Raw genomic sequence first — 55,611 nt, 5'->3', positions numbered from 1 at the left:
GCGGGCGACCTGCTGGGAGATGTTCTGGCGCTTCACGCCGACACGGTCGCGGAGCGTCAGCACGATCGCGCCGATCATCGCGACGAGCAGGATCAGGCCGGCCGCCTGGAAGAAATAGGCGTAGCGGGTGTAGAGCACCCGGCCGATCGCCTCGGTGTTGCTCACCGCCTCGACCGTCGGATTGCCGGAGAGCGGCAGCTGCAGGGCGGTCGGGCTGACCGTCCAGGTCGACACGACGAGAAGCAGCTCGACCAGGAAGATCACCCCGATCAGGCCGCCGACCGGCAGGTAGCTGAGGAAGCCCTGCCTGAGTTCGGCGAAGTCGACGTCGAGCATCATGACGACGAAGAGGAACAGCACGGCGACCGCGCCCACATAGACGACGACCAGGATCATCGCCAGGAACTCGGCGCCCATGATCAGGAAGAGGCCCGCCGCGTTCACGAAGGCGAGGATCAGGTAGAGCACCGAATGGACGGGATTGCGGGACGCGATCACCATGAAGGCGGACGCGACCGTCACGGTCGAGAAGAGATAGAAGAAAAGGGCGGTCATGTGTCTCGGAGCGGCTCCGGGCCTTGCTGTGTCGCCGGGGCCGGGGTCCCGGAGGGTCTATAGGCCGCCGACCCGGATCGGACAACGGCCGGGGCCATACCCTCCCCTGCGCGGGGAGCGGCGCTACCGATAGGGCGCGTCCGCCGCGATGTTGCGGGCGAGTTCGCGCTCCCAGCGGGCGCCGTTATCGAGGAGCTTGTCCTTGTCGTAGAGGAGTTCCTCGCGGGTCTCGACCGAGAATTCCATGTTCGGCCCCTCGACGATGGCGTCGACCGGGCAGGCTTCCTGGCACATGCCGCAATAGATGCATTTCACCATGTCGATGTCGTAGCGCGTGGTGCGCCGCGTGCCGTCGTTTCGGCGCGGCCCGGCCTCGATGGTGATGGCCTGGGCCGGGCAGATCGCCTCGCAGAGCTTGCAGGCGATGCAGCGCTCCTCGCCGTTCGGGTAGCGGCGTAGCGCGTGCTCGCCCCGGAAACGGGGCGACAAATGGTTCTTCTCGAAGGGATAGTTGATCGTCGCCTTCGGCTTGAAGAAGTATTTCATCGACAGCACGAAGGCGGCGCCGAACTCCCACAGGAGCAGGGACGTAGCGGCTCGACCGACATTCATTGGATGACTGCCTTGTCTGCGACGGGGGCGGGCTCCGGCGGCCCGCGCGGGGCGAGATCGGTGACCTTCAGGACGCCGGCCACGATCACGACCATGACGAGCGAGAGCGGCAAGAAAACCTTCCAGCCGAGGCGCATCAACTGGTCGTAGCGATAGCGCGGCACGAAGGCCTTCACCATCGAGATCATGAAGAAGAGGAAGGACGCCTTCAGCACGAACCAGACGAGGCCCGGCACCCAGGTGAAGGGCGGGAACGGGATCGGCGACAGCCAGCCACCCAGGAAGAGGATCGTGCCGAGCGCGCACATCAGCATGATGGCGACGTATTCGCCGAGCATGAAGAGCAGGAACGGTGTCGAGGAATATTCGACCATGAACCCGGCCACGAGCTCCGATTCGGCCTCGGGCAGGTCGAAGGGTGGCCGGTTCGTCTCGGCCATCGCCGAGATGAAGAAGACGACGAACATCGGGAACAGCCAGAGCCAGTACCAGCCGAAGATGCCGTAGCGGTTCTGCGATTCGACGATGGCCGTGAGGTTGAGCGAGCCCGCGCACATCAGGACGGTGATGATCACGAAGCCGATCGAGACCTCGTAGGACACCATCTGGGCGGCCGACCGGAGCGCGCCCAGGAAGGCGTATTTCGAGTTCGACGCCCAGCCGCCCATGATCACGCCGTACACGCCGAGAGACGAGATCGCGAAGATGTAAAGGACGCCGACATTGATGTCGGCGATGGCCCAGCCGGGCGCCAGCGGGATCACGGCCCAGGCGGAGAGCGACAGCGTCGCGAAGACGAGCGGCGCGAGGAGATAGACGCCCTTGTTCGCGGAGGCCGGGATGATGGCCTCCTTGACGAAGAACTTCGTCAGGTCGGCGAAGCTCTGCAACAGGCCCCAGGGCCCGACCACGTTCGGCCCGCGCCGGAGCTGCACGGCCGCCCAGATCTTGCGGTCGGCATAGAGCGCGAAGGCGATGAAGACGAGCAGGCAGACGAGCAGGACGACGCTCTTCAGGAGCGCGATGCCGACGGCGAAAAGGATGTCGTTCAAGGGCATGCGACTGTCCCTACTCGGCCGCCTGGAGGGCCGGCGTCGCCGTATGGAGCGCGGAACACTCCGCCATCACGCGCGAGGCCCGGGCGATCGGGTTGGTGAGGAAGAAGTCCTGCACCGGCGAGCGGAACGGCTCGGTGTCGAGCGTGCCGCCGAGCCCAGCCCAGGCGGAGAGCGCGGGCGCGAGATTCGCTGGCGCGATCTCGTCGAGCCGCGCGAGATGCGGATGCGCGGCGTAGAGCGCGCGCCGCAACGCGGCGAGGTTGTCGAAGGGCAGCTTGTGCCCGACCACGTCGGAGAGTGCCCGCAGGATCGCCCAATCCTCACGCGCATCGCCCGGCGGGAACACGGCCCGACCGGTCTGCTGCACGCGGCCCTCGGTATTCACGAAGGTGCCCGACTTCTCGGTATAGGCCGCGCCCGGCAGGATCACGTCCGCGCGATGCGCGCCGCGGTCGCCGTGGGTGCCCTGGTAGATCACGAAGGCGCCGGGCGCGATCTCGATCTCGTCCGCCCCGAGATTGAACAGCACGTCGAGCGCTCCGGCATCCGCCATCGCGGGGGCCGCGAGACCGCCCTCCCCCGGCACGAAGCCGATATCGAGCGCGCCGACCCGAGCCGCCGCGTCATGCAGGATCGCGATCCCGTTCCAGCCCTCGACTGCTGCGCCGATCGTGCCGGCGAGGCCGGAGATCGCCGCGAGCAGCGCGACGCCGTCGGCGCGCGAGAGCGCGCCCGAGCCGATGATGACCAGCGGCTTCGCCGCGCCCTTCAGGACGTCGAGGAAGCTATGCCGGCCGGCCGAGAGTTCCGTGAGCGTTTCCGGTCCGGCGCCGAGATAGACGTGGTCGTAGGTGAGATCGACCCGTTCGCCGATGACGCCGATCGGAAGCGGCGACATCCGCCAGCGCTTGCGGATGCGGGCGTTGATGATCGACGCCTCGAGCCGCGGGTTCGCCCCGACGATCAGGATCGCGTCCGCATGCTCGATCCCGGCGATGGTCGGGTTGAACAGGTAGGAGGCGCGGCCATGAGCCGGCGACAGCGCCGAGCCGTCCTGTCGAGCGTCGAGATTCGGCGAGCCGAGTGCCTCCATCAGGAGTTTGAGCGCGAACATCTCCTCGACTGCCGCGAGATCGCCCGCGATGGCGCCGATCCGCTTCGGATCAGCGCCCTTGAGCCGGGACGCGATGGCCGCGAAGGCCTCGTTCCAGGTCGCCGGCCGCAGGCGGCCATTCTCGCGCAGGAAGGGCCGGTCGAGACGCTGCAGCCGGAGGCCGTCGACATGCTGCCGGGTCTTGTCGGAGATCCACTCCTCGTTGATGTCCTCGTGCACCCGCGGCAGCACGCGCATCACCTCGCGGCCGCGCGCATCGACCCGGATGTTCGAGCCGACCGCGTCCATGACGTCGATCGAGGCCGTCTTGGTCAGCTCCCAGGGCCGCACGTTGAAGGCCTGCGGCTTGTGGGTCAGCGCGCCGACCGGGCAAAGGTCGGCCACGTTCGCCTGCAATTCCGACCCCATCGCGTGTTCGAGATAGGTCGTGATCTCCATGTCCTCGCCGCGGCCCGTCGCGCCGAGATCCGGCACGCCCGCGACCTCGGCCACGAAGCGGATGCAGCGCGTGCAATGGATGCAGCGATTCATCGACGTCTTCACCAGCGGGCCGATATACTTGTCGTGCACCGCGCGCTTGTTTTCGTGGTAGCGCGTCGTGTCGACCCCGTAGGCCATGGCCTGGTCCTGGAGGTCGCATTCGCCGCCCTGGTCGCAGATGGGGCAGTCGAGCGGGTGGTTGATGAGGAGGAATTCCATCACCCCCTCGCGGGCCTTCTTGACCATCGGCGACTTGGTCGAGACGACCGGTGGCTCGCCGTTCGGGCCAGGACGGCAATCACGCACGCCCCAGGCGCAGGACGCGACCGGCTTCGGCCCGCCCTTCAGCTCGACGAGGCACATCCGGCAATTGCCGGCGATCGACAGCCGCTCGTGGAAGCAGAAGCGCGGGATTTCCGCGCCCGCCATCTCGCAGGCCTGGAGCAGCGTGAAGTCCGGCGGGACATCGACCTCGACGCCGTCGACGATGAGCTTGGTCATGATAGGCTCTTAGTGGGCATCGACGAGGTCGAGCCGTCGCTCGACCCGCTCGAAGCGCATCTCCAGGCGATCCAGGCGGCGGTGAACCCCGGCAAGGTTCTCCTCGACCGACGTCGTCCGGACCTTGAGGTCTCGCATCTCGTCGATCAAGCGATCGACCTTCTCGTCGATCCGCCGCAGATAGACGAGGACGATGTGGTCCGGCTCGTCAGTCATTCGCCTACTCCGCCGCCATGAGCACGGGCTCGGAATGCGGGTTGCCGCTATACTGGTCGATGCGCCTCTCGATCTCGCTCCGGAAATGCCGGATTAGGCCCTGGATCGGCCAGGCGGCGGCGTCGCCCAGCGCGCAGATGGTGTGACCCTCGATCTGGGTCGTCACCTCGAGCAGCATGTCGATCTCGCGCTTCTGCGCGCGGCCCTCGGCCATGCGGGTCATCACCCGCCACATCCAGCCCGTGCCCTCGCGGCAGGGCGTGCACTGGCCGCAGCTCTCGTGCTTGTAGAAATAGGACAGGCGCGCGATCGCCCGAACGATGTCCGTCGACTTGTCGAAGACCATCACGGCCGCGGTGCCGAGGCCGGATTTCAGACCCCGCAGGGTGTCGAAATCCATCGGCGCATCGATGATCTGCTCGGCCGGGACGAGCGGCACGGAAGCGCCGCCCGGAATCGAGCAGAGCAGGTTGTCCCAGCCGCCCCGCATGCCGCCGCAATGGCGGTCGATCAGCTCCCGGAAGGTGATGCCCATCACCTCCTCGACATTGCCGGGCTTGTTCACGTGGCCGGACACGCAGAAGAGCTTGGTGCCGGTGTTGTTCTTCGGCCCAAGGCCGGCGAACCAGGCGCCGCCGCGGCGCAGGATGGTGCCGGCGACCGCGATCGACTCGACGTTGTTCACCGTCGTCGGGCAGCCATAGAGGCCCATATTGGCCGGGAAGGGCGGTTTCAGCCGCGGCATTCCCTTCTTGCCCTCGAGCGATTCGAGAAGGGCCGTCTCCTCGCCGCAGATATAGGCGCCGGCGCCGTGGTGGACGTAGATGTCGAAGGGGTAGCCGTGGACATTGTCCTTCCCGACGAGCTTGGCCTCGTAGGCCTCGTCTACGGCCCGCTGCAGCGCGATCCGCTCGGCGATGTATTCGCCGCGGATGTAGATGTAGCAGGCATGCGCCCGCATCGCGAAGGACGCGATCATGCAGCCTTCGATCAGGAGATGCGGATCATGCCGCATGATCTCCCGGTCCTTGCAGGTGCCCGGCTCGGATTCGTCGGCATTGACGACGAGGTAATGCGGCCGCTCGCCGACCTCCTTCGGCATGAAGGACCATTTCAGCCCGGTCGGGAAGCCGGCCCCGCCACGGCCGCGCAGGCCCGAGGCCTTCATCTCGTTGATGATCCAGTCGATGCCCTGTTCGAGCAGGAACTTCGTTCCGTCCCAGGCGCCGCGTTTCTGGGCGGCCTCGAGATCCGGCGCGTGGAAGCCGTAGAGGTTCGTGAAGATGCGGTCGCGGTCGGCAAGGGCCATCGCGTTATTCCTTGGGAGCGACGCCGGGAGAGGCGTCCTTGTCGGCGCCGACCGGCTTCGTGTCCGAGCCGTCCCGGCGCGCGGGCTCCCCCTCTCCGGGAGCTCCGGAGACGGGCGTCGTCCCGAGCGATCCGGCCGCGGCGCGGCCGTCTTCGGGCTTCGACGGTGTCATCACGTAGGACTTGCTGCTTTGGGGCGGGTTCGGGTTCGAGGACGATCCCGGGAAGACGGCGGACGTCTTGCTGGAATCGTCCGCCCTGTCCTGCGCCGCCTGAGGGATGGGCTCCTTGCCATCGGCGGCACGCTGGGCCGGCCCGTCCGCGGCCGAACTCTGGGCCGGACGGTTGGCAGCCGGGCGCCCGGGCTTCGGATCGTTGTCGCCTGTCGCGGTCGCTGCCGGAGCCTCCGAGGTCTTCGGCGTACTCGCCTCGAAGCGCTTGCGCCACGCCCCGACGAGCGACCCGTCGAACAGGGCCTCGTCCTGAAGCGTCTTCACCTCTCCCTCCGGCTCGGAGGAGCGGCGGCCTGCCTGCGGGCCGGGCTTCACCTCCCGTCCGGCCGCGAGGTCGTCGAGGAGCCCGATCAGGAGGTCGGGCGTGAGGTCTTCGTAATAATCGTCGTTGATCTGCACCATCGGCGCGTTGCAGCACGCCCCGAGGCACTCGACTTCGAGCCAGGAGAAGTTGCCGTCCGGCGTGACGTGCCGCTCGTCGCCGACCTTCTCCAGCAGCACCTGCTTCAGGTCGAGCGCGCCCTTCACGTGGCACGGCACCGTGCCGCAGAGCTGAACGAACCAGCGCCCGACCGGCTCGAGGTTGAACATCGTGTAGAAGGTCGCGACCTCCATCACCCGGATGATCGGCATGCCGAGCTGGACGGCGACGGCCTCGATCGCGGGCTTCGGCAGCCAGCCATGCTGCTTCTGCGCCTGCCAGAGGAGCGGGATCACGGCCGAGGCCTGCCGGCCCTCCGGATACTTTGCGATCTCGCCTTCGCTCCAGCGGCCATTCTCCTCGGAGAAGGCGAAGGAGGCAGGCTGGATTTCGGCGGGCGCGAGGCGACGGACGGACATTACTGGGTGACCCCGAGCGAATGCGCGGCTTGGAGGACAGGTGCGATGTCGAAGGACAGCCCGGGCGGATCGAGCGTGAGCCGGCCGTCCCGAACGAGGGCCGTCATCATTTCCTGCGCGCTCGTGCGGCGATGATGGACCACCACGCCCTGCTCCGGCCGCACGATCAGGTAATGCTGGATGCCGGGAACGGCGAAATAGTCCGCGAACTTGGCGCCGGTGTCGTCACGCTCGCTCGACCGCGATGTTACCTCGGCGGCGACGATCGGCTCCACCAGCATGGCGTCGAGATCAACCAGCGGGGCACACTGGACGCTGACGTCAGGGATGCGTGCATTGTGCGCGTCGATCTTCACGTTGACGCCGTCGATGAACACGAAGCAAGGAAGACCGGCCTCAGCTACGGCATCCTGCAGGGCGCGATACAGAGCCCCCTTAGTCAGATTGTGCCGCAAGCTGTCGCCGGCCATCGCCACCGGCACGCCGTTCACAAGCTCGTAACGCTGCTCGTCGGAACGCGTCTTGCACCAATCGAGATACGCCTCAACCGTCATACGCTCGCCACTGGCCCGACTCGCGCTCACCGATCCACCTCGCCGAACACGATGTCGAGCGATCCGAGCACGGCCGAGACGTCGGCCAGCATGTGGCCGCGGCACATGAAATCCATGGCCTGGAGATGGGCGAAGCCGGGCGCCCGGATCTTGCAGCGATACGGCTTGTTCGTGCCGTCGGACACGAGATAGACGCCGAACTCGCCCTTGGGCGCCTCGACCGGGCAATAGACCTCGCCGGCCGGGACGTGGAAGCCTTCGGTGTAGAGCTTGAAATGGTGGATCAGCGCTTCCATCGAGCGCTTCATCTCGGAGCGCTTCGGCGGCGCGACCTTTCCGTCCTGCGTCGTCACCGGACCTTGGCCCGCGGGTTCACGAAGCTTCCCGATACATTGCTTCATGATGCGCACGGACTCGCGCATCTCGAGCATCCGGATCACCTGGCGATCGTAATTGTCCCCGTTGCGGCCGACCGGGATATCGAATTCGAGTTCCTCGTAGCATTCGTAGGGCTGCGCCTTGCGCAGGTCCCATGCCGCCCCCGAGCCGCGGACCATCGGGCCGGAAAAGCCCCATTTCCAGCAATCCTCCAGCGTGACGAGGCCGACATCCACGTTGCGCTGTTTAAAGATGCGGTTGCCAATGAAGAGCGCGTCGAGGTCGTCCAGCACCTTCGGGAAGGTCTCGCACCAGCTCTCGATGTCGGAGATGAGCCGGTCGGGCAGATCCTGGTGGACGCCGCCCGGCCGGAAGTAGTTGGCGTGCATGCGCGAGCCGGAGGCCCGCTCGTAGAACACCATCAGCTTCTCGCGTTCCTCGAAGCCCCAGAGCGGAGGCGTGAGCGCGCCGACATCCATCGCCTGCGTCGTGACGTTGAGGAGGTGCGACTTGATCCGGCCGATCTCGAGGAAGAGCACCCGGATCAGTTGGGCGCGCCGCGGCACCGCGAGGCCGATCAGCTTCTCGATCGCCAGGCACCAGGCATGCTCCTGGTTCATCGGCGCGACATAGTCGAGCCGGTCGAAATAGGGGTTCGCCTGCAGATAGGTCTTGTATTCGATCAGCTTTTCGGTGCCGCGGTGGAGCAGGCCGATATGCGGATCGACGCGCTCGACGATCTCGCCGTCGAGTTCGAGCACGAGGCGCAGCACGCCATGCGCGGCCGGGTGCTGCGGCCCAAAATTGATGGAGAAGTTGCGGATGTCGTGCTCGCGCCCGGCGGACGGGACGAGCGCAGGGCCGTCCCGTAGGGCCGTCGAGTCCTGGAAATGCGGACGGCTGTCGAGGAGTTCCTCGCGCTGGGCCGCGAGACCTGGTTCGTCGAGAGCCATGTCAGCTCGCCTTTGCGGCCGGCGCGGCCGGCGCCTGCGCCTTCTCGTCGCCTGGAAGGATGTAGTCCGTCCCTTCCCAAGGGGAGAGGAAATCGAAGTTGCGGAATTCCTGCTGCAGCTTCACGCGCTCGTAGACGACGCGCTTCTGCTCGTCGTCGTAGCGGACCTCGACGAAGCCCGTCATCGGGAAGTCCTTGCGGAGCGGATGGCCGTCGAAGCCGTAATCGGTGAGGATGCGGCGCAGGTCGGGATGCCCCGTGAACAGGATGCCGTACAGGTCGTAGGCCTCGCGCTCGAACCAGTTCGCGGCCGGGAAGACGGGCGCGCAGGACAGGACCGGCGTCGTCTCGTCGGTCTCGACCTTCAGCCGGATGCGCGTGTTATGGCGCGGCGAGAGCAGGTGGTAGACGACGTCGAACCGTTTTTCGCGCCCGGGATAGTCGACGCCGCAGAGGTCGATGAAGCTGATGAAGCGGCAGGCCGGGTCGTCCCGCAGGAAGGTCAGCGCGTCGAGGATCCGCCCGGCCTCGACCACGACCGTCAACTCGCCATACGCGATGGCGCGCCCCGTCACGGCGTCGCCGAGCGAGGTCGCGACATGGTCGGAAAGGGCCTGGAGATCGGTCACGACGCGCGTTCCTCCTGCTCCTGAACCCACCTCTCTACCGCCTCGATGCGCTCGTGGAAGTCTCCAGTGACAAGCTTGCTGAGCAGCGAATCGGCACTCAGCGCGTGCTTGAAAGAGACCTGAGACGCCTCGAGCTTCTCTAGGCGAGCGACAACCTCGGCGTGACGCGAAGCGTTTTCGGCACGCATGTCCCGCAGCAGGGGGAGAATGATGTCGACCGGCTCCTGCACAGCTAGCGCTCGATCGTGCCGGTGCGGCGGATCTTCCGCTGCAGCATCAGCACGCCGTAGAGCAGCGCCTCCGCGGTCGGCGGGCAGCCCGGCACGTAGATGTCGACCGGAACGATGCGGTCGCAGCCGCGCACCACGGCGTAGCTGTAATGGTAATAGCCGCCGCCATTGGCGCAGCTGCCCATCGAGATGACGTAGCGGGGCTCCGGCATCTGGTCGTAGACCTTGCGGAGAGCCGGAGCCATCTTGTTCGTCAGCGTGCCGGCGACGATCATCACGTCCGATTGCCGCGGCGTCGCGCGGGGCGCGAAGCCGAACCGCTCGGCGTCGTAACGCGGCATCGACATCTGCATCATCTCGACCGCGCAGCAGGCGAGGCCGAACGTCATCCACATGAGAGAGCCGGTGCGGGCCCAGGTGATGAGGTCGTCCGCGCTGGTGACGAGGAAGCCCCGGTCGGCGAGTTCGGCATTGACCTCGCGGAAATACGGATCGGTCGCCCCGACCGGCTTGCCGGTCGACGGATCGATGATGCCGCGCGGGGCCGGTGCGATCGCGGTCGTGGAAGCGGTCAGTCCCATTCCAAGGCTCCCTTCTTCCACTCATAGGCGAAGCCGACGGTCAGGACGGCGAGAAAGCTCATCATCGACCAGAAGCCGAGCCAACCGAGATCCCCGAACGTGATCGCCCACGGGAAGAGGAAGGCCACTTCCAGGTCGAAGATGATGAACAGGATGGCGACCAGGTAGAACCGGACGTCGAACTTCATCCGGGCGTCGTCGAAGGCGTTGAATCCGCATTCGTAGGCGGAGAGCTTCTCCGGGTCGGGCTGTTTGTAGGCGACGATGAAGGGCAGGACGAGGAGGGCGCCCGCGATCACGAGCGACACGCCGATGAAAATGACGAGCGGCAGATAGGCTGTGAGCAGGTCGTTCATTCAACACCCGTTGCGGCCCCGGCGAGCCCGCCGGAGAGACGGACGGGACCCGGCCCGGCACGATAGGGTTCTGTCGGCGATGACGCCCAGGGGGAAGGCACGAAGACCCTCGGAACGACCCCGCCGATTTAATGCAGCGATTCTAAAGAGACAAGCCGTCGCTGCGTCGCACAAGGACGCCCTTGCCCTGCATACGGGAGGCCGCCGACATACCCCTCCGTGGTCTTAGGCTCATAGTCGGGTTTCCGAGATGGCGAGTCTCGCACCGTGGCTGAGGGACGGATCGAGATCGGCATCGGCCCCGCCCCGGAACACGACGCTGAACGGCCCCTCCCCCCGCGCCGCGAGCGCGGACGCGAGCGGTCCCTCGGAGCCGTCCGGCGTCGCGAGCCGGACCGCCGTGCCGTTTCCGAGTCGGAGGGTGGCAAACCGAGCCGGCGACCCGGCCACGTCGCCGGCCTGAACCCCGCCCCCGGCCTCGGAGCCGAGGAGCGCGCCGTAGCGCCGCAGCGAGGCCCCGAGGTCCCGCACGGCGATCGTCAGCTCTGCCACCCCCGTCACGCCGTTCGCATGCTGGCGAACCTCGCCCTCCTGCACCCGGAGCCGGCGCGGCGTGACGTCACCGCAGAGGAACGGCACGTCGGATCCCGGCGAGCGCGCCGTCTTCCACTCCAGCCGTTCGCCGTCCGGCCTGAGCCGCCCTCCAGGGATAGGATCCTCCATGTCGAGACCCCGTCTCTGCGCGGCCGAGACATCAGCCTCGATAGCGGTCGGCAGAAGCGCGTGGTCGACGAAACCCTCGCCCGCGGAATGGTAGACCTCGGACCAGCGCATGCCCGGGTCCGGCCGCTTCCAGGCGATGAGTTCGAGATAGGCGCCGTCCTGGAAAACGACGAGGACGTTGTGGGTGATGCCGTTCGCGTGCTCGCCGCCGCGGATCACGGTGAAGCCAAGGCGGCCGTAATCGGTGAAGGCGGCATCGAGGTCGGAGACCGCGATCACGATGTGGTCGAGCGTGAGCGACATCTGAATAGTCCCGTCAGGCGGCCGGAGCCGAAAGGTCGATGCGTTGCGGGTCGCCCGGAGTCCAGCCGCGGCCCGGCACGGCCCCGAGAAGGGCCTGGGTGTAGGCGTGCTGCGGGTCGCCGAACACGTCCGTCGTCGCTCCCGTCTCGACGACTTCGCCGTCCTTCATCACCGCGATCCGGTCGCAGATCTGGGCCGCCACCCGGAGGTCGTGGGTGATGAACAGCATGGAGAGGCCGAGCCGGCCGCGGAGTTCGTCCAGCAAGGCCAGGACCTGAGCCTGGACCGAGACGTCGAGCGCCGAGACCGGCTCGTCCGCGATCAGGAGTTCCGGCTCTACCGCCAATGCCCGGGCGAGCCCGATCCGCTGGCGCTGGCCACCCGAAAATTCGTGCGGGTAGCGGTCGACCGAGGCGGGGTCGAGGCCGACGAGCGCGAAGAGTTCACGCGCCTTGGCGAGCGCGGCGGAGCGGGACACGCCGTGCAGGATCGGGCCCTGCGCGACCAGTTCGCCCGCCTTCCGGCGCGGGTTCAAGGAGGCATAGGGATCCTGGAACACCATCTGCACGCGCCGCGATTCGCGCCGCATGGCGCGGCGGGACAGGGTGGCGAGGTCGGTGTCGCCGAGGCGGATCGTGCCGGAATCGGGATCGAGAAGGCGCACGATGCAGCGCGCGAGCGTGGACTTGCCCGACCCGCTCTCGCCGACGATGCCGAGCGTCGTGCCGCGGGGCAGGTCGAGCGTGACGTCGCGGACGGCATGGGTGACCCGCCGCCGCGAAGCGAAGACGCTGCTCGACCGGTAGGTCTTCGAGACACCCGCGAGCGACAGGATCGGGGGGCCGCCCGCGGCCCTCGGTTTCCGGGGAACGAGCGACGGCACCGCCGCGATCAGCGCTCTCGTGTAGGGCGCTTGCGGCCGGGTCAGGACCTGTTCGGCGGTTCCCTCTTCCACCACCCGTCCCGCCTGCATCACGGCGACGCGGTCGGCGATCTCGGCCACGACGCCGAAATCATGGGTGATGAAGAGGACGCCCATGCCGCGCCGGCGCTGGATGTCGCGGATGAGGTCGAGGATCCGCGCCTGGGTCGTGACGTCGAGCGCCGTCGTCGGTTCGTCGGCGATGAGGAGGGACGGTTCGAGCGCGAGCGCCATCGCGATCATGACCCGCTGGCGCTGGCCTCCGGAGAGTTCGTGCGGATAGGCCCGCAGCGCCGCAGCCGGGTCCGGCATCCGGACTTCGCCGAAGAGAGCGAGCGTCCGTTCGCGGATCGCGGCCTTGTCGAGGTCGGTGTGGATGCGGAACATCTCCGCGACCTGGTCGCCGGCCCGGCGAAGCGGGTTCAGGGCCGTCATCGGCTCCTGGAAGATCATCCCGATCCGGGCGCCCCGGATGCGCCGCATCTCCGCCTCGGGTTCTGCCAGGAGATCGCGGCCTTGAAGCGCGATACGGCCGCCGCCGACTTCCACGCCGGGCGGCAGGAGCCGCATCACCGTGTTGGCCAGCATCGACTTGCCGGACCCGCTCTCGCCGACGACGCAGAGGATCTCGTTCGCGTGAAGCGCGAGGCTCACGCCGTCGATCGCGAGCGCGCGGTCGGCGCCGGGCGGGAGCCGGACAGAGAGATGATCGACCGAAAGCAGGGTGTCGCTCACGGCGTCGCCGTCCGGCGCAGGCGCGTGTTCAGGGCGTCGTTCAGCCCCTGGCCGACGAGGGAGACGGCCAGCACCGTCAGCAGGATCGCGACTCCCGGGATGGCCGAGACGTACCATTGCGTGCGCAACACCCCCCTCCCGGCCCCGATAAGGTTGCCCCATGAGGCGATGTTCGGGTCCGAGAGGCTCAGGAAGGCGAGCGCGCTCTCGAGCAGGATCGCGATCGCCATCACGACGCTCGCATAGACGATCACCGGCGGCAGCGCGTTCGGCAGGATCTCGCGGAAGATGATCTGGGGATCGCCCATGCCGAGGACGCGGCAGGCCTGGACGAATTCGCGGTTCCGGAGCGTCAGGAACTCGGCCCGTGTCAGCCGCGCCGGGGCCGGCCAGGACACGAGGCCGATCGCGACCGTCACCGTCGTGATGTCGGAGCCGAACACCGCGACGAGAACCAGGAGCAGGAGAAAGTTCGGCAGGGTCTGGAAGGCCTCGGTGACCCGCATCAGCGCGTCGTCGACGAGGCCGCCGTAATAGCCGGCGAGCGCCCCGACCACGATGCCGATCGCGATCGAGATCAGCGTCGCCACGAGCCCGATCAGGAGCGAGACGCGGGCCCCGTAGAAGATCTGGGCAGCGATGTCCCGCCCGCTGGCATCGGTCCCGAGCCAGTATCGCGGATTCTGGAAAGGCCATTGCAGCGGCCGGCCGGCGAGGCTCAGCGGATCCTTCGGAAAGACGAGCGGCGCGACGAGCGCGATGACGACGACGGCGGCGAGGAGCGCGAGGCCAAGGATCGAGGCCGGGTTGCGAAGGTAGCGTCGAAAGAGGTTCACGCCGACGCTCCTGCCGACCCCGGGCGCGCCGGGGTCGCCCCGCCCGCCGGATCGTCGTAGGGAGCCCGCGACGAACGGAGACCGAACCCGTGGCCCTCACCGATTACGATGCGCTGACCTTCGACTGCTACGGCACGCTGATCGACTGGGAGACCGGCATCACGGAGGCCCTTCGGCCGCTCACGTCCCGGCTGGCCGCGCCCCTGAGCCAGGACGAGGTCCTGGCAGCGCATGCGGTGCACGAATCGACGCAGCAGCTCGCGACGCCGACGATGCCGTACCGTCGCCTTCTCGCCGTCGTGTACCGGCGGCTCTCCGAGGAATGGCGTCTGCCGGTGAGCCAGGCCGAATGCGAGCATTACGGCGCCTCGATCGGGGATTGGCCGGCCTTTCCGGATAGCCCCGAGGCCCTCGCCTACCTGAAGCGGCATTACCGGCTCGTGATCCTGTCGAATGTCGACGACACCTCCTTCGCGGCCTCGAACGAGCGCCTCGGCGTCAGCTTCGACGCGATCTGCACGGCCGAGGCGATCGGCTCCTACAAGCCGAGCCTGCGCAATTTCGACTATCTGCTGGCGCATCTCGACCGGATCGGGATCCGGCGCAACCGCATCCTGCACACGGCGCAGAGCCTGTTCCACGACCACGTCCCCGCCAAGGAGCTCGGGCTCGCGACCTGCTGGATCGACCGTCGTCGCGACAAGCCCGGCTTCGGGGCCACCATGGATCCCGGCCCGCTGCCCGAGACGGATTACCGCTTCGGCAGCATGGCGGAGCTGGCAGAGGCGCATCGGACCGCGCTCGCGTCCGCCTGACGAGGTCGGCCGCATCTCAGCGCCCCGACGCGATGCGGGGATCGAGCCGGCCATAGGCGAGATCGACCGCGAAATTCACCGCGATGACAAGGAGGGCCGAGACGAAGACGATGCCGAGCAGCGTATTCAGGTCGCGCTGCACCACGGACTCATAGGCAAGGCGACCGAGGCCGGGAAGGGCAAACACGCTCTCCACCACGACCGAGCCGCCCAGCATCGTGCCGGCCTGGAGCCCGACCAGCGTCACCATCGGCAGGAGCGCGTTCCGGAGCACGTGACGGATGACGATACCGGTCTCGCCGAGGCCCTTGGCGCGGGCCGTGCGGACGAAATCGAGGCTCATCACCTCGAGCATCGAGGCCCGCATGATGCGCAGGTAGGTGGCGAGAAAGATCAGGGCCAGCGTCACGGTCGGAAGGATCAGGTGCCAGGCGATATCAACAATTCGGGCGAGCCCGGTCAGCCCTCCGCCGACCTCCTCGAAGCCGCCCGACGGCAGCCAGCCGAGCGTGATCGCGAAGAGCACGATCCCCATCAGGCCGAACCAGAACGAGGGCGTCGCATAGAAGATGAGGCCGAGCGTCGAGATCAGGGTGTCGGGCCAGCGATCGATCCCCCGCGCGGCCACGATGCCGAGCGCGGTGCCGCCCGCGAAGGCGAGCGAGAGCGAGGTCCCCATCAGGAGAAGCGTCACCGGCAGCCGCTCGGCGATCACCGTCGCGACCGGCTTCCCGTAGATCGCCGACTGGCCGAGATCGAGCTGGATCAGGCGCAGGATGTAGCGGCCCAGCTGCACGGCGACGGAGACGTCGAGCCCGTAGAAGCGCCGAAGCTCCTCGGCCGTGCGCGGGTCCCCTCCCCCCATCTGGGCCATCAGGGCGTCGACCGTGTCGCCCGGGGCGAGCTGAAGCAGAAGGAACATCCCGGCCAGGATGATGATCAGCGTCGGCAGGCTCGCGGCGAGCCGGCGCAGCGCGAGGAGGAGGATGGTCAACATCCCACCCCGTCATTCCGGGGCTCGCCGGAGGCGAGAACCCGGAACCCACGAGCCGCACTCGGCTCCGGCAATTCCCCGCTGTAGCGCTTCCGTGGGTTCCGGGTTCCGCGCTGCGCGCGGCCCCGGAATGGCGGGTTGGTCACGCCTCGATCCAGGTGTCGTGCCAGTCGCCCGAGCCCCAGCGCGGCATGTTGTGGTCGTTGCGCAGGCGCTTGCTGGTGGCCGAGAGGAAGGTCCGCTCGGTCATCATCCACACCGGCAGCTCGTCGTTCACGGCCTTCACCCATTGCCCGTAGAGCGCCTTGCGCTTCGCCGGATCGAGTTCGCTCGCCGCATCGTCGACGAGCTTGTCGACCGCGTCGGACTGCCAGCCATATTGGTTCGTCCAGGGCGCACCCTTCGGCGAGCCCGACCGATACCAGACCGTCGTCGAAACGGCCGGGTCGCCGCGATACTGGTGCCAGCCCGTCGCGAGGTCGAAATTCCAGTCCCGGTAGACCGTGGCGAGCGCGCCGGCATTGTCCATGTTGACGATGTCGACCCGGATGCCGACGGCCCCGAGCGACTGCTGGATGAAGGTCGCGAGGAGCGGCACGTCCTCGCCGTTCTGGATCGGCACGAGCTTCAGGGCGAAGCGCACCCCGCCCGCGGCCCGCTTGTATCCGGCCTCGTCCAGGAGGGCCGCGGACCTCTTCGCGTCGAACTCGTAGGGCGGCTTCGCCTCCGTGTAGAAGGCCGTGGACGAGGACGGGATCGGGCCGTTCGCCGGCTTTCCGAGGCCGTAGATGAAGTTCTCGATGAAGAACGGCACGTCGATCGCATGCGCGATGGCGCGGCGGACGCGGACATCGGACAGCTCCTTCCGGCGGGTGTTGAACTCGAGCGTGTTGTTGAAGGCGTTGGCCTCGAGCCCCTTGTTCGACACGGTGAAACGCGGGTCGCTCTTCAGCCGGTCGAGATCGGCGAGGGCGAGCGCATTGTAGGTCGAGAGCTGGACCTGGCCGGTCTCGAGCGCGGCCGTCGCGGCGGCCCGGTCCATGATGAACCGCCACACGATCCGGTCGAGAAAGGGGAAGTCCTTGCGCCAGTAGTCCGGGTTCCGCTCGGCGATGACGTATTGGCCGCGCTCGTATTGAACGAAGCGGAACGGCCCGGTGCCGATGGGTGCCGTGTTGGCCGGGTTCTCGAGGATGTTCGTTCCCTCGAAGACATGGCGGGGCGCGACATAGCCGAGATCGCAGAGCGCCCGGAGAAGCAGGTCGGTCGGCATCGGCCGCGAATATCGGAAAATCGCGGTGGTCGCGTCCGGCGTGTCGACGGCCGTCAGATATTGCTGCAGCTGGGTGCCGTAATTCAGGTATTTCTTCCACATCTCCATGGCGGTGTACTGGACGTCGGCGGAGGTGAAAGGCTTGCCGTCATGCCACTTCACGCCTTCGCGAAGCTTGAAGGTGACGGTCTTCCCGTCCGGGGCGGCTTCCCACGAGGTCGCAAGGACCGGAGACGGCTTGCCGGCCGCGTCGAGGTCGACCAGCGGCTCCATGATCTTCGAGGTGATGATGTAGACGCCGGTCGAGGCCCGGATGGCCGGGTTGAGGACGCGCTGCTCGCCGTTCAGCTGGACGGTCAGCACACCGCCGCGGCGGGCGCTCTGCGCCAGGGCCGCGGGCGTCCAGGCAGCGGCTCCCAGGGCCAGGATACCGGCGGTCCGGAGGGCTTCGCGACGGTCGATGAGCATGGGGTCCACCTGTGCAAGTCGGCGCATTCTTGCTGCATTGCAGCAGTTCCGCAACGGAGCGGGAGAACGATCTCCTTCGGAGCGCGATCGGAGATCTTTCGTACCGGACCGTGTCGGCATCGGGCATATCGGTTCGTCCTGAGACGAGACGAGGCCTGACCGAGATGCTCTACGCCATCCTTTGCTACGATTCCGAAGACGTCGTCGGCGCCTGGACCAAGGAGGAGGACGAGGCCGTGATGGCCAAGCTCGGCGCCGTCCAGCGCCGGCTCGCCGAGAAGGGCCGGATCGGGCCTGTCGCCCGCCTCCTGCCGACCACTGCGGCGACGACGATCCGCAAGGGCCGGGACTCGCTCGTGATCGACGGCCCCTTCGCCGAGACGAAGGAGCAGCTTCTCGGCTTCTACGTGGTCGAATGCGCGACGCTCGAAGAGGCGATCGAGACCGCGCAGGATCTCGCCCGTGCGAGCGGGTCCGCCGGCGCCTACGAGCTTCGACCGATCGGCTATTTCGACCGGGGGAGCCTGCCGGGATGAGCGATCTCGCCTGGATCGAGGCGGCCCTCACCTCCTCCCGCCCCCAGGCGATCGGCGCCCTGCTCCGGTATTTCCGCGACCTCGACCTCGCGGAGGAAGCCTTCCAGGAGGCCTGCCTCCGGGCGCTCAGGACTTGGCCGCAGAACGGCCCTCCCCGCGATCCGACGGCCTGGCTGATCTTCGTCGGCCGCAACGTCGCGATCGACACGGTTCGCCGGCGCGGCCGCGAGGCGCCGCTTCCGGAGGAGGAGATGATCTCCGACCTCGAGGATGCCGAGACCGCCCTCGCCGAGCGGCTCGACGGGTCGCAATACCGGGACGACGTGCTTCGCCTGCTCTTCGTCTGCTGCCATCCCGACTTGCCCGCCACCCAGCAGATCGCGCTCGCGCTCCGCATCGTCTCGGGCCTGACCGTGAAGCAGATCGCACGCGCCTTCCTGGTCGGCGAGAGCGCGATGGAGCAGCGGATCACGCGGGCGAAGAACCGGGTCGCGGCGGCTGACGTGCCGTTCGAGGCGCCCGGCGCGGCCGAGCGGGCCGAGCGCCTCGGCGCGGTCGCCGCCATGATCTACCTCGTCTTCAACGAGGGCTATTCGGCCGGCGGCGGCGACGGCGCCCGCCTGCAGCTCTGCGACGAGGCGATCCGGCTCGCCCGCCTGCTCCTCCGGCTGTTCCAGACGGAGCCGGAAATCATGGGCCTCACGGCCCTCCTGCTCCTCCAGCACGCCCGCGCGCCGGCCCGCTTCGGCCCGGATGGGGCCGTCGTGCTTCTGGAGGACCAGGATCGCTCGCTCTGGAACCGGAAGATGATCGTCGAAGGCCTCGCCCTGATCGACAAGGCGATGCGGCATCGTCGGCCCGGGCCCTACCTGGTCCAGGCCGCGATCGCGGCCCTGCATGCCCGGGCGGCCCGGCCGGACGACACCGACTGGGCCGAGATCGACCTTCTCTACGCCACGCTCGAGAGGCTGCAGCCCTCGCCCGTGGTGACGCTCAACCGGGCGGTCGCGGTCGCGAAGGTGCGCGGGCCGGAGGCTGCGCTCGCCCTGATCGAGCCCCTGGAGCCGCTTCTCTCCGGCTATTTCCACTTCTTCGGGTTGCGGGGTGGTCTCCTGATGCGGCTCGGTCGCGCGGAGGAGGCACGCCGCGCCTTCGACCGCGCCATCGCGCTCGCCAACACGGCGGCCGAAGCCGCGCATATCCGGATGCATCTCGACCGCCTCCTCGAGGAGAGCTCCAAGGCCGAGGCTCTCTAAATGTCCGTGCCGCTGTCGGCATGCCGCGGCCGGGAGCGTCTTTCAGAGGACGGGCATGCGGGGTGCCCGTCGCGGCCGACGCGGCCCACCGTCCTCCCCGAGGAGCATCGAGCATGGATACGGCAGAGAAGCCCCCCGTCGTCGAGGCAGACTGGACCCCGCCCCCGCGCCAGGAGGTCACCGGCGGCGTCGCGCCCTACCTGGCCGTCGACGGCGCGAACGCAGCGGCCGACTTCTACATCAAGGCCTTCGCGGCCGAGGACCTCGCCCGCATGCCACCGGACGCGAAGGGCCGAACGATGCATATCCACCTCCGCATCAATGGCGGTTCGGTGATGCTGAGCGACGCCTTCCCGGAACACGGATGCGGGCTCGCCCCGCATGGCGGCTGCGTGCTCCACATCCAGGTGCACGACGTCGGTCCCTGGTGGGACCGGGCCGTTGCGGCGGGGGCCAAGGTCGTCGTGCCGCTCGCGGATGCGTTCTGGGGCGACCGCTACGGTCAGCTCCGGGACCCCTTCGGCGTGACCTGGTCGCTCGCGTCGCCCTCGAAGCCGCACTGAGGCAGCCGCCTCCTTCAGAGCACGGCCACCACCTCGACCTCGGCGCCGGCGACGGTCGCAACGTCGCCGACGCGCTTGCCGAGGAGCGCTCGCGCGAGCGGGGAAATGTGCGAGACCGATCCCTGAGCGGCGTCGGCCTCGTCTTCCCCGACGATCCGGAAGGTCTGCCGGCGCCCATCCTCCCGGTCGAAGGTGACGCCGCCGCCGAAACTCACCCTGTCGCCCGCCACCGGGGAGGGGAGGACCAGCTGCGCGCTCGCCCGGCGCGCCGCGTAGTATCGAAGGTCGCGTGAGGCGCGCGCCATGGCGGCACGGTCGGCCTGGACATCGCCCGCGAGCTGCGCCGCCCTGTAGGCCGCCCGCGCGGCCGCAACCGCCGCATCGAGATGGGCGAGCCCTTCCGGAGTGACGAGGTTCGGATGCGGCGAGATCGGGCGGTCGGGAAGATGCGCCGCCGCGGCCTCGAGATCCTCCTCGCGGGTGAAGGCGACACTCACGCCGACCGGGCTCCGCGCGATTTATGGCGAATCCGAGCCTTCATGAGTGGAGGTTCATTCATTCTTAGTTCTTTCACCCTCATGCTTAGCGAATTCCTACCTCACGCCGCGGTGGCCCCACGCATGCGTATCCTGCTGATCGAAGACGATGCGACGGTGACCCGGAGCATCGAACTCATGCTGAAAGCCGAGAGCTTCAGCGTCTACACGACCGACCTCGGAGAGGAAGGCGTGGATCTCGGCAAGCTGTACGATTACGACCTCATCCTGCTCGACCTCAATCTTCCGGACATGTCCGGCTACGACGTCCTGAAGCAGCTCCGGGTGGCGAAGGTCCGGACGCCTGTCCTGATCCTCTCCGGCATGACCGGGACCCAGGAGAAGGTGAAGGGCCTCGGTTTCGGAGCCGACGATTACCTCGTGAAACCGTTCCACAAGGACGAGCTCGTGGCCCGCATCCACGCCATCGTGCGCCGGTCGCAGGGTCACGCGGAAGCGGCCGTGCATTGCGGCGACCTCACCATCAAGGTCGAGGCGAAACAGGCCGAGATCGCCGGCAAGGTCGTGAACCTGACGGGCAAGGAGTACCAGATGCTGGACCTCCTCGCGACACGGCAGGGGAATACGATCACCAAGGAGATGTTCCTGAACCATCTCTACGGCGGCATGGACGAGCCGGAGATGAAGATCATCGACGTGTTCATCTGCAAGCTCCGCAAGAAGCTTGCCGACGCCTCCGGCGGCAAGAACTACATCGAGACCGTCTGGGGCCGCGGCTACACCCTTCGCGAACCGGTGCCGCAGAAGATGGCCGGCTAAGCCCGGCCGACTTCGACGCCTCGCAGTCGCGACGGCCGCCTTCCGGGGCCGGTCGCGCACGACCGATTCGGCCGCCCGACCTTTCCGGACGGCCCGCCGTCTCTCCCTGAGGCTCGTCCTCCCGCGCTCCTGTGCTAAGGAGCCGCCGCCCCGGCCGACCGGGGCTGCGGGGCCGCCGTCACGGCGTGCTCTGCGAAGCGGGACGGGAATCGTATGCGCATCGCCATGATCGGGTCCGGGTATGTGGGCCTCGTGTCGGGGGCCTGCTTCTCCGATTTCGGGCACGAGGTCGCCTGTATCGACAAGGATGAAGCCAAGGTCGCGGCGCTGAAACGCGGCGAGCTGCCGATCTACGAGCCCGGGCTCGAGGGGCTGGTCGCCGAGAACGTGCGCCAGAAGCGGCTCTCCTTCGGCACCGATCTGCGGTCTGCCGTCCGGCAGGCCGACGCCGTCTTCATCGCGGTCGGGACGCCCACCCGCCGCGGCGACGGCGAGGCCGACCTCTCCTATGTCTACCAGGCGGCCCGGGAGATCGCCGAGGAGCTCTCCGGCTTCACGGTCGTGGTCACGAAATCCACCGTGCCGGTCGGCACGGGAGACGAGGTCGAGCGCATCATCCGGGCAGCCCGCCCCGATGCCCGGGTTGCCGTCGTCTCGAACCCCGAATTCCTCCGCGAGGGCGCCGCGATCGACGATTTCAAGCGGCCGGACCGGATCGTGGTCGGGACCGACGATCCCGAAGCGATCGCGGTCATGCGGGAGCTCTATCGCCCGCTCAGCCTGAACCAGCCGCCCCTCCTCGTCATGGGGCGCCGCACGGCCGAACTCACCAAATACGCCGCGAACGCCTTTCTCGCGACGAAAATCACCTTCATCAACGAGATCGCGGATCTCTGCGAGAAGGTCGGCGCCGACGTGCAGGACGTCGCCCGCGGCATGGGGCTCGACAACCGTATCGGCTCGAAATTCCTCCATGCCGGCCCGGGCTTCGGCGGATCCTGCTTCCCGAAGGACACGCTCGCCCTCTGCAAGACCGCCCGCCAGCACGACGCGCCGATCCGCATCGTCGAGACGGTCGTGTCGGTGAACGAGGAGCGCAAGCGCGCGATGGCCGGAAAGGTCGCGACCGCCTGCGGCGGCTCGGTCCGGGGCAAGCGCGTGGCGCTCCTGGGGCTGACCTTCAAGCCCAATACCGACGACATGCGCGACGCCCCCTCGATCCCGCTTATCGCGGAGTTGCAGGCCGGCGGGGCCCTTGTCCGGGCTTTCGACCCGCAGGGGATGGACAGCGCGCGCCAAATCCTGACCGGGATCGACTACGCGGACGACCCCTATGCCTGCGCCGTCGGCGCCGACGCCCTCGTCATCGTCACCGAATGGGACATGTTCCGCGCCCTCGATCTCAACCGCATCCGGGACGCCATGGCGGCTCCGGTGGTGGTCGACCTGCGCAACGTCTATCGCCCGGCCGAAATGCGCCACCGCGGCTTCGTCTACCTTTCGGTCGGTCAATTCGATGGCGGGATCGCGCCCGTGCCCCGAGACCCTGTCCGGGCATCGGATGCCCGACCGCGCCCGAACTCGAGCGTGACGGCGCGGGGCCCGGAGAAGGCTCTCGTCCCCCAACCCTGACGGCGAACCGGCGGAGCGGGCCGGAACCAAGAGCCGACCGCGGAGCACGGGAATGCTGCACGTTCGGGAACTCGGGCTCGTCTACCCGGACGGAACGCGAGCGCTCGCCGGGGTGACGCTCGAGGCGGGACCCGGCGTCCTCGGGCTTCTCGGCCCGAACGGAGCCGGGAAGTCGAGCCTGATGCGCGTGCTCGCGACCCTGCAGGAACCGAGTGCGGGGTCGGTGCGCTTCGGCGAGGTCGATGCGTTGCGGGAGCCCGAGCGGTGGCGCCGCAGCCTCGGCTACCTGCCCCAGGAATTCGGGGTCTATCCGGGCGTGACCACGCGCGAGATGCTGGACCATATGGCCGTGCTGAAGGGCATCCGGGAGCGGTCGAGCCGACGGGACGTGGTCGACGCGCTCCTCTCGCGCGTGAATCTCTGGGAAGCGCGCGACCGCGTCCTTGCAACCCTGTCCGGCGGCATGCGGCGGCGCTTCGGGGTCGCGCAGGCGCTGATCGGCGATCCCGGCCTTCTCCTCCTCGACGAGCCGAGCGCCGGTCTCGACCCGGCGGAGCGCCACCGGCTTCTCGACCTCGTGGCCGAGGCCGGCGACCGCGCGGTCGTGCTTCTGTCGACGCATCTCGTGGACGAGGCCGCCGCGATCTGCCCGCGCGTCGTCCTTCTCGCGGGCGGGCGAGTCCGGCTGGACGGGACGCCCGCCGATCTCACCTCGGCGCTTCGCGGGCGGGTGTGGCGCCGGGCAACGGAGCGAGGTGACGCGCCGGCAGCCCAGGCGGGCCTTGCCGTGATCTCGGCCCGGCTCTCGGGGGGCCGCACCGTCCTGCGCGTCCTAGCCAAGGAGCGGCCGGCGGAGAGCTGGGAGCCGGCCGAGCCCTCGCTCGACGACGTCTACCTGACCACCGTCACCGATGCCGGGCATGGTTGAAGGTCGCCCCGGCATTGGCCCGTTCCGCCTCGCGGGCGCGGTTGCCTGGTTCGAGATGCGGCTCCAGCTCCGCTCGCCCGTCTTCCTCATCGTCGTCGCCATTGCCGGGCTGATGGTCGTGGGCTCGCTCACGGTGGAGCGGTTGCAGGTCGGACCGCTGCGGCCGGGCAGCAAGACCGGGGTCGAGGCGGTGCTCTTCGTCCACCTCGTCTGGAGCCAGTTCTTCCTGTTCACCGCCGCCGCCTTCGGTGCCCAGGCTGCCTTGCGGGACGAGGAGACCGATTTCGGGCCGATCGTCGCCGCCACCGCCGCCCCGCGCCCGGCGCTCGCGGCCGGGCGGCTCGGGGGAGCTTTGGCCGTCGTGCTGCTCAGCTTCCTGAGCGTTCCGGCCGCGGTCGTGCTGGCGCCCTTTGCCCCGATCGCGGATCCGCTCGCCGCGCCGGACGCGCACGCGGTCGCTTTCGGCCTGTTCGTGCTGGCGATCCCGAACCTGGTTCTCGCGACCGCCACCTTCCTTTCGGTCGCGACGATCCTGCGCTCGGCGATGGCCGCCTATCTGGGCGCTGTCGCCCTTCTCGCGCTCTACGGCCTGGGATCGGGGAAAACCGGCGATCCGGGCTGGTTGGTCGCGATCCTCGACCCCTTCGGCTCGGCCGCGATCCAGCACGCGACGGTGGGCTGGACAGAGACGCAGCGTGCCACTGCCCTCCCATCGGTCGACGGAGCACTCGCCCTCAACCGCCTGCTGTGGTTCGGCGTCGCGTGCGCCGCTGCCTTGTTCGGCACCCTGTGGCGGCCGAAGCCCTGCCCTGTCGGGCCGAAACCGCACGAGAATGGTCGTCCTGCGCCCGCGCCTCGGCCTCCCGCTGTCGAGAGACGCTTCGGCCTGAGGACAACCGTGGGGCAGTTCCTGGCGCGGACCCGTCTCGAATTCGGGCTCGTGAGGCGGAGCCCGTTCCTGGCCGTTCTTCTCCTGCTCGGGGTTGCGAATGTCGCGGGCGCGATGGCCCAACTGCCGCCCGATGCGACCCGGGCCGACGCGTTGGCCCGGGTCGACGAGGCCTTCCGGCTCGTGCCGATCGTCGTCGGGCTGTTCTGGGCCGGCGAGCTGGTCTGGGGCGAGCGCGACCTCGGGGTCGCCGGGCTCGTCGGCGCCTGCCCGGTCCCGAACTGGGCCCTTCTCCTGCCGAAGGTGCTGACGCTGCTGCTGGTCCTGTCCGCGAGCCTCGGCTCGGCCGCGCTCGCGGCCGCCGTGCTGGAGGCCTGGTGGACGGGCCTCGTGGCGCCCTCTGCGTGGCTCCTCGGCTTCGCCCTCCCGCGCGCCTGGGATGCCGGGCTGCTCGCCATATTGGCGGTGTTCCTCCAGGCGGCGGCGCCCGGAAAACTCGCCGGCTTCGGCCTGATGGTGCTCTACCTCATCTCGGCCCTGGCGCTCGAGACGATGGGCTTCCACGGCGACCTCTACCGCTATGGCGGCGGCAGCGGCTCTCTGGGTCTCGATCAGGCGGGAAGCCCGCACGCCTTCGCGGTCCGGGCCTATTGGGGCGCGGCGGCCGTCCTGCTGCTGCTCGGGTCGCAGCTCATGGTCGGGCGGGGGTCGGAAACCGGACTCCGGACGAGGCTCCGACGCGCATACCGCGACGTCGTCCCCGCCCAGGTCGTGCTCGGGCTCGCGGCGGCCGGCATCATGGTCCTGCTCGCTCACATTCTCGCCGGCTGAGCCGTCCAGCCTTCACGGAAGCCGGCGCGTGGCTAGCGCGCTCCCTGCGGCAGCCATCCGGCGTCCACCAGCCGCTGCAAGTCGCCACCGAGGAGCTTGTCACCGATGTCGTGGCGATATCGGACATTCGGCACCACCATGCGGTTCGCGAGCGCGTAGGCGCTGGACTTCGCCGCCTCGACGGTCGCTCCCGTGCCGGTCACGACGGCCGTCCAGCCGTGATAGCCAGCCGTCACGAGCTGCCCGTCCACCGTCCCGACCTCGCCGAAATGCAGGCCGGACCGGTCCGCCTCGGAGAGTTCGCCCTCGAAGACGATCGGCAGCCCAACCGGTTCGTCGACATAGCGCCGGATGAAGGGGAAGGGGCGCGTTGTCATCACGACGCCGACCGAGAAGCCCGGCCGCACCTCGATCCTGTCGGTCGACTGCGTGACGAGGTTTTGGAACAGCTCCGCCCAGCCGATCGCCTGGAGAGGTTCCAGCACCGCGAAACCCGGGTAGCCGAAGCGGCAGGTGAATTCGAGCGGCCAGATCCCCTCCCCGTTCACGATCGTGTTGAGGTTCACATAGCCCTGGTATCCACCCTCCCGGAGCCGGGTTTCCATCCGGGCGAGCGTCGCGTCGAAGAAGCGGTCCGTGCCCTCGAAGGTCGCGACGGTTCCCATCTCGCCGACGAACTCGCCGAGATCGCCCGGGAAGAAGCGCTTGTGCTCCCAGTCCAGGCATGCGGGTCGAAGGAAGCGCGCCCCGTCGAAATAGGCGCCGACACCGATCTCGATGCCATCGAGATGCTCCATGAGGATGAGGCTCGTGTCCTCGCCCGCAAGCTGGCGCGCCTGCGCCGCCAGCACGGCCCGAAGATCGCGCCCGTCATCGAGCCGGCCGACATAGGTGCCGGCAGCTCCCAGGCCCGGCCCGTTCAGCTTCGAGACGTATCGGCCCGGCTGTGACTCGACGAACCAGACGGCATCGGGAATCCGGTCGAAATGCCAGACCTTCGCCGTGCTGAAGCCGAGTTCGGTCAGCACGGCCTGGGCAAAGGCCCGATCATTCTCGAGCCGATCGCCGTAGGCGCTGCCGCCGATGACGTGGAACCCCTCAGCCCGGAGCGATTCTTGCAATCGCCCCCGGTCGTGGGCAACGTTCTCGAAGAGGATGATGCCGTCCGCGCCGGCACCGCGGATCCAGTCGAGTTCCGCCCGCCAATCCGCCGTATGCGGCACCATGCCGGCCAGGACATCTTGGCAGAGCGGCTCCGTGATCGAGACGCGGACCTCGTGCCCCTCCTCGACCAGCCTCAGGTAGATAGCTGCCAGATCGCAGGTGTCGCCGATGCCGAGAAATCTCATTCCGTCACCCCGGTTCCCTCACCCGTTCGTGCCTCATCAGGCGCAGCTTTGATCCGGGCGCGGCAGGGTCTAAGACGTGGCCATGTTGCTGGTTCCGACGCGCGTCGCCCCGAGCCCGATCCAGGGGCTCGGCCTGTTTGCGGACGTGGATCTGCCGGAAGGAGCCGAAATCTGGCGGTTCGCGGAAGGCTTCGATCTCCTGCTGCGGCCGGAGACTTTTTCCGCGCTCCCTGACGCTTTTCGCACGTTTCTCGATACATACGGCTATACGCCCCAGGCCTTTCCGGGTCGGATCGTGCTGTCCTGCGACCACGCGAAGTTCATGAACCACGCCGAGGATCCGAACACCGTCGGCCGGGACCTATCCAGTTTCGCCCGGCGTCCGATCCGCCTCGGCGAGGAGCTGACATGCGATTATCGAGAGGTCTGCGCCGGGTGGCCGGGCTTCTCCTGACAGCGGGGCTACTTCACGAAAATGTCATCTCGGCTCGGGTGTCCAAACCGCATGTCGAACATTGTTAGCACCGGGCCGCGCATGGCCCGCAGCAGGACAGGTCCATGATGAATTCCGAAGGGCAGCGGCTGGGAGTCGCCGTTGTCGGCCTGGGCGGTGCCGTCTCGACGACCGCGATTGCCGGGCTCGAGCTCATCAAGTCGGGAATGAACCGATTGGACGGCCTGCCGCTCGCCGACCTGTCGGTTCCGGGGCTGACGAACTATCGCGACATCGTCTTCGGCGGTTGGGACGTCCACGGTGACGATCTCGGCTCGGCGGCAGAGACGCACGGCGTTCTCCCCAAGGGCCTCGTCATGGACGGGGCCGCGGCGCTCACCACGATGCGGCCCTGGAAGGCGGTCGCCAGCGACCGCTTCTGCCGCAACGTCGATGGCGGCCATAAATTTATTGCCAAGGGGCATCGCGACGCCGTCGACCGCATTGCGGGCGACCTCCAGCGCTTCAAGAGCGAGAGCGGCGTCGATCGGGTGGTCGTGCTGAACCTCGCCTCGACGGAACGCTGGCCCGACCTCTCGGCCGAGACCTTCTCGTCGATCGACGCCTTCGAGCGCGGCCTCGACCGCGACGACGAGGCGATCGGCCCGGCCATGCTCTACGCCTATGCGGCGGTCGCGAACGGCTATCCCTACGGCAACTTCACGCCGAGCGTCGCGGCCGATGTGCCGGCGATCAAGGATCTGGCCGCCAAACTCAACGTTCCGGTGGCCGGCAAGGACGGCAAGACCGGCCAGACGATGATGAAGACCGTGATCGCGCCTGCGCTCCGGTCCCGCGCTCTCCATGTCGACGGCTGGTTCTCGACGAACATCCTCGGCAACCGCGACGGCCTTGCGCTCGACGACCCAGATTCGCTGGAATCGAAGCTGAACACCAAGGGCTCGGTGCTCGACCAGATGCTCGGCTACACGGTCGAGGACCACATCGTCGACATCAAGTACTACCGGCCCCGCGGCGACGACAAGGAGGCCTGGGACAATATCGACGTCACCGGCTTCCTCGGCCAGCGCATGCAGATCAAGATCAACTTCCTGTGCAAGGATTCCATCCTGGCCGCGCCGCTCGCGATCGAGATCGCGCGTGTCCTCGGCCTCGCCCAGAAGCGCGGCGACGGCGGCGTGCAGGAGCAGCTGTCCTTCTTCTTCAAGGCCCCGATGACGCGGCCCGGCAACGGCCCGATCCATGCCTTCCACGCGCAGGAAGAAATGCTGCTGAATTGGCTCGGCGCCCGGGCCTAGCGTTTATGCGCGCAGCGTTGGTTCCGCTTCTGCGGGAGATCGGCGACCTCAAACGCGTGACATCGGCGGGCAGGCCGGGCTCGATCGCGGAGCGTGCCTTCCGGCGGGGATGGACCACTCTCACAGCCGGAATTCCGGCCGAGGATGTCGCCCTAGAGACGACGGCCGGTTGCCTCGCGGCGACGCGGCTCGGCGACCTGGACCTGGCCTCGCTGGCCCATCTCGGCGTCTCAGCCGTCGAGGTCGCGGCCATGGAGCGGGCGGCGCTCGCCGAATTCGGCAACCTGCTCTCCTCTGCCCTGGCCGACAGGCTCGCCGAGGCCTGCGGCCGGCGCGCCTCCTTCGACGATCAGGGCCCGGACGTTTCCTTCGTGGCCCGTCTCGCGGCGCAACCGAGGGCTGGCGCGACCTGCCCCGGCAAGCCCCGGATCGTGCTCGGGCCGGCCGAGAACCATGCCGAGCATTGCGCGATCGTGGCGGTCTATGCCGTCCTTCTCGCCGAGCCCGAAGCGGATCTCGGCACCGTCTTCCTGGCCTCCCTCGCTCACCACCTGCATAACGCGGCGATGCCGGATGCCGGCTTCACGGGCGAGATGCTGCTCGGTCAGCATCTCGAGCCCGTGATCGAGCGGGCGACGGAGCAGGCTCTCGCGGAACTCCCGACCGACCTCCGGGGGCGCGTGGTCGCCGCCCGGACGGTGCTGCGGGATGCGGACACGCCCGAGGGCCGCGCCTTTCATGCGGGCGACGTCCTCGACCGCGTCCTCGAGATCGAGCAGCACCTCGCCCGCTCGCGGGTCACCATGGACGACATCCTGGGCGACATGGCGCTGGTCCATGACGGACCGGTGAAATCCTTCCACGACCGGGTGCTGGCCGAGATGGGGCTCGGGTGAACGGGCTCGTATCGCCGGTGAGCGGGGAGCGTTTGCGGCCGGACGGGCCCGATCTCCTGACGGACGGCGCCGCGCGCTGGCCTATCCTCGACGGCATCCCCTACCTCCGCACCGGGCGCGAGACGCTCGTCGCAGAAGCGGTCCGTCGTATCGAGAGCGGCGACCGGGAGGCTGCGCTGGTCTTGCTCCTCGCCGACCAGGACGATTGGTGGGACGGACCCGCCCCGTCCGAGGCCGATCTCCGTCGCCTCGTCCGGGAGCGCGACGCGCTCACGCTGCGGGAGGCGATGGGGCTCCTCGCCTTCGGCCGGGTCGGGGACTATTTCGCCCATCGCTGGAGTGACCCGACCTACCTGGCGGGCCTCGCGCTGCTCGACGCGCATTGGACCGAACCGGCCAGCGCCTTCGAACTCGCCTGCGGCATCGGGCATTACCTCCGCGACCTCAGCCTGCGCGGAGTCAGGGTCGCGGGTGGGGACGTCGTCTTCGCCAAGCTCTGGCTCGCGCGCCACTGGGTCGCCCCGGAGGCGGCGCTCGTCTGTTTCGACGCCCGCTCGCCCTGGCCGTTGGCAGCGAGGCGCTACGACCTCGCGCTCTGCCAGGACGCCTTCTATTTCCTGGAGCCGAAGGCCGAGATCCTCGCCCGGTTGCGGACGCTCGTGTCGCCCCACGGAACTCTCGCCGTCGGCCATGTCCACAGCCGCGAGGCGGCGAACATGTCGGCCGGATCCGGCATGAGCGCGACCGAGATTGAGGCCGCCTTTCCAGACGCGACGATCTACGACGATGCCGAACTGACCGTCGCGGCTACCGAGGGCCGGGCGCCGGTCCCCAGGCCCGCGACCGATCTCCGGGCCGTGGAGGCCTTCTCGCTCGTCGAAAGCCGTACCGACGCGCCGCGCCGGGCGGACGGGCCGCTCTGCCGTCCGATCACTGAGGCAACCCTGCGGCCGAACCCGCTCTACGCGGAGATGCCGGGCGGGGATCGGGCGGTCGCCTGGCCGTCGGACCGCTACCGGGCGGAATACGCGCCCCGCGCCACCTACCGGCCCCGCGTCGCGGGACCGCTCGTGCCGAATCCCGACGCCGTCCGCCGGCGCGAGTTCCTCGACCTCCCGGCGCGGTGGTGATGACGCAGCATCGTCCCGTCCGGTGGGGGATCTTCGGCTTCGGCTGGGTCGCCCAGGATTATATGGCGCCCGCGATCGCGGCCGCCGGAGACATCCTGGTCGCCGTCGCCGATCCCGATCCGCGCTCACGACAGCGGGCCGAGGGGTTGGGCGTTCGCGCCTACCCGGACGAGGCCGCCCTCCTCGCCGACCCCGAGATCGAGGCGATCTACGTCGCGACGCCGAATCATCTCCACGCCGATGCCGTGGTTCGGATCGCGGCGGCCGGCAAGGCGGTGCTCTGCGAGAAGCCGATGGCGGCCTCGCTCGCCGATGCCGAACGCATGCTGGCCGCCTGCCGGGGGGTCGGCATCCTCTACGGCACCGCCTTCGACCAGCGCCACCACCCCGCCCACCGAGCCATGCGCGACGGGATCCGGTCCGGCCGGATCGGGCGTCCGACCGTGATCCGCATCGTCTACGCCTGCTGGGTCGGATGCGAGTGGTCGGACCCTGATGGCCGCGAGAATTGGCGCGTCGATCCGGCGAAGGCCGGCGGGGGCGCCCTCATCGACCTCGCCCCGCACGGGATCGATCTCGCCGAATACCTCCTCGGCGAACCGCTCGCGCGCGTCGCGGCGATGACCCAGCGGCGGGTGCAGGATTATCCGGTGGACGACGGCGCGGTCATCGTCGGGACCACGGCATCCGGCATCCTGGCCAACCTGCACGTGGCTTATAACTGCCCGGAAGCCCTGCCCCGGCGGCGCCTTGAGGTCGTTGGGTCGACCGCGATGCTGTCGGCAGAGAACACGATGGGGCAGACCGGAGGAGGAAGCGTGACGCTGATCGACGGGCTGACCGGCGCGCGGGAGGCCATGCACGTGCCGGATGCGGAGGTCTCCCCCTTCACCGGCCAGGTCCTCGCCTTCTCGGCCGCTTTGCGCTCGGGCGAGTGGAGAGCCTTCTCGGGCGAGCGCGATCTAGGCACGATGCGGCTAATCGCGCAGGCTTATGCGAGTGCCGGCGCATGAGGCGGATCGAGGGATTGCCCGCGGACCTGCCGGATGCGGCCCATGCCTATCTCGCGGCCCTGCCGCCGGGCCGGATCGTCGGCTTCCCGCTCGCGCCGCTCGACCGGACCGGCGTCCCGGCCTGGAAGACCGCCCTCTTCCTGGATGATGCCGAGAGCCTGCCCGGCAACATGCCGTCCGGCTACGGCTACGGCCCGACTGATGGCGACGCGATCGTCGGCGCCTTGGCCGAGATAGCCGAGGCGATCCTGCCCACCCTGGCCTTGCGCGGGCGTCCCTACCGGACCGGCTCCTATGCTGACCTCGCCCGCGAGGTCGGCTTCGGCGGGATCGCCGACCCGCTCACCCTCTGCCTGCCGGCCGGTAGCCCGGTCGGGCGGGACACGCCCCTCGCCTGGACGGCGGCCCGCCGCGCCCGCACCGGCGAGAGCGTCCTCGTGCCGCTCGACCTCGCCGCGACCGATCCGGCCGAGTTGCCGCCGGGCTACCAGCCCTTCACGACCCTCATCACGAACGGCCTCGGCGCCGGCCCGGACCGCGACTGGGCGGCCGGCCATGGCCTTCTCGAATGCCTGCAGCGGGACGGCAACGGGCTCGTCTTCCGGGCCCTGGACCAGGGCGTTCTCCTCGATCTCTCCACCGGGGTCGAACCGCGCACGCGCGCCCTGCTCGACCGGCTCGACGGGCTCGGCATCGAGGTGATGCCGAAATTCGCGACCGACGCCTTCGGCATGGCGAATGTCTACGTCGTCGGCCACGATCGCGACGGTTTCGGTCCGCGCGTCCCGATCATGCTGTCGGCCTGCGGCGAGGCCTGCGATCCGGATCGCGACCGGGCGCTCTACAAGGCCCTCCTCGAATTCTGCTCGGCCCGCGTCCGCAAGACCTACGGCCATGGTCCCCTGTCCGAAGCCTATTCCGTCGCGCCGCCGGGCTATGTCGACGACTTCCTGGCCCGGGCCGAGGCGAGCCTCGACCAGGAGGAAAGCCGGGCGCTCCGGGCCATGATGGACTGGGCCGGGATGGACGGCGCCGACCTGCGCGGCCACCTCGCCGGCAGCGTCCTCTCGCGTCGCAGGTCCATCCCGTTCGAAACCCTGCCCCGCCGCCCGGGCGGCGACACGCGCGACCGGGGCCGCTTCGCCCGCGAGGCGCTCGAGTTGGAGGGATTCGACGTCCTCGTCGTCGACCTGTCCCCGCCCGACGCTCCCGTCGCGGTCGCGAAGGTGATCGTGCCCGGGCTCGAGGTCGAGACGATGAGCTATTGCCGGATCGGCGAGCGCAACGCCCGCAAGCTGATCGAGCGCGATTCCCCGCTGATCCGCTTCGGCCAGGAGAGCGAGACGCGCCGCCCCGTCCGCCTCACCCCGAAGGCCCTCGACCGGTTCGGGGGCCGCCAGCCGCTCCTCGACACGGCCGAAGTGGACCGCGTCGTCGGCCCGCTTTACCCTCTCTACCGGGAGCCCGAAGCCCACCATGTCGGCTACCGGCTCGGGCGCGCCGCCGCATGAGCCTCCGCTTCGCCTACAACACGAACGGGACCGCCAGCCACCGGCTCGACGACGCACTCGTCCTGATGAGCGAGGCCGGCTACCACGGCGTTGCGCTGACGCTCGACGTCAATCATTTCGACCCCTTCGCGCCCGATTGGGAGGCCGCCGCCCGGCGCCTGGCCGGGCGCCTGTCGGAACTCGGGCTCGGCTCGGTGATCGAGACGGGCGCACGTTACCTTCTCGATCCCCGCGCCAAGCACGAGCCAACCTTGGTCACGGCCTCGTCGGAAGGGCGCGCCCGCCGGGTTGCCTTTCTTGAGCGCGCGATCGATGTGGGAGCGATCCTTGGCTCGGAAGCCGTGTCCTTCTGGGCCGGCATCCCGAAGCCGGGAGTCGACCGGGACGAGGCGCGCCGATGGCTGCAGGACGGTCTCGCCGTGGTCACGGTCCATGCCGAGCGGACCGGCGTCACCGTGGCGCTCGAGCCCGAGCCCGGCATGCTGATCGAGACTGTCGACGATTACGCAGCCGTGGCGGCTGGCCTGCCAGCCCTGACCCTCGCGCTCGACCTCGGGCATCTGATCGTCACGGGCGAGCGCGACCCGGCCCAGGCCGTGCATGAATTCGCCGGCCGTATCGGGACCGTCTCCATCGAGGACATGAAGCGCGGCGAACATGTCCACCTCGCCTTCGGCGAGGGCGACATGGACGTGCCGGTCGTCCTCGATGCCCTGGAGGCGATCCGCTTCCCACGCCTTGTTTGCGTCGAGCTCTCGCGCGAGTCCCACCGGGCCGACACGATGATCCCGGCCGCCATCCGCTATCTGCGGGAGTGCCGGGGGTGAGGGCATCCACCCACCTCCTCATCCTGAGGTGCCCGGCGGAGCCGGGCCTCGAAGGACGCACAGCTTGCGCGTACTTCGAGGCTCGCCTTGTCGGGCGAGCACCTCAGCATGAGGAGGGAGGAGTTCCGACGAGGCGAGTGGCGTCCTGATGCGCATTTGCTTCGTCTCGCGGCGTTACTTCCCGGCCATCTCGGGCATGAGCGTTTACGCGCAGAATTTCCTGCGCGAGCTGGTCGCGGCCGGGCACGACGTCACGATGATCAGCCAGTATCGCGGCGACCCGCTCGGCACGCGGGTCTATGGCGGCGGACCGCCGCCCGCGGTGCCGGGCGTGCGGGTCATCGGCCTGGAGCAGGTCGGCGAGCAGGAGGGCGGCGACTTCGAGCGCGACGTCGACACGATCGTCGACACGATCGCGGCCGAGCATGGGCGCGCGCCCTTCGACATCCTGCACGCGCAATACGGTTACCCGACCGGCTGGGCCGTGCTCCTCGCCTCCCAGCGCCTCGGCGTGCCGAATGTCGTCTCGATCCAGGGCGGCGACGGACACTGGGTCGGCTCCTGCTGCGAGACGCACCGGCTCGCCATGACCCGTGTCCTCGACCATGCCGGGGCAGTACTGATCGGCGGCGAGAGCTTCGTCGACGAGGTCGCCGGACGGCTCGGCACGGCGCGGGAGCGCTTCACGATCGTGCCGGGCGCCGTCGACACGGCGCGCTTCCATCCTGCCGACGGTGGCGCAGCGGGGCCGGCCGACGGACCTCTCCGCATCTTCTACCATGGCCGGGTCGACCGCCGGAAAGGCGCCCTCGACTTCATCGACGCGCTCGCTCTTCTGCGCGAGCGCGGGATCGAGGTGGCCGCGACCGTGTCGGGCATCGGGCCCGATCTCGATGCCTCGCGCGTCCGCGCCGCCGAGCACAATCTCGAGAGCGTGCGCTTCAGCGGCTATGCCGCTTACGACACCGTGCCAAGCCTCTACCGCGAGGCCGACATCTTCGCCTCGCCGACCTATGCGGAGGGGTTTTCCAACACCGTGCTTGAAGCGATGGCCTCCGGCCTCGCCATCGCCTCCTGCCGCTCGGTCGGCATCGTGGATTGCCTGCGCGACGGCGACAACGCGATCCTGACCGAGGCCGGCGACATCGCCGCCCATGCCGATGCGCTGGAGCGGCTCGTCACCGACCCGGCTCTGCGGGCCCGGCTCTCGGGCGCGGCGTTGGCCGAATGCCGCGCCACCTATTCCTGGGAGGTCGTCGCGCGGCAGATCATGGCGATCTACGGCCGGCTCGCCGGCACAGCGCCGGACCTCGGCTTCCCGACCACGCTCCCGCTTACGCCCTGCCGCTTCCGGGCGGAGCCGCATCTCCTGTGACGGAGGCGCCCGGCCCCGTCGCACTCGCGCTGTCGCCGCATCTCGACGACGCGGCCTTCTCATGCGGCGGGACGCTGGCCCTCCTCGCCCGACGCGGCTGGCGCGTCGTGATCGCGACCCTCTTCACGCAGAGCGTGCCGGAGCCGACGGGCTTCGCGCTCGCTTGCCAGCTCGACAAGGGGCTCGGCCCGGAGGTCGACTACATGGCGCTCCGGCGCGACGAGGATGCCCGCTCCTGCGCCGCCCTCGGGGCCGAGCCGGCCTGGCTTCCGTTCCAGGAGGCGCCGCATCGTGGCTACGGCTCCGCACCCGAGCTGTTCGCCGCTTTGCGGGACGACGACGCGGTCGGGCCCGCCCTGACGGCAGCGATCGCCGATCTCGCCGCGCGGCACCGGCCGGCGCTGATCCTCGCGACGCAGGCGATCGGCGGCCATGTCGACCATGTCCAGGTCGTGCGCGCGCTCGACGCTGTCGCGCCCTCCTACCCCATCCTGTGGTGGCGCGACTTCCCCTACAGCGTGAAGGCCGCAGATCGCGAGCCGCTCCGCGAGCGCTTCGCCGGGCTGCCGGAAATTGAAATGACTCTGGACGAGGCTGCCTTGGCCGCGAAACGCGACGCAGCGCTCGCCTACGCGTCGCAGCTCGGCTTCCAGTTCGGCGACGCCGCCGGTTGGGACCGCCTCGCGGCCTCGTCGGACGGACGCGAGCGCTTCCGACTCCAGGGCGCGTGGCTGCTTGATCTGGCGGATCTCGTCTCGCCGATGGCGGCCGATGCCTGACGTCCTCCTCTCCGACCCGGACGAAGTCGTGCGCCGCCGAGCCCTGAGCCGCTCGCCGCATCTCGGGCCGCTGCGGCCCTATCTCGCCGACCTCCGCGCGCGGCACGGCGACGTCCCTGATCCCGATCCGCTGGACGGCGGCGCCGATGCGCGCCTTCTCCTGCTGCTGGAGACGCCCGGGCCGCGCATTCGCCCGACCATGATCGTCTCGCGCGACAACCCTTCCGGCACGGGCCGCAACCTGCGAGCCATGATGGAACGGGCCGGCATCGCCCGACGCGACACCCTGATCTGGAACGCGGTGCCCTGGATCATCCACGCCGAGGGCGCCCGCAACCGGGCGCCGTCACGCGCCGAAAGGCAGGCCGGCATCGCCGAACTGCCGGCGCTTCTCGCCCTCCTGCCGCGCCTCGCCGTCGCCGTCCTGGCCGGCCGCTCGGCAGCAATGGCCGAATCCGCTCTCCGGGCCGCCCGCCTTCCTCTTCCGGTGCTCCTCATGGGCCATCCGAGCCCCACCATCCAATGCACAGACCCGGCCATCCCGGCCCGCTGCGCGGCCGTCCTGGCCGAGGCCGCAGCCATCCTGGCCGATCGGCCCGCCGTCGGAGCCGCCGCGTGAGCCCGGGCTACCTTCCCTTCAAGGACGCGCTCGATCTGCCGGCCTACCTCTGCGACAATTGCGGCTCCTGGCAGCGCCAGTTCGCGCCGCCGCCCGACTGTCCGCTCTGCCTCGACGCCCGCCACGTCGTCCCGCAGACCGGGTGGCGATTCTGGACCGAGGCCGAGGCCCGGGACAACTTTCCGTGCCACTGGGCGGAGGTGGAGCCCGGGATCTGGCGTTACTGGAACGATCCCGTGAACGGGATCGGCCCGTCCGCCTATCTGGTCACGACGCCGGCCGGGAACATGATGTTCGAGGCCTGCTCCGTCTTCAGCGAAGCGGCCCTCGCGCATCTCTCGGCGCTCGGTGGGGTCGACGTCCTGTCCGCCTCGCACCCGCATAGCTACGGGGCGCTCTGGCAGATCCAGGACCGCTTCGATCCGGAATTGGCGCTCCCCGTCGGCGACTTCCTGTGGTCGGCGGCTTTGCGGGTATCATGGCCCTATGACGATCGTCTGGAGCCTCTTCCCGGGCTGGAGCTGCACGTGACCGGCGGTCATTTCGAGGGCCACGCCGTGTTGTTCGACCGCGGCCGCGGCATCCTCTTCTGCGGCGACGCGCTGAAATTCGAGCTCGATTCCGGCGATCCGCGCCGCGCCCGCACCATTTCGGCCCACAAGGCCTTCGTCCGCGGCGTTCCCCTGACCCTGGCCGAACTCCGCCGCTACCGCGAAGTCTTCGCCGCCCTCCCCTTCGGCCAGACCTGGACCCCCTTCGAACAGGCCGCGAATTGCGGCCGGGCCGAGGTCCTGGCCCTCGTCGACGCCATGCTGGCCACCCGCCCGCATGCCGCGCCCGTACCCCTGGACGACCTCGTCCCGACACCCGACCAGCGACCGCCCAGCCTCGCCTGACCGGACGGCGCGTGACCCCGAAAGCCGGCCCGGCAAGAACCCGCAGCGGAAAGAGCACGTCGCGCCGCTTCGCGTTGACGATCCCGCCCGGCAGGCGCTAGAGAAGCGCCCGGACGTTCGGCAGCAACTCGGCGACGGCAAGGAATTCAACCACCCTCGCACTCGTCACAGAATGCGTAAGCTGCCCAACGGCTTGGAGAGGTGGCAGAGCGGTTGAATGCACCGCACTCGAAATGCGGCATGCCTGCAAGGGCATCGGGGGTTCGAATCCCTCCCTCTCCGCCAAATCCCTGTTCCAGATCGTCCCAAGCCGTCCCGCCCTGCCCTGATTGCAGAGGGGAGCACGGGCTCGGCCATGTTGATGTCGTTCCGTATTGTCCTATACAATTCCGGTCAGGCGCTGGGGCTGACGCTGGGGTAGGACGGAGAAGATGGCCCGCGAGATCGACAAGCTGAGCGCTCGGGGGGTCGCGACCGTGACCAAGCCCGGCCGGCATTCCGACGGCGGCGGGCTGTACCTCATCGTCGATCCTGCCGGGGCTAAGCGCTGGCTCTTCATCTATCGCCGGGACGGCAAGCAGAAAGAGATGGGGCTGGGGGGCCTCGGGGCTGTCTCGCTGGCCGAGGCCCGCCGCAAGCGCGACGAGGCCCGCAAGCTCCTGGCCTCTGACCTCGACCCTATCGGTGAGAAGCGCCGGGCTGAAAGCCGGCAGGATGTCGTCACGTTCGGCGCGTTCGTCGATCAGCTCGTGCCTGAGATCGCCAAGGGCTTCCGGAACGCGAAGCATACCGCTCAGTGGTCATCGACGCTGAACACGTATGCCGCCGCGCTGCGCGCCAGACCCATCGACACGATCAAGACCAACGACATCCTTGCGGTGCTCCAACCGATATGGACCACGAAGGCAGAAACCGCGTCTCGCGTCCGCGGCCGAATCGAGCGCGTCTTAGACGCAGCCAGAGCCAAGGGCCTCCGTACGGGCGAGAACCCGGCGCGCTGGCGCGGCCATCTCGACCATCTCCTATCCAAACGGCGCAGGCTCACGCGGGGCCACCATGCCGCCCTGCCATACCCGGAGATGTCAGCGTTCATCGCCGACCTGCGGCAGCGGAAGGCCGTCGCGGCGCTTGCCCTGGAGTTCAGCATCCTGGCCGCCTCCCGTTCAGGCGAAGTGCTGGGGTGCCGCTGGGGTGAGATCGACCGAAATGCCAAGGTTTGGACCGTGCCGGCCGATCGCATGAAGGCCGGGAAAGAGCACCGCGTTCCGTTAACTGAGCGCGCGCTCGAGATCCTGACCGACGTCGAGAAGATTCGGCGTGGCGACTTCGTGTTCCCGAGCCATCGCGCCGACCGGCCGCTGTCGAACATGGCATTCGACGCGCTTCTGACCCGGATGAAGGTTAAGGCTACCCCGCACGGGTTTCGGTCGTCGTTCCGGGATTGGGCGGGCGAAATGACGAGCTTCCCGCGCGAGGTCGCCGAGGCTGCGCTCGCCCACGCAGTCGGCGACGAGACGGAGAGGGCCTATCGTCGTGGCGACGCTCTGGAGAAGCGGCGGACGATGATGGACGCCTGGGCCACGTTCATCGGAGGCAGCGTGACCGCTGATACTAGCAACGTGGTCGAGCTGCGGCGGGCCTAATGTCGACAATCTGGACCGTCGACCAAGCTCTGAAGTGGATCGTCTCGGCCGACGAAGCCTTGGTCGCCGATCAGGGCCAGAGCTGGACTGTTTTATTGACGGGGATCTCGACGATCCCCGCACAAGGTCCGCTTCAAGAGGGTCAGGAATGGTCACCGGACAATCGAGAGTGGATTGATCAGACCTTTAGAATGCCCCCGGACGAGGCCTGGAGGCAGCTGGTCGAGGCTCTGGTCGAGAAAACCCTTCATCCTCTTGATCCGCCCGAAGGCAACCACCGCTTCATTGGCGCGCGCCTTCACCTGACGATCGACGCCGCAGAGGTGATCGACCGGAACGGTGCCCTTATCCGAGGAAAAGCGCCCGGGGGCGTGGCTGCTCCAATTACGTTCCGATCGGCGGATGTGAAGGCGCTATTCCCATTTGACGTTGCGTCCAGCGAGGATCCCGATGCGACTGAAGTGTCGATCGCGATAAAGGAGAAACGGGAGCATCCGATACGCTCCTTCGTCCTTGCACTATGGCCGGAGCGCGACGGGCACCCGCCCACGGGAATGACCCCGCAAGAGCGAGACAACCTGATCATTGATGCAATGAAGTCGGCAAAGCGGAAGCCGCTGCCGTCCCGACGTACTATCCACCGTTTCTTCGGCGGCAGATAATTGGACAAACATGGACAAGCTTGGACATGTCCAAGGTTGTCGAATGTATCCGTCGAGGACCTCTAGTATCTGGTTCTCCGAACGGCATCCCATGCTGTTCCGGAGTGACTTACATGCAGCATCCGAACGTCGCCAGCCCACACATGTCAGGCCTCACGCGCGGCCCTGACCTGGCCAAGCGCCTCTACACCGTCGCCGAGTTCATGGCCGACTACGGCATGAGCCGGACCCGAACCTACGCGGAAATCAACGCAGGCCGTCTGATTGCACGTCGCCTGGGCGGCAGGACGATGATCGCCCGCGACGACGCCGACACATGGCTCGCCGCTCTCCCCGCCCACCAGCCATCCCGGCTGGCCGCCTAACGAAAACCCTCGCCGCCGCCGTAAGGCAGAGCGAGGGCTGATCGTCACGATAATGGTTCTGGCAAGCTCCATATACGCGACGGCGGACCAGCGTTCAATTCCTTTCGGCGGCTCTATTCCTGATGGAGCCCCAAAATGCCTGGTAATCCCTTTCAACGTCATCTCGCGTCCGCCTCTCGCCGGCAGACGGTGTCACCCTCGACGACCGATCTTCGACCGCACCTCGCGGATCGAGACGTTCTGCAGGCGGTCGTAACCCGGCGCCTGGCCATGCGCTTCGGGATCACGGCCCCGCTCGCAGCGACCGTGGCGGCGCTTGCCGGCCTGGGCCCGAACGAGGAGGGCCGGTGATGAGCGTCCGTCACTCCCTCGCTCGGATCACGGGCACGTTTGCCAGCAACTTTGACCTGCTTCCTCGAGAGCGAGGCGACCTGGTCCGGCACGGTGTCGCCGCGACCGCGATCGACACGCCGACCCCCGTTCGGGCCGGCCACGTGGTCTTCGGCGATGACGGCCGGTTCTCGTTCGAGCAGCACGAGCGAAGCCTTTCGGTTCGGAGCGCGCGCGCGTTCCTGTTCCTCATCGAGGACATGCATGGTGAGCCGTCGGACATCGTCGCTTGGCAGCCGGCGCTTTCCCGCGTGGCCTCATGGCGGGGCACCGCTTGGGGCATCGGTCAGTCCGAGGCGTACGCAATGCGAATGGCCGAGCACGACGGCCTGCCTGTCTGGCGCAACCCGCTGGACTGGCTTCGGGCCGGGCGCCGGGGCGTCGTCATCATGCGCCCGCGCCTCGCCGCGGCTTGGTTGAACGATGCCGGCCCGCTCGTGGCCGAGGATTTCGAACATGCCCGGGAGCTTCGGACCGCTCTCACCCGGCCTGCGCCGCGGATACTCGTGCCTGCCGCTCTTCGGAGGCAAGCGGCATGACCGACTATGTCGACCTCGATGACCTCGAACCGGGCGCGGCGTCTTACGACGAAGCACCCCGGCAAGGGGGTGGCCGAAAGGCCGCTCACGACGCTGCGACGGAGGACGCGGCCGCCATCCGGTTTGCGGCAAAGTACGCTGGACGGCTGAGGTTCTGTCACGACACCGGCGCCTGGTTCGGATGGGACAAGGTCGCTTGGCGGCCGAACCGGACGGGGCTCGCGTTCCGTTGGGCGCGCGAACTCGCCCGCGGTCTCGCGGAAGCCGCTCCTGCCAAGGCTCGCGGAACTATCGCTAAGACGTCGTTCGCGGCCGGCGTCGAGCGGTTCTGCCGATCGGATCCAGTGTTCGCGGTTACGGCCGAGTCGTGGGACACGGATCCCTGGCTGCTCGGTACGCCGGCCGGGACGGTCGATCTCAGAACCGGGAAGCTGCGCCGCTCCGATCAGGCCGACGGCATCACAAAGCTGGCCGCCGTGGCGCCCGCGGACGAACCCGATTGCCCGCTCTGGCTCGCCTTTCTGGATCAGGCCACAGGCGGCGACGTCGAGCTGATCCGCTTCCTGCAGCAATGGTGCGGCTACTCCCTCACGGGCAGCACCAGGGAGCACGCGCTCGTTTTCATCTACGGGCCGGGCGGGAACGGAAAGTCCGTGTTCCTGAACGTGCTGTCCTCGATCCTGGGGGACTACGCGACGACGGCGGCGATTGACACGTTTACGGCCTCCGCAGGCGATCGCCACACGACTGACCTCGCGATGCTTAGGGGCGCTCGGCTCGTCACGGCTTCGGAAACCGAGGAAGGCCGGGCTTGGGCGGAGGCCAGGATCAAGCAGCTAACCGGCGGCGACCTCATCACGGCGAGGTTCATGCGGCAAGACAACTTCACCTTCCTGCCGACTTTCAAGCTGACGATTGTCGGCAACCACCAGCCTGCGCTCCGCAACGTGGACGAGGCCGCCCGACGCCGCTTCCGCATCGTCCCGTTCGTCCGCAAGCCGGCCCAGCCCGACGCAACGCTCGAGGACAGGCTTCGGGGCGAGCGGCCAGCCATCCTGCGGTGGATCATCGCCGGCTGCCTCGACTGGCAGGAAAACGGGCTCATCACCCCGGCCAGCGTCGTGTCGGCGACGGACGACTATTTCGTCGAGCAGGATCTCTTCGGCCAGTGGCTCGCCGACGCCTGCGACCTCGATCCCGGGAACGACCACAAATGGGAACAAACCTCGGAGCTGTTCGCCTCTTGGACGGCGTACGCGAAAGCCGCGGGGGACGCACCCGGGAGCACGAAGAGTTTCGCGCCAGCAATGCGCCGCCACGGTATTCGCAAGCATCGGTCGAAAACCGTCCGCGGTTGGGCAGGCATTCGGCTCAGGCAAAAGCAGCCATTCAGCCGGGACGGTGACGGGTGACACATGGTGACACCTGAAAAGGCATCCACCCCATACGCGCACGTACATGTGCACGCACGTGAGGGGAAACCGGAATTTGACGTCACCAAGCGTCACCCGTCACCCGAATAGGAGACTTCCATGCTGATCGAGATCGATAGCGACGTCATCATCAACACGAACCAGATCCAGACCGTGGAGGAGCTGCCCGCCATTTCGACCCGGGGCGGCCGGTCCCGTGTCACGTTCAGCGACGGCCGGACGCTCGTGGTCGGCAGAGGCGTCAGCGCTCTTTCAAAGTTCACTGGTGTTATTTTACCGGCGCCGCCTGGATACCAGGCCATCCGCGCCGTGGACGAAGAGGGCGAGCCGTTCTTTGCGACGACCACTGTCCTGGCCTTCCGCTACGATGGGCTTGATGGCGGGCCCATGGCTCCGATCACGGACGAGGGGCAATTCCCGGATGGCACGAACTGGGCGCTGATCCGCCCTGACGGCACGGTCACGGACTACGACCGGGAGCACGACAGCGTAGATACCTACAAGCGGCGCTTCGCCGAGGAATGCGCTGAGCTTCGCCGAAAGGCGGCGGCGTGACCTGGGGCCCGTTCGTTCCCGGCATAGACGCGGCCGAGCGCAAGGCGCGGCTGCGGTCGCTCCGAGCCCTGGTCAAGGTTCTCGCCGGCCCGCGGGGACACGATGCCAACCTTGCCCTCCTGAGGGCCGAGATCACGGACGGCGATTCCGACGTGCTCCGGGACGCTCATGCCGAGTTCGGGCGGCTCAGCCCATTAGATCGGCGGCGGGTGCTCTCCACCTACCAGGATATCCAGGAAGGATCATTCCAATGCCGAGCGTAGCGCCAGGCGAAAGGTTCTCAGTTCGGTTTCGTATCGGCTGGCGGGCCTTCCGCCAGAAGCTCCATTTGCTCGATCGCGGATCGCAGGGCCCCGAAGGCAATGCCGTTGCCACGAAGATGGGCGACTACAACCCGACGCGTGAAGACTGTTCCGTCACCCCGCCGATCCTGCACCAAGGCTTCCAGTGTGACGCGACCCACGCCGGGGATCACACCGAGAATTGGGGCTCCGTCGAAGTAAATGATCGGGGCCTCGGCAGCGCCGTCCAACGGCAACAAGTCAATGTTTTCCATGTGCTCCTCGGTAGGTCGTGCGCCCGCTCCTCTGACGGCCGCTGGTCCTGCGTAGACCATCAGACAGGACGCATTTGGATGCACGGGGAGTCAACGAATGGCCGGTTCTGACCCGCCGCGTAAAAACGCGGGGAAAACGCGGGGCCGGCCATTCCGCCCGGGCAACCCAGGACGCCCGGCCGGAGCGCGTCATGCGAGCACGATCATGGCCGAGAAGCTCATGGCCGACGACGCGAAGGATATTGTGGAGGCCGTGACGAAAGCCGCGAAGGGCGGCGACATGGTGGCGGCTCGTCTTGTGCTGGAACGCATCTATCCCGTGCGTCGCGGGGCGCCGATCACCTTCACGCTCCCGCCAATCGCGACGGCCGCGGACGTAGATGGCGCCATGTCTGCCATCACTGTCGCTATGGCAGCTGGTGAGATGAGCCCAGACGAGGCTAGCACCGTCGCCGGCGTGATCGAGATCCGCCGCAAGGCCATCGAGACCAGCGACCTCGAGCGCCGCCTGCAGGCGATCGAGGCGAAGCTGCCGAAGGGGAATGACCGATGAACAGGTTCTTTGCGAAGCGCATAGAGGCGCTAGAGCGTGCCGTAAGCGAGACGGGAGAGCGGCGGGTCAACCGCATCCTGCTCACCGGGCCTGACTGCGTTCCCGAGGGCATGGATCTGGACGAGTACCTGAAGTCGATCGGGCATGACGTCCGGGACGGCGACTTCAACATCGTCCGCATCATCGTCGCCTCGCCGCACCGGGATAAGCCGCAGATCACCGCTCCGGCATCTACCCCGGAAAGGGTTGAATACTCGGCTCCAATGCTAGTTCACCCCGAGCCCATTCCTCTGCCTCACCGCCGGGTCACAATCGTCTGAGTCGTGTGTTAGTTATGGGTTCTAAATTCTCGATAGGGGTTGCTTATCGATGAGTTCTGTCTAGACTGAATTTGACCGACGCCTCGGGCGCGTCGGGAGTAGGCTAGGCCTACTCAGGCGGTGCGTCCGCCCTCTGGCCTTTCCGTCACGGTGCGCCCTGACGCGACCATCGCCAAGCCCAGCTCTACCAGAGGACCGACCGTGCCCAACCAGGCCCCAATTATCGCACCTGTTGAGCGAAGCGCCTTTTCGTCCGGAGCGCTCCCGATGTGCGACCTCTCCCAACGAAATCTCAGGTTTCAAGCCGCGGTCCTCCCCATCGTGCCGCATGCTCTCGTGATTGAGAGTGACACCGAATCCGAGCTGCAGGAGGAGCAGGTCGTTGTTCTCGTGTGGGACGAAGCCGGCAACCCCATCGTGTGGGACGAGGCCCGCAATCCCATCGCGTGGGACGAGAAGGCTCAACCGCCTCTCGGCTCAGGCGGACTTGTTTAAGAACACTCCGTGGCCCTACTGCCCAACGCCACGAAGCGAGTTTTTGCGCTTCCGCGCGTCACGAAGCCGGACGCCGCTGACGCCGTTCTGCTGGACCGCGAGGGCGGGACCGTGCGGAGCGTTTTGGCGTCCGATCTCGTCGATCCGTTCGTCGATGCCGCGATTGACGTTCACTCGGCCAGTTCAAGCGCCCACGGGGCAGCAACGGCGAACAGTGCCGCCGGCTTCATGTCGGGCGCGGACAAGGGCAAGCTCGACGGCGTCGCCGCGGGCGCGACCGTCAATTCGACCGACGCGGCCTTGCGGGCTCGGAGCAGTCACACCGGTACGCAGAGCGCCGACACCCTGACCGATGGGACGATCAACAAAGCGTTCCTGGCAACCGAGCGGACCAAGCTCTCCGGGATCGCTGCTGGCGCTACCGCCAATTCTCCCGACGCCACGCTCTTAGCCCGCGGCAGCCACACCGGAACTCAGTCCGCCTCGACGATCACGGGCCTTGCCGCGGTCGCGACCTCGGGCTCGTATCCGGACCTGACCAGCAAGCCGACCCTCGGTGGGGTCGCGGCGCTCAATGTCGGAACGGGCACGGGCACGGTCGCGGCGGGCGACGACAGCCGGATCACAGGGGCCTCGCAGAAGGCCAGCAACCTCTCCGATCTCGCGAGCGCCACCACGGCCAGAACGAACCTCGGACTCGGAACGGCGGCGACCTTCACAACTGCTGGCCTTCCGGTTTCGACGGCGACGCAAACCGCGCTCAATGCGAAGTCGCCAGTCACCAACCCTGTTTTCGCTGGCGAGGCCAACATTTCCGGTGGTGTCGGGACCTTTCGTCTCTTCGGGGGGCGAACGGGCACCGCCAACCGCATGCAGTGGGGCGTTACGGGCGATGCTGAATCGGGTGCGAACGCGGGGTCGAATTTCGCCCTCTACAGGTTCAACGATGCTGGGGTACTTCAAGGCCTTCCGCTTGACGTCAACCGAGCGACTGGACAGACCGCGTTCGAAACGCGGCCGGTGTGGGGGGCCACCCCTTGGGACAGCGTCAACTTCAAGAAGGTTCCTGACCTTCGCGACTATGCCGGCGTGGATCTGACCGGGGTCACGAGTTCGGATGCGGCCTTTGTCCAATTCGTCGACGACAGTCTGCTCGCAGGGGGCGCGATGCCGTTGCCCGCAGGTACCATTCGCGTCACGTCCAACATCGTCCGGACGGGTCTGACGAAGGGGTTTCTTCTTCGGGGTACGCCCGGTCAGACCAAAATCATTGTTGCGGCCCCCCAAGGCAGCACATGGCTGACACTTGAGTTCGCAAATCAGTCCACGCCTTGCGTTATCAAAGACCTTTTCTTGACGTTCGAGACTGTCTCTCTCCCTTTGGGGCGGATTTTCGATATCGGGTATCCCTTTGCTCAAAGTACGGCGGTAGGAACGCCGCTTCTTATTGAAAACCTACAACTCTACAGCTCGCCGGTAGGCGGTGCTGATGTGACGCCGAATACATTTCTTCACGCATTCATGCTGCGCAACACATGGTATCCTACCATGCGAAATGTGAGAGCGTTCGGTATGCCTGCGAGCCGTCCTCTTAACGGCAGTACGTTCATTGCGTGGGACGATCTCGATAGTCGAGTGGGCTCACCCACTTATCGCCAGTATTGCTGTGTCGCCATGAAAATAGAGAACATTCTGGCAACGTATTTCAACCATGTGTATTTGGCAAACGGTTACGTCGAAGGATTGATGTTAAGCAATTCGGAGGCCGTGGCTTGCACAAATGGCTTCATGGTTCACCCTGGTACGGAAACCGGCGGCGTCGCGGAAACTTACCGGGGTCAGGCATTTTGGTTTAGCAACAATCACTGGAATTGCTATGACCGGAACATTTGGCTTTACGAGACTTTGGACTGTCAAATGACAGGACAAGACGTTTACAGGCTACAACCGAACCCAGGCACGCCTGCCGTTGGCGAATGGCGCGGTATCGAGGTCAACGGCGGGAACGGACATTCCTTTACTAATTGCCACATCAGCGGCGCAGGAAATGATGGTGGCACGCGTACTGGCGTGCTTTTCTTAAATGCGGCCGATGGTAAATTCGAGGGTTTGATTCGTTCTTGTGACACGATGGGTTACATCGCGAGTAATTGCGTGAACGTGACCATCGACATGATGGCCCCAACGTCTGGACCCATTGTTAACTTCAACGGGTCGACGTCGGGCAGGATCAAGGTGAATACATGAGAGATTGTCTTCTCATGCCGGATGAGGCGACCATTACGGCCCTGGCCGAGGCGATCACGGCGAAGCGGGTCGGCGCCCTCGAATTCCTCGACCTCGCGGCCGAATTCCTGACGGATGCACGCGCTCGCCTCCGGTATGCGCCTGGGGACACCTCCACGCTGGGCGACGCCCTTGAAATAGCCGAGGCCGCCATGACGGACGGGCGGGCCTCATTCAATGCCATGGTGGCGTTGGGCCGAAACCTGTCCACGCTCGTCACGGCGGAGCCGCCTCGCGCCCCGGTCCAGACGACGACGATAGACCGCCGCCTCGGCGAGCTGGCAGACCGCATCGCCTCCTCGGCCGAGAGGGAGCAGGCCGACCTGGGCGCTTTGGCGGATGTCGTTCGATGCCGGATCCCCGGAACGCCAGACGACGTGGCTCGGCTCTTCGAAAACATCCAGTCCTCACACGCGCTACTTAAAGCGTCCCTCGCGGAAGCCGGCGAGGTCGGCAACTGCGCCGGCTCCGCCTGAAGGATTCAGATATGGCGAACATCGGTGGCCTGGGTGGCCTTGGCGGATTTGACCCCGGAAATTTGTTCGCAGCGTTGGGGCATTCTCTCCTCACGTCCCCTAGCCATGCGCCTCTCTCGGGCTTCCCGGCCGGCATCGCTGCGGCGAATGCTCGAGGCGATCAGGAGAACAAGCGTGGTGCTCTGGCTCTCGCGTTGACACAGTCGGGCGTCCCTCAGGATGTTGCGGCCAAAATTGCCTACAACGACACGGCTGCGGCTCTGTTCATGTCACAGGCGAACAGCGCCAAGCAAATGGCGATGGCTCGGCCCTATCTCGAGCGTTCCGGCATCGAGAACCCTCAGCCGAACGACGACGGGACGCCTGCAGGCCCCGCCGGGTCTGTTCTCGCGCCGCCTGCCGCCGCGCCTCCCGTGCCGCGGCGTATGGGCGGGCTGGGCGGGCTGGGCGGCATCGCGGTCCCGGATACGCCGGCCGTTGTCGCCAGCCCTGACGCCTCGTCCTTCCGGCCGCCTCCGGGTGCCCCTAAGGACCTGTATCGCGACGTCCCGGCCGATTACGGTGGCAACCCTGCCGCGACCGCGCCGGCTCCGTTTCCGCCGGCTCGTCCGGCTGCGCTCGGGGTTCCTGTTCCGGCTCTGCCCGACGATGCTGCGCCGGCCGCCGGCGTTACGGCCAGGACCGATGCGAATGGCTTGCCTATCGGTCAGCTCGCGTCGAACGCGAAGATCCCGCTGGCCGTGCCGAGCCTCGACATCAAGCCGTCCCGGCCGCCGCCGAACGTGGCGCCCGGCACGACGACGATGCGGGTATGGGCTCAGGACGAAATCAGGGAGGCACGTCGTGCTGCCATGGGCGGTCGGATGATGCCCGGCCCGATGGGCGAGGCTATCGCGAAGGATGCCGAGTTCCGGCTGAACCGCGCACTGAAATACCTCGATCCGAGCGAGACCGAGAAGGCGTTGACCTCCATCGGGATCCCGATCGGTTCGCCGGAAGGCAAGGCAATCATCCGCCAGCAGCTCGACAAGCGGCCGGAGACGGTCAAGGTTGCGGAATACGCTTATCCCGGGGACCCCAACCGTCAGCAGCAGGCTGTGCGCGCCGGTATGACGGACAACCGTCCGGAGGTCGTGCGCCTGGGCGAGGCCGCTCAGGATGCACCGGGCTTGGTGAGGTCCGGCATCGATACCGAGGCCGCCCGAAAAGGTGCTGACACGCGGGCCACGTCGCGCGAGCAGGCCTATACGAGGGAGGCCGAGGGAGCGACACAGGGCGCACGGTCCGCAGGCCGGATCATGACCGCCCTCAATGATGCAGAGGCCGCCTTCGACAAAGCCGCGAAGGGTGGCGGGACGGGACCGCTTTCTTCTAGCAAGGTGGCAAGAAGCTTTGATGCAATGTCGCCGGGGTGGCTCGGCAGCGCGCGAACAAACGAAATTGCTCGGCACGACTTCGACAACGCGATCGCGACCGTCCAGAACGCGAAAGCTGCCGTCGATCTCAAAGGCCAGGGCGCGGTCTCCAACTTCGAACGCACCTTGGCTGGTGCTGACCTTCCGTCCCTGCAATCCAGCGATCCCAGCACCTCCAAGAAGGCTTTTGCTCGACTCCGGACCCAGCTCAACAGCGCGCTCGCGCTCGACGCTAAGTACGGCCTCCACAAAGACGAGCGCCTGCCGCCGACCACGGCCACGGGCGCCCCTCTCACGACGATGCCTGACGGCACGACCATTCGGCAGCTCCGCTGATGCCCACCTTCGAACTCACCACGCCTGACGGCCGGGTCTTCGAGGTCAACGCGACCGATCCCGCCACGGCGCACAGGGCTCTGACGCAGACGATCGGCGGCTCGGCTCCGGCGGCAGCGCCGGCCCCGTCTGCTCCGTCTGCCTCGTCAGTGCCGGCCGGGCTGGGTTTCGACGAGGCAACCGGCGCCCGGGCCACTCAGGAGCGGTTCTCGGGCTACAACGGCATCCAGACTGAGACGGGGCCGGATGCGGCGCTCGGGTACGGTCTAACCCGCAAAGCGGACGAGATGCTGGTCGGGCCGGACAGCATCACGAACCGTGCCTCCGCCACGCTCCTGAACGCGGCCGAAATGGTCGGGATGGGGCTGCCTCGGAACATCGGCGCGGGCATTGCCACGGCACTCGGCAACGGTCGTACGTTTCGGCAAAACTTTGACCTCGCGGGCGATCATCTCTCGGCCCTCGGCCGGCAATCGCCTGGTGCGCGGGATTTGGGCGTCGCCGCGGGTGTGGTCGGCAGTCTGGGGCTTCCCGTCGCCAACGTGCTCGGCGGCGCGACCATGGCCCGGCGGGCTGCCAACACGGCTGCGACGGTCGGCGGTTATTCGGGCGTGGCCAGCCTCGCGGAAAGCGGCCTCGACCGTGTTGCGGAGCCCGACACGGTCGCGAAGGCGCTGACGCATGCGGGGGTAGGGGCTGGCATTGGCGGCGTTGCCCATGGAGTGCTCGAAAAGGTCGTGGCTCCAGCTATCGGCAAGTTCCGTGACATGGTCTCGCCCGATCGCGCGAGTGCTGGTACTTCCGCTGCGGCGCTGCCTGACGCATTCCCGAAGGGTGTCTCGCCTGCCATTGCCCGCGAGGCCGAGGCTGGGCAATTCGGGGTCAACCTCACGAAGGGCCAGGCGACGGGCGATTACGCGCAACAGGCCAGTGAGAACATGATGGCGCGGGGTGGGGGCGACACGCCTCCGGGCCAGGCCATGCGCACCTTTTTTCAGGAACAGGAACGGCAGGTCGGGGCCGCAAAGGGCGATATCGGTCGGCAGATTGCCGGTGGGGCCGACCTGGTGGAGCGGCCGTTCGATGCCGGCGCTCGGGTGGGAGAGTTCGCCCGCAATTCTCAGCGTCTCGCCGAAACGGTAGCCGGTGGCGAGGAAGCCGCGGCGGCACGGGCCAGCCAGTGGCTTGCTCCGGCCGATCCGATCAATGCCGCTACCGACGTGGCGGCCGGTGTGCGCGGCCGGGCTGCGGCCGACAAGGCTCGTTATGGCGAGGCCTATGCCGATGTGGCGACCATGCCGGGACGGTTCGAGCCGGGCGTTTTCGACAAGGTCGGGAACGAGGTCCGAGGCGCGATCGGGCGTCGGACGTGTTCGTAGATTCGACCCTGACGCCTGCCGCGCATCGTGCCCTGCAAATGCTGGATGGCATTCCGACCCAGCGCCTCGCTGGCGTTGAGCCTCAGCCCGCCGGTATCCTCGGGAACGCTCCTCGACCGGCCCGGCCGGCCGCTCCTGACGCCGCTGGCGGCGATTCGGGCGGCTCGGCGGCTTTCGCCCCCGCGACCGGACATTCCATCCTGACGCCCTCCGGACAGCGCGTCGGGATCGAGTATCGGCTCGTCGATGCGGGCGGCCTGAAAACCTCGCACACGGCCGACTTCACGCCGAACCCGTCCTATCCGGCCGAGCTGCAGCCTCGGGATCGATCGCGGGCGGCTGCCGAGCGCCAGGTCCAGGAGATCGCGTCTGACCTGAAGCCGGAATGGCTGGGCGCCTCGCCCTCGGCCCGCGAGGGTGCTCCGGTCGTTGGCCCTGACGCTGTGGTCGAAAGCGGCAACGGCCGCGTCATGGGTATTCGCCGGGCCTATGCCGAGGGCGGCGAAAGCGGGAAGCGGTATCGGGATTGGCTCAATGGCCAGGGCTACGACACCGCAGGGATGAAAGAGCCGGTCCTGGTGCGGGCTCGCACGTCCGACCTCTCGGCGCCGGAGCGCGTCGCCTTCACGCAGGAGGCCAACGCCTCAGCTGGTCTCTCCATGGGCGCCGCCGAGAAAGCCGCCTCGGACGCGCAACGCCTCCCGGCCGGCGCCCTCGATCTCTACCAGGGCGGCGATATCGCGGACGTCGGCAATCGCGAGTTCGTCCGGGCCTTCGTCAAATCCATCCCGAAGGGCGAGGAGGGGGCGCTCGTCACGAAGGCGGGCGATCTGTCGATCGAGGGCGAACAGCGCCTCCGCAGCGCCCTCCTGCATCGCGCCTACGGGGATTCGCAGCTCGTCAGCTCGCTGGCCGAGGTCGGCGACGACACCATCAAGGCGTTCGGCCGGGTCCTACAGGACGTCGCGCCAGAGGTGGCGAAGCTCAAACAGTCAATCGCTGGCGGCTACGTGGCGGAGGGGGCCGATCTGTCCAAGCCCCTGCTCGAGGCGGCGCAGCTCGTCCAGGCGGCCCGGCAACGCGGGCTCAAGCTGCCTGAGGCGGTTGCCCAACAGGACGCCTTCTCGCGGATCTCGCCCGAGACCGATGCGGTGCTGCGGCTCGTGTACGGCGAGAATCTGACCGGGCGGGTGAACCGGGACAAGGCCGCATTCGCGATGCACTCGGCGATCGGCGATGCGGGCCAGCAGGTGAACGAGGCCGGGCTGTTTGGTCAGGGTCCGCTCTCGGCGGCGGATATCCTGACCGCGAAAGCGGCGAAAGGGTCGACGGCGGACGCCGCGCTGCCGGTCGGCACTGGCACTCCGGGAGATCCTGTCCGGATGACGGCAGCCGAGTTCCGGGCCATGCAGGCCGGTGGTCCGGCTCCGGCTGGTGCTGCTCCTGCTGCTGCGGCTCCTTCGGGTCGTGCGGCCGTTCCTGAGACGACGTCGGGCGCCCTCGACATGAAGGGCGTCGACCAGGCCCGCAAGCGGCTCGTCTCGGCCTATTCGGCGGCCAAGGCGACCGGCAACGCGACCGACATGCGGGCCGTCTCCTCGATCATCGACGCGTTCGACAATCGCGTCGAAGCGGCCATGGCGGATGGGCTATTCTCCGGCTCGGATGCCGTTCTGGGGCGCCTACGCGAGGCTCGCGGCCTGTTCCGGGACTATCAGCGGACGTATCGCCCTCAGGGTCCCGGCGACGACGTCGGCCGCGCCATGCAACAAATCGTGGATCGGAATGCCCAACCTCAGGAGGTCGCCAATCTCCTGTACGGGACCAGTCTGACCGGGAACACCGGCCGGGCCATGCGGCTCGCCGATCGCCTCAAAGAGGTGCTGCCGCCGGAGCTGTGGGCACAGACCCAGCGGGGCTATCTCGGCCGCATCGTGGGCGACGGCCTCGATCATGGGAAAATCTCCGACAACATTCAGAAGGCCCTCTCCGGCGAGGGGCGCGGGCTTACGTACAAGCTGCTGGGCGATGCTCAGGTCGCGGGTCTCCGTTCGGTTCAGTCCGGATTGCGCACGGCGGCTGCAGCCCGCGAGTCCGTGCCTGATTGGGTGAAGACGCTCGGCAAGGACGACTTTGAGCCAAAGGCCGTCATCGACAACCTGTTCGGCAAGTCCACGCTCACCGGGAACACGGCCTCGATCCAATTCGCGAAGGGCGTTCGGGATGTCGTCGGAGCCGAGAGCGAGACGTGGGCCGCGGTCCGGCAGGCTGGATGGCAGCATCTGGTGGCGAAGCCGGAAGGCGCGACGGCAGATTTCGGCCCTCAGGCTATCGCGAACCGGATCTCCAACTTCCTCGAGAAGGATGGGCGCGGCCTCGCCACGGTGATGTTCTCGGCCGAGGAACGGGCGACCATGAAGGCGTTCGGGAACACGATGCGGACCCTCACGCCTGCGCGGATCGCAGGTGGCTCGGCCTCGCCGAATTCCGACACGGCTCCGATGCTGGTGCGGTCGCTCGAGGCGCTTCGGAAGCACGAAGGCAAGCTCAACATGCTGCTATCCGGACTTGGGTTCGTGAGCGGCGGCCCCGCTGGCGCTGCGGCGGCCTACGGCGTCGCCAGGGGTGCCGGAGCTGTTGCGTCCAGAATTGCCGACCAGCGGGCGCTGGCGAGGGCTGCAGAGGCCGCGGCGGGCGCCCTGCCGCTGCCGCGCCGGCACGGCCCCGTTCCTCTCCTCCCAAGCTGCCGCCGATCGCGGGGCCGCTGGGGCCGCTCCTCGGTCTGGTCGGGGCGAACTAGCCCTGCTTCCAATGACCGTAGAGGATGCGGAATCGGGTCTCCGACCAGAAGACCATTGCGAACAGCAACATGACGAGCGGGAAAACCCACGCATCATTTGTCCGCCTAAACTGCCAGAACAAAGCAACGACCGTAAACACGGTTAGGCCACCAATGACGATTTGGAGAAGGTATGTCAGTGGGTGCCCCTTGAACGCTCGCCTGATCAGCGGATGGAAGGCCAGAAGCGCCACCATCACGGCGAGCCACAGGCTGAACGGCGAGTCGGTGTTCCAATAGTCGAGGGCGGCATATCCGATGGAGCCAACGACGAGGGCTAGCAGCATGCCCTCTAGAACGCGGACGGCCACGAGGCGGCCCTCGGTGGGTTGGTTCTCGATCCGGTCCATACCGGGCGATCATGCCTCAGTGTACCAGCGCCTGTCGATGCGGCGGCCCTGGCTGGCCGACCTCGTCGCACTCGCGGCCCTGTCGTTCCTCGCCTGGATCGTCATTAGATAGGCCAGGGAGGGTGCAGGAGCGCCGTTTTGACCCGTTTGCAGGGCGCCCTGGCTCGGAGGCCTTATGACTGCCCGAGTCACTCGCAAGCAGCATGGCAAGTACCGGATTAAGCGCGCTACGGTGGCGTTCGCGATCGCGTTCATGCCTTCGTCCCTCTCTCGCGCATCCGGACACCTGCACCGCCGCCGTTCTCGGGGATGAACTCAACGCCAGCCTCTTCTAGCGCCCGCTGAACGTCGGCGAGCGTGCGTCCGTACGGCGTCCGCTTGCCCGATTCGTAGTCGGCTAGGGTGGCGACGGACACGCCGGACCGCTTAGCCAAATCGTCCCTGGACCAGCCGAGGCACGCTCGCCCTGCTCGGCACTGATGCGGCAACATCGCTTTTATGTCTGACATCACGTTTTTCCTCTTGCTTTTCCGCAAGCACTATGCAATTTAGCTGACATCAGACGAAAAGACAAGGTTCGCCGGATGTCCTCCTGCCTCAATTCTCTCCGGGCCCCTCGACCCGAGACTGGTCCCACGGACCGCCTCCGCGTTTCCTACGGCGAGATTTTCGCCGCCGTCATGGTCGTAGTCGTCGGCGCTTACGCCGTCGCCTTCGCCTCGATGCTTTGACGGGGAGTCGTATGCGCATCTCCGCCTCCATCGCCCTCCTCGCCCACACGGTTCGCGATGAAAACCGCCTTGCCGCTCTGGTGACTGCCGGCCGCTACATCCGACCCGCCATCATGCACGAAGCCGTCCGGATTGCTCGGCAGCTCGCGCTTCGCTCTGGACTGTCCTGGGGCCGTCGTATGGCGATCGGCCTGCGGACTGCCTGGGGTCGAGCCAAGCAGGAGCGCACTGACCAGGCCCGCGCTGCCGCCGCCCGAAGCCGTCCGGCCATACCAGCGCAGACGCCTCGGTCTCGCCTCGCGCCGAGCCTCGATCGGACCCGCGTCTTCTTCCGCGGCTCCCGCCTTCGCTCTCACGGTTGGTGAGGTTCATGTCCTACGTCAGCCCCCGCCCTCTCGCCCCTGCCGAAGCGTCCGGGATGATCGCCGAACTTGCGGCGCTCCTCGAGCAGGCGTGGCGTCTCGACGGACGCATCCGCGAGCGCGCCCCGGCAGGCCTTCTCGGAACCGTCGCCCCGGCCCTTA

At 67.8% G+C, this 55,611-nt stretch carries 58 protein-coding genes and 1 tRNA gene (1 of these 59 only partly in view); 36 read left to right on the top strand and 23 right to left on the bottom strand.

Annotation, left to right across the window (positions count from 1 at the left end; genetic code table 11):
* The 16 genes from ACFE87_RS15900 to ACFE87_RS15825 form a co-directional block, all read right to left on the bottom strand.
* Positions 1-555, bottom strand: the 5' portion of a protein-coding gene (locus ACFE87_RS15900; protein WP_375460628.1) for an NADH-quinone oxidoreductase subunit J. The gene continues 69 nt to the left of window position 1, outside the view; the window shows 555 of its 624 coding nt (coding positions 1-555); the start codon lies at positions 553-555; its stop codon lies off the left edge, out of view.
* 123 nt (positions 556-678) lie between these two features.
* Complete coding sequence (nuoI, locus tag ACFE87_RS15895) at positions 679-1,167, bottom strand: NADH-quinone oxidoreductase subunit NuoI (protein WP_375460627.1); 489 nt, start codon at positions 1,165-1,167, stop codon at positions 679-681.
* Positions 1,164-2,225 (bottom strand): NADH-quinone oxidoreductase subunit NuoH, encoded by a 1,062-nt coding sequence (nuoH, locus tag ACFE87_RS15890; RefSeq protein ID WP_375460626.1) that lies wholly within the window; start codon positions 2,223-2,225, stop codon positions 1,164-1,166. The genes nuoI and nuoH overlap by 4 nt, the downstream gene beginning before the upstream one ends.
* Before the next feature lie 10 nt (positions 2,226-2,235).
* A complete protein-coding gene (gene nuoG, locus ACFE87_RS15885) occupies positions 2,236-4,320 on the bottom strand; it encodes an NADH-quinone oxidoreductase subunit NuoG (protein WP_375460625.1) in 2,085 nt (694 codons plus the stop codon).
* Between the two features lie 9 nt (positions 4,321-4,329).
* Positions 4,330-4,536, bottom strand: coding sequence for a hypothetical protein (locus ACFE87_RS15880; RefSeq protein WP_375460624.1), 207 nt, complete (start codon positions 4,534-4,536; stop codon positions 4,330-4,332).
* A gap of 4 nt (positions 4,537-4,540) precedes the next feature.
* Entirely contained in the window at positions 4,541-5,845 is a 1,305-nt protein-coding gene (gene nuoF, locus ACFE87_RS15875) for an NADH-quinone oxidoreductase subunit NuoF (protein ID WP_375460623.1), read from the bottom strand.
* A gap of 4 nt (positions 5,846-5,849) precedes the next feature.
* The gene (gene nuoE / locus ACFE87_RS15870) at positions 5,850-6,917 is read right to left on the bottom strand and encodes an NADH-quinone oxidoreductase subunit NuoE (RefSeq protein ID WP_375460622.1); all 1,068 of its coding nucleotides are present in this window, start codon (positions 6,915-6,917) and stop codon (positions 5,850-5,852) included.
* Positions 6,917-7,471, bottom strand: coding sequence for a Uma2 family endonuclease (locus tag ACFE87_RS15865; protein WP_375460621.1), 555 nt, complete (start codon positions 7,469-7,471; stop codon positions 6,917-6,919). Before ACFE87_RS15865 ends, nuoE begins: the two co-directional genes overlap by 1 nt.
* Positions 7,472-7,497: 26 nt before the next feature.
* Positions 7,498-8,802, bottom strand: coding sequence for an NADH-quinone oxidoreductase subunit D (locus ACFE87_RS15860; RefSeq protein WP_375460620.1), 1,305 nt, complete (start codon positions 8,800-8,802; stop codon positions 7,498-7,500).
* Between the two features lies 1 nt (position 8,803).
* Positions 8,804-9,430: an NADH-quinone oxidoreductase subunit C gene (locus tag ACFE87_RS15855; RefSeq protein WP_375460619.1), complete on the bottom strand. Its 627-nt coding sequence runs from the start codon at positions 9,428-9,430 to the stop codon at positions 8,804-8,806.
* Positions 9,427-9,660: a hypothetical protein gene (locus tag ACFE87_RS15850; RefSeq protein ID WP_375460618.1), complete on the bottom strand. Its 234-nt coding sequence runs from the start codon at positions 9,658-9,660 to the stop codon at positions 9,427-9,429. Before ACFE87_RS15850 ends, ACFE87_RS15855 begins: the two co-directional genes overlap by 4 nt.
* A gap of 2 nt (positions 9,661-9,662) precedes the next feature.
* Entirely contained in the window at positions 9,663-10,241 is a 579-nt protein-coding gene (locus ACFE87_RS15845; protein WP_375460617.1) for a NuoB/complex I 20 kDa subunit family protein, read from the bottom strand.
* Positions 10,232-10,597, bottom strand: coding sequence for an NADH-quinone oxidoreductase subunit A (locus ACFE87_RS15840; protein ID WP_375460616.1), 366 nt, complete (start codon positions 10,595-10,597; stop codon positions 10,232-10,234). The genes ACFE87_RS15845 and ACFE87_RS15840 overlap by 10 nt, the downstream gene beginning before the upstream one ends.
* 231 nt (positions 10,598-10,828) lie before the next feature.
* Positions 10,829-11,623 (bottom strand): VOC family protein, encoded by a 795-nt coding sequence (locus ACFE87_RS15835; protein WP_375460615.1) that lies wholly within the window; start codon positions 11,621-11,623, stop codon positions 10,829-10,831.
* Between the two features lie 13 nt (positions 11,624-11,636).
* Positions 11,637-13,280: an ABC transporter ATP-binding protein gene (locus ACFE87_RS15830; RefSeq protein ID WP_375460614.1), complete on the bottom strand. Its 1,644-nt coding sequence runs from the start codon at positions 13,278-13,280 to the stop codon at positions 11,637-11,639.
* Positions 13,277-14,116: an ABC transporter permease gene (locus ACFE87_RS15825; RefSeq protein ID WP_375460613.1), complete on the bottom strand. Its 840-nt coding sequence runs from the start codon at positions 14,114-14,116 to the stop codon at positions 13,277-13,279. Before ACFE87_RS15825 ends, ACFE87_RS15830 begins: the two co-directional genes overlap by 4 nt.
* An 89-nt stretch (positions 14,117-14,205) precedes the next feature.
* Between ACFE87_RS15825 and ACFE87_RS15820 the strand changes: the two genes are divergently transcribed.
* Positions 14,206-14,931, top strand: coding sequence for a haloacid dehalogenase type II (locus tag ACFE87_RS15820; protein WP_375460612.1), 726 nt, complete (start codon positions 14,206-14,208; stop codon positions 14,929-14,931).
* Between the two features lie 16 nt (positions 14,932-14,947).
* On the opposite strand, the gene ACFE87_RS15815 is transcribed toward ACFE87_RS15820, so the two are convergent.
* Positions 14,948-15,925, bottom strand: a complete 978-nt coding sequence (locus ACFE87_RS15815; protein ID WP_375460631.1) for an ABC transporter permease — start codon at positions 15,923-15,925, stop codon at positions 14,948-14,950.
* A 142-nt stretch (positions 15,926-16,067) separates the two neighbouring features.
* Positions 16,068-17,666, bottom strand: coding sequence for an ABC transporter substrate-binding protein (locus ACFE87_RS15810; protein ID WP_375460611.1), 1,599 nt, complete (start codon positions 17,664-17,666; stop codon positions 16,068-16,070).
* Positions 17,667-17,830: 164 nt separating this feature from the next.
* Here ACFE87_RS15810 and ACFE87_RS15805 point away from each other — a divergent pair, with 164 nt between their 5' ends.
* From ACFE87_RS15805 to ACFE87_RS15795, 3 genes are all read left to right on the top strand, one after another.
* The gene (locus ACFE87_RS15805) at positions 17,831-18,202 is read left to right on the top strand and encodes a YciI family protein (RefSeq protein ID WP_375460610.1); all 372 of its coding nucleotides are present in this window, start codon (positions 17,831-17,833) and stop codon (positions 18,200-18,202) included.
* A complete protein-coding gene (locus ACFE87_RS15800) occupies positions 18,199-19,458 on the top strand; it encodes an RNA polymerase sigma factor (protein WP_375460609.1) in 1,260 nt (419 codons plus the stop codon). Before ACFE87_RS15805 ends, ACFE87_RS15800 begins: the two co-directional genes overlap by 4 nt.
* 113 nt (positions 19,459-19,571) lie before the next feature.
* The gene (locus ACFE87_RS15795) at positions 19,572-20,021 is read left to right on the top strand and encodes a VOC family protein (protein ID WP_375460608.1); all 450 of its coding nucleotides are present in this window, start codon (positions 19,572-19,574) and stop codon (positions 20,019-20,021) included.
* A 14-nt stretch (positions 20,022-20,035) separates the two neighbouring features.
* Here ACFE87_RS15795 and greA read toward each other — a convergent pair whose 3' ends face one another.
* Positions 20,036-20,518 carry a transcription elongation factor GreA gene (greA, locus tag ACFE87_RS15790; RefSeq protein WP_375460607.1) on the bottom strand — a complete coding sequence of 161 codons (483 nt, stop codon included), beginning with the start codon at positions 20,516-20,518 and terminating at the stop codon, positions 20,036-20,038.
* Here greA and ctrA point away from each other — a divergent pair.
* From ctrA to ACFE87_RS15770, 4 genes are all read left to right on the top strand, one after another.
* Entirely contained in the window at positions 20,408-21,337 is a 930-nt protein-coding gene (gene ctrA, locus ACFE87_RS15785) for a response regulator transcription factor CtrA (protein ID WP_375460606.1), read from the top strand. The two genes, greA and ctrA, sit on opposite strands and share 111 nt — an antisense overlap.
* 213 nt (positions 21,338-21,550) lie before the next feature.
* A complete protein-coding gene (locus ACFE87_RS15780) occupies positions 21,551-22,969 on the top strand; it encodes a UDP-glucose dehydrogenase family protein (protein ID WP_375460605.1) in 1,419 nt (472 codons plus the stop codon).
* 52 nt (positions 22,970-23,021) lie between these two features.
* Positions 23,022-23,897 (top strand): ATP-binding cassette domain-containing protein, encoded by an 876-nt coding sequence (locus tag ACFE87_RS15775; RefSeq protein WP_375460604.1) that lies wholly within the window; start codon positions 23,022-23,024, stop codon positions 23,895-23,897.
* A complete protein-coding gene (locus tag ACFE87_RS15770; RefSeq protein ID WP_375460603.1) occupies positions 23,890-25,617 on the top strand; it encodes a hypothetical protein in 1,728 nt (575 codons plus the stop codon). The genes ACFE87_RS15775 and ACFE87_RS15770 overlap by 8 nt, the downstream gene beginning before the upstream one ends.
* 32 nt (positions 25,618-25,649) lie before the next feature.
* On the opposite strand, the gene ACFE87_RS15765 is transcribed toward ACFE87_RS15770, so the two are convergent.
* Entirely contained in the window at positions 25,650-26,966 is a 1,317-nt protein-coding gene (locus tag ACFE87_RS15765) for a hypothetical protein (protein WP_375460602.1), read from the bottom strand.
* An 82-nt stretch (positions 26,967-27,048) separates the two neighbouring features.
* On the opposite strand from ACFE87_RS15765, the gene ACFE87_RS15760 reads away from it, so the two are divergent.
* The 20 genes from ACFE87_RS15760 to ACFE87_RS15665 all read left to right on the top strand — a co-directional run bounded on the left by ACFE87_RS15760 (position 27,049) and on the right by ACFE87_RS15665 (position 43,614).
* Positions 27,049-27,420: an SET domain-containing protein gene (locus tag ACFE87_RS15760; RefSeq protein ID WP_375460601.1), complete on the top strand. Its 372-nt coding sequence runs from the start codon at positions 27,049-27,051 to the stop codon at positions 27,418-27,420.
* Positions 27,421-27,524: 104 nt separating this feature from the next.
* A complete protein-coding gene (locus ACFE87_RS15755; protein WP_375460600.1) occupies positions 27,525-28,718 on the top strand; it encodes an inositol-3-phosphate synthase in 1,194 nt (397 codons plus the stop codon).
* A 5-nt stretch (positions 28,719-28,723) separates the two neighbouring features.
* Positions 28,724-29,614 carry a hypothetical protein gene (locus ACFE87_RS15750; RefSeq protein ID WP_375460599.1) on the top strand — a complete coding sequence of 297 codons (891 nt, stop codon included), beginning with the start codon at positions 28,724-28,726 and terminating at the stop codon, positions 29,612-29,614.
* Positions 29,611-30,744 carry a class I SAM-dependent methyltransferase gene (locus ACFE87_RS15745; protein ID WP_375460598.1) on the top strand — a complete coding sequence of 378 codons (1,134 nt, stop codon included), beginning with the start codon at positions 29,611-29,613 and terminating at the stop codon, positions 30,742-30,744. Before ACFE87_RS15750 ends, ACFE87_RS15745 begins: the two co-directional genes overlap by 4 nt.
* Complete coding sequence (locus tag ACFE87_RS15740; RefSeq protein ID WP_375460597.1) at positions 30,744-31,757, top strand: Gfo/Idh/MocA family protein; 1,014 nt, start codon at positions 30,744-30,746, stop codon at positions 31,755-31,757. The genes ACFE87_RS15745 and ACFE87_RS15740 overlap by 1 nt, the downstream gene beginning before the upstream one ends.
* On the top strand, positions 31,754-33,268 hold the full coding sequence (locus ACFE87_RS15735; protein ID WP_375460596.1) for a YcaO-like family protein: 1,515 nt from the start codon (positions 31,754-31,756) through the stop codon (positions 33,266-33,268). Before ACFE87_RS15740 ends, ACFE87_RS15735 begins: the two co-directional genes overlap by 4 nt.
* Positions 33,265-34,095 (top strand): sugar phosphate isomerase/epimerase family protein, encoded by an 831-nt coding sequence (locus ACFE87_RS15730; RefSeq protein WP_375460595.1) that lies wholly within the window; start codon positions 33,265-33,267, stop codon positions 34,093-34,095. Before ACFE87_RS15735 ends, ACFE87_RS15730 begins: the two co-directional genes overlap by 4 nt.
* Positions 34,096-34,243: 148 nt before the next feature.
* Positions 34,244-35,470, top strand: a complete 1,227-nt coding sequence (locus ACFE87_RS15725) for a glycosyltransferase family 4 protein (protein ID WP_375460594.1) — start codon at positions 34,244-34,246, stop codon at positions 35,468-35,470.
* Complete coding sequence (locus ACFE87_RS15720; protein ID WP_375460593.1) at positions 35,467-36,249, top strand: PIG-L deacetylase family protein; 783 nt, start codon at positions 35,467-35,469, stop codon at positions 36,247-36,249. The genes ACFE87_RS15725 and ACFE87_RS15720 overlap by 4 nt, the downstream gene beginning before the upstream one ends.
* Positions 36,242-36,868, top strand: coding sequence for a uracil-DNA glycosylase family protein (locus tag ACFE87_RS15715; RefSeq protein ID WP_375460592.1), 627 nt, complete (start codon positions 36,242-36,244; stop codon positions 36,866-36,868). Before ACFE87_RS15720 ends, ACFE87_RS15715 begins: the two co-directional genes overlap by 8 nt.
* Positions 36,865-37,764 carry an MBL fold metallo-hydrolase gene (locus tag ACFE87_RS15710; RefSeq protein ID WP_375460591.1) on the top strand — a complete coding sequence of 300 codons (900 nt, stop codon included), beginning with the start codon at positions 36,865-36,867 and terminating at the stop codon, positions 37,762-37,764. The genes ACFE87_RS15715 and ACFE87_RS15710 overlap by 4 nt, the downstream gene beginning before the upstream one ends.
* A 195-nt stretch (positions 37,765-37,959) precedes the next feature.
* Positions 37,960-38,049 (top strand) — tRNA-Ser (locus ACFE87_RS15705).
* Between the two features lie 146 nt (positions 38,050-38,195).
* Positions 38,196-39,407 carry a tyrosine-type recombinase/integrase gene (locus ACFE87_RS15700; RefSeq protein ID WP_375460590.1) on the top strand — a complete coding sequence of 404 codons (1,212 nt, stop codon included), beginning with the start codon at positions 38,196-38,198 and terminating at the stop codon, positions 39,405-39,407.
* A complete protein-coding gene (locus ACFE87_RS15695; RefSeq protein ID WP_375460589.1) occupies positions 39,407-40,069 on the top strand; it encodes a hypothetical protein in 663 nt (220 codons plus the stop codon). The genes ACFE87_RS15700 and ACFE87_RS15695 overlap by 1 nt, the downstream gene beginning before the upstream one ends.
* 113 nt (positions 40,070-40,182) lie before the next feature.
* Positions 40,183-40,434, top strand: coding sequence for a helix-turn-helix domain-containing protein (locus ACFE87_RS15690; protein ID WP_375460588.1), 252 nt, complete (start codon positions 40,183-40,185; stop codon positions 40,432-40,434).
* A 135-nt stretch (positions 40,435-40,569) separates the two neighbouring features.
* Entirely contained in the window at positions 40,570-40,785 is a 216-nt protein-coding gene (locus ACFE87_RS15685; protein WP_375460587.1) for a hypothetical protein, read from the top strand.
* On the top strand, positions 40,785-41,363 hold the full coding sequence (locus tag ACFE87_RS15680) for a hypothetical protein (protein ID WP_375460586.1): 579 nt from the start codon (positions 40,785-40,787) through the stop codon (positions 41,361-41,363). The genes ACFE87_RS15685 and ACFE87_RS15680 overlap by 1 nt, the downstream gene beginning before the upstream one ends.
* Positions 41,360-42,775, top strand: coding sequence for a phage/plasmid primase, P4 family (locus ACFE87_RS15675; protein ID WP_375460585.1), 1,416 nt, complete (start codon positions 41,360-41,362; stop codon positions 42,773-42,775). The genes ACFE87_RS15680 and ACFE87_RS15675 overlap by 4 nt, the downstream gene beginning before the upstream one ends.
* A gap of 120 nt (positions 42,776-42,895) precedes the next feature.
* Positions 42,896-43,351, top strand: coding sequence for a hypothetical protein (locus ACFE87_RS15670; RefSeq protein ID WP_375460584.1), 456 nt, complete (start codon positions 42,896-42,898; stop codon positions 43,349-43,351).
* Positions 43,348-43,614, top strand: a complete 267-nt coding sequence (locus tag ACFE87_RS15665) for a hypothetical protein (RefSeq protein ID WP_375460583.1) — start codon at positions 43,348-43,350, stop codon at positions 43,612-43,614. Before ACFE87_RS15670 ends, ACFE87_RS15665 begins: the two co-directional genes overlap by 4 nt.
* Positions 43,615-43,631: 17 nt before the next feature.
* Here the strand turns inward: ACFE87_RS15665 and ACFE87_RS15660 are convergent, their stop codons facing one another.
* Entirely contained in the window at positions 43,632-43,907 is a 276-nt protein-coding gene (locus ACFE87_RS15660; RefSeq protein ID WP_375460582.1) for a hypothetical protein, read from the bottom strand.
* A 205-nt stretch (positions 43,908-44,112) separates the two neighbouring features.
* On the opposite strand from ACFE87_RS15660, the gene ACFE87_RS15655 reads away from it, so the two are divergent.
* The 8 genes from ACFE87_RS15655 to ACFE87_RS15620 all read left to right on the top strand — a co-directional run bounded on the left by ACFE87_RS15655 (position 44,113) and on the right by ACFE87_RS15620 (position 54,040).
* Positions 44,113-44,460 (top strand): hypothetical protein, encoded by a 348-nt coding sequence (locus ACFE87_RS15655; RefSeq protein WP_375460581.1) that lies wholly within the window; start codon positions 44,113-44,115, stop codon positions 44,458-44,460.
* Positions 44,457-44,780: a hypothetical protein gene (locus ACFE87_RS15650; RefSeq protein WP_375460580.1), complete on the top strand. Its 324-nt coding sequence runs from the start codon at positions 44,457-44,459 to the stop codon at positions 44,778-44,780. Before ACFE87_RS15655 ends, ACFE87_RS15650 begins: the two co-directional genes overlap by 4 nt.
* A 267-nt stretch (positions 44,781-45,047) precedes the next feature.
* Entirely contained in the window at positions 45,048-45,275 is a 228-nt protein-coding gene (locus ACFE87_RS15645; RefSeq protein WP_375460579.1) for a hypothetical protein, read from the top strand.
* A 123-nt stretch (positions 45,276-45,398) separates the two neighbouring features.
* Positions 45,399-47,522: a hypothetical protein gene (locus tag ACFE87_RS15640; RefSeq protein WP_375460578.1), complete on the top strand. Its 2,124-nt coding sequence runs from the start codon at positions 45,399-45,401 to the stop codon at positions 47,520-47,522.
* Positions 47,519-48,037 (top strand): hypothetical protein, encoded by a 519-nt coding sequence (locus tag ACFE87_RS15635; protein ID WP_375460577.1) that lies wholly within the window; start codon positions 47,519-47,521, stop codon positions 48,035-48,037. The genes ACFE87_RS15640 and ACFE87_RS15635 overlap by 4 nt, the downstream gene beginning before the upstream one ends.
* 695 nt (positions 48,038-48,732) lie before the next feature.
* Positions 48,733-49,788: a hypothetical protein gene (locus tag ACFE87_RS15630; protein WP_375460576.1), complete on the top strand. Its 1,056-nt coding sequence runs from the start codon at positions 48,733-48,735 to the stop codon at positions 49,786-49,788.
* A gap of 149 nt (positions 49,789-49,937) precedes the next feature.
* On the top strand, positions 49,938-51,167 hold the full coding sequence (locus ACFE87_RS15625) for a hypothetical protein (protein WP_375460575.1): 1,230 nt from the start codon (positions 49,938-49,940) through the stop codon (positions 51,165-51,167).
* Positions 51,158-54,040 (top strand): hypothetical protein, encoded by a 2,883-nt coding sequence (locus ACFE87_RS15620; protein WP_375460574.1) that lies wholly within the window; start codon positions 51,158-51,160, stop codon positions 54,038-54,040. Before ACFE87_RS15625 ends, ACFE87_RS15620 begins: the two co-directional genes overlap by 10 nt.
* Here the strand turns inward: ACFE87_RS15620 and ACFE87_RS15615 are convergent.
* Both ACFE87_RS15615 and ACFE87_RS15610 read right to left on the bottom strand, forming a co-directional pair.
* On the bottom strand, positions 53,964-54,356 hold the full coding sequence (locus ACFE87_RS15615; RefSeq protein WP_375460573.1) for a hypothetical protein: 393 nt from the start codon (positions 54,354-54,356) through the stop codon (positions 53,964-53,966). The genes ACFE87_RS15620 and ACFE87_RS15615 overlap by 77 nt on opposite strands.
* Positions 54,357-54,607: 251 nt before the next feature.
* Entirely contained in the window at positions 54,608-54,847 is a 240-nt protein-coding gene (locus ACFE87_RS15610) for a helix-turn-helix domain-containing protein (protein ID WP_375460630.1), read from the bottom strand.
* Positions 54,848-55,611: the final 764 nt, after the last annotated feature.

The sequence above is a fragment of the uncultured Enterovirga sp. genome (genome assembly GCF_964242715.1).
Lineage (GTDB): Bacteria > Pseudomonadota > Alphaproteobacteria > Rhizobiales > Beijerinckiaceae > Enterovirga.
This window is presented reverse-complemented; position numbering and strand designations above follow the sequence as displayed.

Coding starts and splice junctions, on each gene's coding strand:
- ACFE87_RS15740 (WP_375460597.1), top strand. CDS start 30,744: ATGACGCAGCATCGTCCCGTCCGGTGGGGGATCTTCGGCTTCGGCTGG.
- ACFE87_RS15615 (WP_375460573.1), bottom strand. CDS start 54,356: ATGGACCGGATCGAGAACCAACCCACCGAGGGCCGCCTCGTGGCCGTC.
- ACFE87_RS15770 (WP_375460603.1), top strand. CDS start 23,890: ATGGTTGAAGGTCGCCCCGGCATTGGCCCGTTCCGCCTCGCGGGCGCG.
- ACFE87_RS15735 (WP_375460596.1), top strand. CDS start 31,754: ATGAGGCGGATCGAGGGATTGCCCGCGGACCTGCCGGATGCGGCCCAT.
- ACFE87_RS15880 (WP_375460624.1), bottom strand. CDS start 4,536: ATGACTGACGAGCCGGACCACATCGTCCTCGTCTATCTGCGGCGGATC.
- nuoG (WP_375460625.1), bottom strand. CDS start 4,320: ATGACCAAGCTCATCGTCGACGGCGTCGAGGTCGATGTCCCGCCGGAC.
- ACFE87_RS15655 (WP_375460581.1), top strand. CDS start 44,113: ATGGCCGAGAAGCTCATGGCCGACGACGCGAAGGATATTGTGGAGGCC.
- ACFE87_RS15760 (WP_375460601.1), top strand. CDS start 27,049: ATGTTGCTGGTTCCGACGCGCGTCGCCCCGAGCCCGATCCAGGGGCTC.
- ACFE87_RS15810 (WP_375460611.1), bottom strand. CDS start 17,666: ATGCTCATCGACCGTCGCGAAGCCCTCCGGACCGCCGGTATCCTGGCC.
- ACFE87_RS15835 (WP_375460615.1), bottom strand. CDS start 11,623: ATGTCGCTCACGCTCGACCACATCGTGATCGCGGTCTCCGACCTCGAT.
- ACFE87_RS15685 (WP_375460587.1), top strand. CDS start 40,570: ATGCCTGGTAATCCCTTTCAACGTCATCTCGCGTCCGCCTCTCGCCGG.
- ACFE87_RS15645 (WP_375460579.1), top strand. CDS start 45,048: ATGTGCGACCTCTCCCAACGAAATCTCAGGTTTCAAGCCGCGGTCCTC.
- ACFE87_RS15805 (WP_375460610.1), top strand. CDS start 17,831: ATGCTCTACGCCATCCTTTGCTACGATTCCGAAGACGTCGTCGGCGCC.
- ACFE87_RS15700 (WP_375460590.1), top strand. CDS start 38,196: ATGGCCCGCGAGATCGACAAGCTGAGCGCTCGGGGGGTCGCGACCGTG.
- ACFE87_RS15780 (WP_375460605.1), top strand. CDS start 21,551: ATGCGCATCGCCATGATCGGGTCCGGGTATGTGGGCCTCGTGTCGGGG.
- ACFE87_RS15840 (WP_375460616.1), bottom strand. CDS start 10,597: ATGAACGACCTGCTCACAGCCTATCTGCCGCTCGTCATTTTCATCGGC.
- nuoF (WP_375460623.1), bottom strand. CDS start 5,845: ATGGCCCTTGCCGACCGCGACCGCATCTTCACGAACCTCTACGGCTTC.
- ACFE87_RS15610 (WP_375460630.1), bottom strand. CDS start 54,847: ATGTTGCCGCATCAGTGCCGAGCAGGGCGAGCGTGCCTCGGCTGGTCC.
- ACFE87_RS15660 (WP_375460582.1), bottom strand. CDS start 43,907: ATGGAAAACATTGACTTGTTGCCGTTGGACGGCGCTGCCGAGGCCCCG.
- ACFE87_RS15750 (WP_375460599.1), top strand. CDS start 28,724: ATGCGCGCAGCGTTGGTTCCGCTTCTGCGGGAGATCGGCGACCTCAAA.
- nuoH (WP_375460626.1), bottom strand. CDS start 2,225: ATGCCCTTGAACGACATCCTTTTCGCCGTCGGCATCGCGCTCCTGAAG.
- ACFE87_RS15865 (WP_375460621.1), bottom strand. CDS start 7,471: ATGACGGTTGAGGCGTATCTCGATTGGTGCAAGACGCGTTCCGACGAG.
- ACFE87_RS15690 (WP_375460588.1), top strand. CDS start 40,183: ATGCAGCATCCGAACGTCGCCAGCCCACACATGTCAGGCCTCACGCGC.
- ACFE87_RS15725 (WP_375460594.1), top strand. CDS start 34,244: ATGCGCATTTGCTTCGTCTCGCGGCGTTACTTCCCGGCCATCTCGGGC.
- ACFE87_RS15730 (WP_375460595.1), top strand. CDS start 33,265: ATGAGCCTCCGCTTCGCCTACAACACGAACGGGACCGCCAGCCACCGG.
- ACFE87_RS15695 (WP_375460589.1), top strand. CDS start 39,407: ATGTCGACAATCTGGACCGTCGACCAAGCTCTGAAGTGGATCGTCTCG.
- nuoI (WP_375460627.1), bottom strand. CDS start 1,167: ATGAATGTCGGTCGAGCCGCTACGTCCCTGCTCCTGTGGGAGTTCGGC.
- ACFE87_RS15680 (WP_375460586.1), top strand. CDS start 40,785: ATGAGCGTCCGTCACTCCCTCGCTCGGATCACGGGCACGTTTGCCAGC.
- ACFE87_RS15795 (WP_375460608.1), top strand. CDS start 19,572: ATGGATACGGCAGAGAAGCCCCCCGTCGTCGAGGCAGACTGGACCCCG.
- ACFE87_RS15635 (WP_375460577.1), top strand. CDS start 47,519: ATGAGAGATTGTCTTCTCATGCCGGATGAGGCGACCATTACGGCCCTG.
- ACFE87_RS15860 (WP_375460620.1), bottom strand. CDS start 8,802: ATGGCTCTCGACGAACCAGGTCTCGCGGCCCAGCGCGAGGAACTCCTC.
- ACFE87_RS15715 (WP_375460592.1), top strand. CDS start 36,242: ATGCCTGACGTCCTCCTCTCCGACCCGGACGAAGTCGTGCGCCGCCGA.
- nuoE (WP_375460622.1), bottom strand. CDS start 6,917: ATGTCCGTCCGTCGCCTCGCGCCCGCCGAAATCCAGCCTGCCTCCTTC.
- ACFE87_RS15755 (WP_375460600.1), top strand. CDS start 27,525: ATGATGAATTCCGAAGGGCAGCGGCTGGGAGTCGCCGTTGTCGGCCTG.
- ACFE87_RS15675 (WP_375460585.1), top strand. CDS start 41,360: ATGACCGACTATGTCGACCTCGATGACCTCGAACCGGGCGCGGCGTCT.
- ACFE87_RS15845 (WP_375460617.1), bottom strand. CDS start 10,241: ATGGGACTGACCGCTTCCACGACCGCGATCGCACCGGCCCCGCGCGGC.
- ACFE87_RS15765 (WP_375460602.1), bottom strand. CDS start 26,966: ATGAGATTTCTCGGCATCGGCGACACCTGCGATCTGGCAGCTATCTAC.
- ctrA (WP_375460606.1), top strand. CDS start 20,408: ATGGGCGAGCCCTTCCGGAGTGACGAGGTTCGGATGCGGCGAGATCGG.
- ACFE87_RS15775 (WP_375460604.1), top strand. CDS start 23,022: ATGCTGCACGTTCGGGAACTCGGGCTCGTCTACCCGGACGGAACGCGA.
- ACFE87_RS15650 (WP_375460580.1), top strand. CDS start 44,457: ATGAACAGGTTCTTTGCGAAGCGCATAGAGGCGCTAGAGCGTGCCGTA.
- ACFE87_RS15800 (WP_375460609.1), top strand. CDS start 18,199: ATGAGCGATCTCGCCTGGATCGAGGCGGCCCTCACCTCCTCCCGCCCC.
- ACFE87_RS15670 (WP_375460584.1), top strand. CDS start 42,896: ATGCTGATCGAGATCGATAGCGACGTCATCATCAACACGAACCAGATC.